This window comes from Ensifer meliloti (assembly GCF_030064585.1).
GTDB classification, from domain to species: domain Bacteria; phylum Pseudomonadota; class Alphaproteobacteria; order Rhizobiales; family Rhizobiaceae; genus Sinorhizobium; species Sinorhizobium meliloti.
The window spans coordinates 1,363,478-1,420,832 of record NZ_CP120364.1 but is presented as its reverse complement, the minus strand read 5'-3'; the positions used below and the strand labels follow the sequence as shown (position 1 = coordinate 1,420,832).

Genomic DNA, 57,355 nt, shown 5'->3' with positions numbered 1-57,355 from the left:
TCGCCAAATCGCCGCGCTTCTGACATCGGCCGGCTATGTTCTCGCAGCACTGCCGCCGTCCTATACCGAGCAGTCTTGGCACGTCCAACATTTGCTCGCGGAAGCAATGTAACCGCGCCAGGTGCCGGGATATGACGGGAGGCGGAGAAAAGCATGTACAGACAAGCGCGAAATGCGGTGCGCGACCTTCTTCGGACGCGCGCGCCCTACCTGGTTCGCTACATCAGTACGTTTCATCTCACCGATGACCGCCGACTCCTCGAGACGGTTATTCTCCCCTATCTGCGCGACGATCCTGCTGTAAAACGTGTCCTGTTTGTCGGCTGCGAGTGGTACACGAAGCCTTGTGAATCGAAGTTTCGCGGCAAGGAATATTGGACGATCGACATAGATCCCAATAAACGCCGCTTCGGTGCGCGACGCCATATGGTTGATGCTCTGAGGAACCTTGAACGGCATAGGCCCGCCGATTACTTCGATGCGGTTATCTGCAATGGCGTCTTCATGAAAACGGCAATTGAAACGCGCGACGACGCTGAAGCCTCGTTCCGGGCATGCTGGCGTTGTCTGCGCCCCGGCGGCTGGTTCGTTCTCGGCTGGAACGACATCGACGAGTTGCGGCCCTATCCTCCCTCGGAGAGCCCGACGCTTGCGGCTTTTACGCGCACTTCATTTCCCCCGCTGGGTGTGAGCGAGCATCGGACGGACACAAGTTACGGACACACCTATACGTTTTTCAGCAAGCCTGAAGCCCTTCAGGAAGGCCTTTAAGGAAAACACGTCTAATTTCAAAGTATTGGATAGGACGGATTGAGGAAACGAAACCTGGACCTAGTCACCCGAATCTAAAGTTCGGCACATTGTTTTTGCTGGCTTTTCTGGCAGAAGCGTTTGACGGATGCGAGTATTTCGTTGGCGGATTTGACCCACTTGTAGGGCTTGGGGTTTTCGTTGTGCACCTCGATGAAGGCGGCGATGTCCGCCTCCAGATCAGCGGTGGAGCGATGGACGCCGCGTTGCAGTTGCTTGCGTGTCAGTTCGGCGAACCAGCGTTCCACCTGATTGATCCAGCTTGCTGAGGTCGGTGTGAAGTGGACATGCCAATGCGGGCGGCGCGCCAGCCAGGCCTTGATCTTGGGTGTCTTGTGGGTGGCATAGTTGTCCATGACGATATGCACGTCCGGCCCCTCCGGCATGTGCCGGTCGATCTGTTTGAGAAAGTCCAGGAACTCGGTCGCCCGGTGGCGCTTGTAGCATTTGCCGATCACGGCACCGGTCGCAATGTCGAGCGCAGCAAACAGTGATGTCGTGCCATGGCGGGTGTAGGTATGGGTTCGCCGCTCGGCGACACCCGGTGCCATCGGCAGCACCGGCTGCTCCCGATCCAGCGCCTGAATCTGGGATTTTTCGTCCACGCACAATACGATAGCCCGGTTCGGCGGCGAGAGGTAGAGCCCGACGATGTCGTGAACCTTGTCGACAAACAGCGGGTCGGTCGAAAGCTTGAACGTCTCACTCCGATGCGGTTGCAAGCCGAACGCGGCCCAGATCCGGCGGATGGTTGTGTGCGAAAGACCCATCTCGGCGGACATGCTGCGGATCGACCAGTGCGTGGCATCCTTCGGCGTGCTGTTCAGCGTGCGCTCAATCACCTCGGCTACCTGCGCGTCCGACACCGTGCGGGGCCGGCCAGGACGATATTCGTCGGTCAGGCCCTCGATCCGGTCCTTCACAAAACGCCGCCGCCACCGACAGTGTGCTCATGCACCCCGAGCTGCGCGCCGACCTCCTTGCTCTGAAGGCCCTCGGCGCAGAGCAGGATCATCCGGCACCGGTCCGACAGCGACCGCACCGCTTTGTGTCGTCGAACCTGCGCCTCCAGGAAGACTCGTTCTTCCGCGCTCAGAACAACCTCGTCCGCCACCCGGCCCACCATCGCATCATCCTTCAGAACTACTTTAATTAATGATACGAATTACAGTTCCGGGTGACTAGCTACTAGCTGTGCTCACCTGCTCACCCGCTCATAAACGGACCTTAGCCGCTCCGCGCGCGCCTCCCACGAATAAAGCGCGACGGCGCGCTCGCGTCCTTCGGTCCCCATTCCTCTTGCGCGGGCGGGATCATCCAAAACGGTGATTAGTGCCTGCGACAGTTCGCCCGGAGCATCGGCCTCCACCAACATCCCGGTATGTCCGTCCAGGATGGATTCACACATACCCCCGACGCGCGTTCCCACCACCGGAATTCCACAGGCCATTCCTTCCACGACAGAAATCCCGAAGCTCTCGCTGAGCGACGGATTCACCACGATATCGGCGTCGTGGTAGGCCGCAACGAGTTCCTTGTGGGACACATTGCCAAGGAACCGGATCCGATGCCGTAGCCTGTGGCGATCCATGAGTTCGTCCAGGTGTTGCTGATATCTGCATCTGTTCCACTGGTCGTAGAAACGGTTGAGATCTAAGACCCGCGGGTCTGACGAGAGGCTGGTCAGGAAGTCAACAGGGAGAGGAGAATAGGGCCCAGCGATACGCAGTTCCACGTCCGGGAAGCGTAGCGCGACTTCACTGAAGGCCTCTACGAGCGTGTGAAGTCCCTTCTCTGGTGATATTCGCCCGACGAACAGGATTACACGCCCGGTTCTTGCGTCACCTGATGCTCCCGCTTCGCTCGGTCGAAAATGGAAGACATCGACGCCGTTACCGACGGAGGCAACAGCTCCGGGATAGTCCGGGAATGCAGAACGAAATGTTTCGGCTATGTGATCGCTGACGGCGACCACGGCATCCACCACCTCAAGTTGGGCGGCCACCTGATCGCGATCACGCTGCGACAACCACTCGCATTGCATCTCGAGCACGAGCCTATGAGATGAGCCGGGCGCCTTTAGAGCCCGGCTCCACTTCCAATAGTTCATCAGATGGACGACATCCGGCCGGTCCAAGGCCAGATAACGACGAATTTCGTTCCTATATTGGGAATGGTCGTCGGCCTTCCGGTCCAGTTGCGTCCAACGCGCCGGGCGAGGAAATTCGCGGATAACCTTTTGCAGCAGCCTGTCGCACCGTACCGGAGCTCGCCGCAAAGCGAATGGCAGGTCCGCGGGAACTCTGTCGTCCCGGTAGTGTCTTCCATAAACCGTGATGTGCAAGCTTTTACTGAGATGAAGCGCGGTATTGTAGACAATCAGCCCGATCGAATTCTGGACTGGCGGGAAAAGTCTATCGTAGGGCTGCCCGACATAGACCAGCTTCATTCATGCCCCCAACGTGTGCTCACGCGACTTTTCTGAGTTCATGAGAGCTTTGCGACTTGGAGACGTGTTCGGCAAGGCGCCTTATGCCCTCTTCGAGTGGAACCAAGGGACGGTTCAAGAGTGCCTTCATCTTGCTCGTGTCAGGGCACCGGCGCGTCATGTCGCCCTCTGTGAGCGGTGGACGGAACTCCAATTTCGACGATGAGCCCAGCACGCCGATGACAATTTCGGCGAGTTGTCGAACGCTCACTTCGAGATCGCTGCCGACGTTGATGACATCGTTCTCGTGCGAGCGAGTTCGGTGCACCGCAATGCACGTGTCAACCGTGTCGTCAACATAACAGAAGGTGCGCGTTTGCGAACCTTCGCCGTAAATGGTCAGAGGTTCACCGAGAAGTGCAGCACGCACGAATCGCGGCAGCACGAAATCTTCGCTCTGGCGTGGTCCATAGGTGTTGAAGAAGCGGAAAATCGTGAAGGGGAGTCCGAATTCACGCTGATAGGTGCGTAGATAGACTTCTCCAAGATTCTTCACGACAGCATATGGCAGGCGCGAGTTCAGCGGCGTGGTGTTCTCATTCTGGGGAATCTCGAATGGCTCGCCATAAACTTCTGATGAGGAAGCGAAGTACACACGCTCGGCGCCCGTGTTTTTGCACAGTCTCAGCACGTTCTCGATTCCGGCAATGTCGCGCAGTACGAGTAACGGGTTTGCCAAGGTGCGCTGCACGCCGACGACAGCCGCGAAATGGAAGACATGGGTGAAATGGAAGCGATAGAACAAGGAGGAGATGTCGTCGAAATCGTTCGCATCGGCCTTTATGACGGTCAGGTTTCCGGCGTCGATTTTTACTTTTCCGCGACTGCCGGTCGACAGGTTGTCAGCCACGACCACTTGGGTCTGAGGGAGTTTGACCAAGGCGCGAGTGAGTGCGCTGCCGATGTTGCCCGCACCTCCAGTGATCAAAATTGACTGTGTCATCATCCCACCTGTGGCAGCAGCCGATGTAGGCCGCAGATGCGTCGGCGCCATCCACAACACGCCTTTCCCGCTCATAAGCGGAGAATCTTCAAGGCTCTTTGCTGCGCTCGAGATCGAGATCGAGTGTCGCAGCGAATGAATTATTTGACAACTTCGGTGGGATAAGCATTTCGACTGTTCTCCTTTTGGCGCAACTCAACTTTATTGAGATGAAGAGCGCCTGGCAGAATACATCCAATTTGCTCATTGCCGGGAACTACTTCACTGCAATAATTGAGACGTTGCTCCATTCTCGACAGTGGGACGAAAGCATATGCAACATGTGAACATTGGTCCTGATGCCGAAGAACTGCTGAACCGCATCCGGACGCGGGACTACACGATCGGCATCATGGGGCTTGGATACGTCGGATTGCCCCTCGCGATGAGCTCGCTTGAGGCGGGGTTCAGGGTTATCGGTTTCGACATCGACCAGTCGCGGGTCGCGTTGCTCAACCGCGGCGAAAGCGGAATAAAGCATCTGCCTGGCCCAGCCATCCAACAGGCTGTTGACGCCAAGCGGTTTCGCGCTACCAGCGATTTCTCTGAGTTGAGCATGCCTGATGCGATCCTGATAGCGGTTCCGACCCCGCTTACCAGAAATCGGGAGCCAAACCTATCGTTTGTCGAAAACAGCGCGAGAGCGATCGCTGGGCGGCTCCGTCCTGGCCAACTTGTCGTCTTAGAGTCGACGACTTGGCCAGGCACGACGCGAGAAGTCGTGCGGCCGCTGCTGGAAGCGACGAACCTTGTCCTTGGAAAGGATTTTTTTCTTGCATATTCGCCTGAGCGCGAAGACCCCGGAAACGAAGTGCACACTACCACCAGTGTTCCCAAGGTGATCGGCGCCGACGATCCGCCTTCATTGGAAGTTGCGCAGGCACTGTACAACCAGATTATCGTGCGGACTGTCCCCGTGACTTCAACCGCAACCGCGGAGGCGGTCAAGCTAACAGAGAACATATTTCGCTCCGTGAACATTGCTTTGGTCAACGAGCTTAAGGTCATTTTCGACAGGATGGGCATCGATGTTTGGGAAGTGATCGAAGCCGCCAAGACAAAGCCGTTCGGATATATGGCGTTCTACCCAGGACCGGGTCTCGGCGGCCACTGCATCCCCATCGACCCGTTCTACCTGACATGGAAGGCTCGCGAGTACGAAGTAGCAACGCGCTTCATAGAATTAGCTGGAGAGGTCAACACGAACATGCCGCACTACGTTGTTGACCGCCTTGTGGAGGCTTTGGACCGCAGAGCCCACCGCGGCTTGAACGAATCTCGGATCCTATTGATCGGGATGGCTTACAAGAAGAATGTGGGGGATACACGAGAGAGCCCGTCGCTACGGCTAATCGACCTCATGGAGCAACGGGGCGCAGTTGTTGACTACCACGACCCTTACGTACCTGAGATTCCCGCCACAAGAGAGTATGCCGAGTTAGCAGGTCGGCGCTCGGTGGATATTTCAGCCGACCGCCTGGCCTCGTTTGATGCCGTTGTCATTACGACAGATCATGATGCCATTGATTGGAGAACCGTCGTTGAAGGTGCAAAGCTGGTGGTCGACACCAGAAATGTCTGTGCACGCTTCCATGTGAGCGCCCCTAATGTGGTAAAGGCATAAACTGCCCGACTGCAAGGCTGCGTTTGAGCGTCAGCGAATTGTATTCTGACAAGCCGCCGATTTGAGGTAGTTACCGGGAAACCGCGGCGACCTTGTCAGTGCGCTTGTGAGAGCGCTGCCAATTTCCCCGATGATCGGGTTTGCTCCTATTCGCGAAGGCTTAGAAGCATGTCGCGAGCTTTGATCAGGTCCGCGCGCACCAGCAGGACGGCTGCGGCAATATAGATGGGAGCGCCAATCGCAATCCCTGCTGCCACTGTGACAGCCTGCGGAAGATCATCCGGGGCGGCCAGCGACCATGCACTAACGATCGCGAACATGAGTGCGGCCGCGCCTGCCAATCTCGGGAAGATTGTCAATGGCTTCGACACGTCGATATGAGCCGTATGCTGTACGTAGAAGAGAAAGACCGGCAGCAGGAGCAAGTTGCAGGCGACGAGCGCAGCAATTACTGCCTCCAGACTAATCTGTGCTGCGGCGGTGAGCAGGACGAGACAGAAAAGAGTATAAGTCATGTTCAGTTTCAGGACCAATTTCGAATGGCCGAGCGCAAGGATCGTATACGCACACAAGCTGTCGATCGTACGCTGCAATCCCAGTATCATGAGGATCTGGACGGCGACCACGGCGCTTGCCCATTGTGGCCCAAAGACCAAGGGAACGGCGACAGGCGCGATCGCGGCAAAGCCCACGAAGGCGGGAAAGCCAGCAATTGCAGCCATCCGCACGCTCGTGTTAAAGAAGTGGTCGATCTTGTCCGGTTCGCGCTGGACTCTGGCCACGGCGGGCATCGTTATCGCCGCCAAAGGACCGAGTAGGAACTCCCCCAAAAGGTCAAGGGGGCGACGGGCGATGGCGTAAACGCCAACAGCAACGGGCCCGAGAAACAGGCCAAGTATGACTTTTGGAATCTCTTCGTTCACGAAAGTCCATAGAGTTTGCACAATAATGGGGCCGGCAAACCCAAACAATTCGCGGAAGCGCGCGTAAGAGTACGCCATACGGGGCCGCCATGAACTTCCGAGAAGAATAACCGCTGTCTCTACAATCGCTTTTGCGACCTGCATCAAGACCAGGCTCCACATGCCGTAGCCGGCGATCGCCGTGGTCAAACCCACGGTCCCGCCGACCACCGTCCCGGTCAGTGTGCGCAGTGTGAAGAGGCGAAAATTCAGCTCACGCTTGAGGACCGCTGTTGGAACTGCCGCCAAGGACTGAACCACGACAATTATGCCGGTCCAGCGCACGAGGCCCTCGAGAAGCGGTTCGCTGAAGAGCTCGGCGACCACTCCGGCGAACGCCCAGATGAGAGCGCTCAGCGTTGCGCCGGTCGCAACAAGCAGCCAGAACGCTGAATCCAGATGAATGGGCTCGATCTCCGCGCGCTGGACAAGTGCATCAGGTATCCCTCTCGTCACCACCGTTGCTAGAATGGTTGGAGCGACCATGGCGAGTGTGGCGAGGCCGAATTCCTCCGGACCTAGATGGCGAGCCAGAATGATGAAGACGGCGAACATGGCGACTTGACGCCCCCATGTCTCGACGGCTGCCCATGCCGCGCTGCTGACAACCTTTTTGCCTAGCGAAGTCATCTCGGATCCTCGGACATTCGCGGGAATCTGGATCTCGGAGGTCAAATTGCATGTGCGCGGATCATCTCCTACGGCGTGTGCTTTTCGCCCGATCCGATTGGTACATGCAAGTCCGCGGCCACTTACCAAATTCCGTCGGTGTGGCGTGCGATCAGGCTAGCGGTCTGGGGGATGAAGGCAAATCTCTCCATTTTGGGGAGGGCGTAAACCCTCCCACTCCTTTCGCAGGACCATCGCATGTCGCGCGAACCAGGAGAAAGGGGCAACGGGGGAAGCAACCTCGCAACCATCGGCATATTTGCATAGGTTCGCTGAGGTGTAGTGGCGTTTGGTGGCGGGCTCGTCGTCCGCAGACCTCGGCGGTCGGAGGTGACCTGAGGCGAAAAGTCCTACCAAATCATTGCAGGTCCTTACTCCGTTTGGCGCCCTTGCATTTCGCGTAACAATTGCCAACGATTGCGTGAGGCAAGTTGCGATTAATTCACCTGCCTTCAGTCTGCGTTGCAGAGTTGGAACCGGCAGCCCATGCAGATCTCGTTCGTCGGCCTTTTAATCTGTGCGGGGATATTGGTAATCGGCTATTATTGCCGCGCTCCCTTGATCATTGGCCTCATTGTCTCGCTGGCTTTCGGTGCCACTGCAGTTATGACTCTCAGCGCGATTGGAGGCTCGTCGCCGCTCATCTACACCTTCTTCGCCGCACTTTTGATAACGGCAGTTGTCAGCAGACGGCGCATGTGGCGGGACCTTGGTCACGTGTTCGGCAAAATTCGGCCGGTTTGGGTGCTCACGGGCCTGATGCTCTATGCCGTGGTCGGCGCATGGTTGTTTCCGCGCTTCTTTGCGGGACAGACGAGCGTATTCGTTCAGGCAGCTATGAGGCGCGGGGTCATCGAGGCTCCGCTTGCGCCGGTCTCGGGCAACATTACCCAAACCGGATATTTTGTTCTGGGCGGCATCACCGCCATCGCCTTATGCGTCCTACTCCTGCAGGAAAATAGATTGGAGAGTATCCGACGCGGATTTCTTCTGTGGTGTAGTGTTCACGTCGTCTTCGGATTCCTTGATTTGCTGGGCAAGATCGCTGGAGCCGGCGATATCTTGTGGCCGATCCGCACGGCCAGCTACGCCATGCTTACCGAGGTCATCGAAAATGGCTTTTGGCGCATCACTGGGGCCGCATCCGAGGCATCGTCCTTCGGCGGCGGCTCACTGGTCTGCCTCTCATTTTGTTACGTTTATTGGCGCAAGACAAAATCGCGCGTGGCCCAGGCACTGGCCTTCCTCTTACTCGTCCTCTTGCTTCTTTCCACGTCTTCCGTTGCCTATGTCGGCCTAGCCGTACTGAGCATTCCCGTGGCCCTTTCCATCTGGTGGTCGTTTCTGTCCGGCCGAATGGACAAGGACGAGATCCTGATCATCGCGTTGCTTGCGCTCGCAGCCGTCACTGTCCTGGCAATCGTGCTATACGATGAAGAATTCTTCGCGCCTTTTGTCCATCTGATCGATTCCATGGTTCTCAACAAAGCCAGTTCCGCGTCCGGTCAGGAGCGTGCCTACTGGAATATTAAGAGCCTCCAGGCTTTCGTCGAGACGGGTGGTCTCGGCGTCGGCTTGGGCAGTTCGCGTGCCTCGAGCTGGCCGATTGCGGTGGCTTCGCAGCTTGGCCTAGTTGGCGGGGTTATGATGGTGACGCTTCTACTGGTCATACTCAGGGGCATGGGAAGCCTAAAGGGGCACATCGATTCCGAAACAAATGCGGTGGTATCGAGCGTGCAAGCTTGCGCGCTGGGTTCCGTCGCCGCAGGCTCTTTAGGTGCTGGGAGTGCCGATCCGGGCATGATTTTCTTCATTGCTCTTGCCGTGATCTCGACGAGCAGAGTGAATGCCCGTAGAAGCAGAGATGCCACACTGCGCACCATACAGCTTGGTCAGCCTGCGCCTCTGGCTTACCGACCCGCCACTCATTGATGTGCCGAAAAGGCGGAGCGCCGCGCCGGCTGTCACATTCGGCAAAGAACTTGTTCGCCGTCGCAGCCTCGGTCCCCTACATTTTTCGACGGCCTGCCGATTTCCTCAACACTTCCGTTCGCCCACCTTGGCGCAACGACCGGTTCGGATCGAGTTGCACGCGCAAAGCGCGTTGCAAATGTGTAGCTAAATGCAACGATTTTGATGACCAACAAAGGCCATCGCCCGATCGCCGTCCCTCATCGCGGCTGACCAGGCCATCCAAGGACGCTCGATGAACGCACTGGTCGCCCCGTTAGGGCTGATCGCGCAGTCCTGCCCAATTGTTTGGATCAGTGCCACCCTGTGCAAGCGCGTACAATCGGCATGAACAGACTAAGCGGCTCAGGAGGTGAGTGTATCGCCTGAAAAGAGGCCGTTCAGCTTGCAAGCTACCTCGGTTCGGTTGGTAGCCTTGAGTTTTTTCATGATATGGCGGATATGGACCTTGACCGTGCTTTCGCGGAGGTTGAGTTCGTAGGCTATGATCTTGTTTGCCTTGCCTTTTCGCAGCGCCTCGACCACTTCCGCTTGACGTACGGTGAACATCCCCGCTAGCGGCGAAACTTCCTGCCTCTCAGTCGCGATCAGGTGGCGTGCCGCGAGAACGCTACTTGCCGGCACGAATACGCCGCCCGCTATCGCCAAACCGATTGCTTCAATGCACACGTCCACGCCGACAGATGTGGGAATATAACCTTGCGCGCCGCTTTCAAGAACCCGCAAGATTTGAGCAATGTCGTCGCTGTCGGACAGGACAACGACGGGTGCGGGGCGAAACTCGGATACGAGCCGAGGAATTTCTGTCTCGATGTCACCGAGTTTGCGGGCACCGGTATTGAGTAGGACCGCTGCAATGGGGGGACGGTTGCCCTTCATCTCCCGCCAATCGTCAACCGATCCGAAAGGGGCAACATCCATGCCTATACCGTGATTAATGAGGGTTCTGGCCAGGCATTCGCGACCTAACGCCCTACTATCAAGGACAAGCAAGCACGGTTTGTCCGCGTTTTCGAGTGACTGCTCTTCCTCTTCGTTTGCCGCTGGCGAGACACTTTGCGTGCGGTACGGCTCTTGCGTGAATGCCGGCACTTTCCCTAAATCTGGTATTGAAGAAGCCATTGCCGATTCCCTCTGGTACCGCTAAGCAGATATGTTTCCTAAAGAACTGCACGGACCAAGGCAGCAATGCCTGCGGAACTTCAAAATAGACTTTTTTGCGCGAGCTCGGCTTATTCCCTTGGACCGTTACCTCCCGAAATTCATCGTAGATCAAAGAATCAATACAATTTGCCAGTAGATGGTCCTGAAGAGGACATCCAAAAGGATCGCGGGCATACGTCTCGGCGAGTTGCCTCCACGATTTACATTTGGAACTGGAGTCCTCTGCTGTCCCAATGGGTCAGCTCTATTCCGGCCACGCTTGATCCAATAGGCGATGGCGCATGCAGCCGGACCCGAAAGCAAATCGTCCCCCATCCACTAAGGCCGAATTGGTCGGCAAAGTTGCAAACCGCGTCTTTCAAGATGCCCACATCGAAGACGATCGGGTTCGCGAAAAAGGGGAACGTCACACGCTCCTGCATTTATGCTGTTCCGCTCCGGCGACGGTGGATGTCGTTTCATCTCCTCAAAATAATATGCAGCCGCAAGGTCTAATCACCCAACCTTCGAATTAAGTGATGTGGCGCGCCATTTGGCAATTACCGAATGAGAGGCATCGCTACCATCTTCGAGGTAAGCCCGGTATCGCCTATTCACCTTTTGTAGAAGCATGTTAAGCGCGCCGCTCATCAGGAAGCCAATAGGAAGGCGTTGCGCTCCCGTTTCCGACTTTGAAGACTGCAAAGTCGCGCCCCCGCCTCGCTTCTGTTGCGGGCATCATTTAGGAGATGACGGTGTCCGGAACCTTGCGGGCACGCGGCAGGTTACAATATTGGATTACTGGGCATCAGCTTGCGCGATGGCGCCCATTGACGCCTGTCTCAGCCGCATCGTCGTTGATGACGCCTGTATTCCCTTGAGACCGCCCTGCGCGAACTCTGACTAAGGTAAGCCGGCATCCTTCATCTCTTGAAGGCGAAAGCTTGCAGTCTTCAGTGGGACATGCTTTGAATCGCTCAGCCATTCGAGCCTCCTGTCGGCTCGTTTCGGTCAGGGCCTCGCGGTAGTGCAAACACCCGCTTGAGGCCCGATTTTACTGATGGGAACAGTGCCCTGCGACGACGTGTGTCTTGGAATAGGGAAATCGACGTTTATGTTTGACGGCATCGTCACGACACCTGAGCAGCGACGGCTGGGAGACAAATGTGCTCTCGCTCCAAGGGACACCGGATGGAAAACTCCAACGTTGCAACCCGTGTAAGGGCAATCATCATCGAGCAGTTGGGTGTCGACCCTGCCCGCGCTACGGACGACGCGTCCATAGTCGACGACCTCGGCGCCGATTCTCTCGAAGTGGCGCAAATTGTCATGATGATCGAGGACGAGTTCAATATCGAAATTTCAGACGAGTCGGCTGACGCCGTTGTCACGGTTGGAGATGCCATCTACGTCGTCGTCGCGTCAAAAACTAAGAGCTAACCAGCGTCGGCGAAAAAAGGCCCATGAAGGCGCCGGCTACCCACGCACACGCCAAGAAACAGGAGTCAGGAATCAGAACTGGGCGTCCGACCTGCAGCTATCGGGCTCAGCCGCTGGGAATTCGCGCAGAGCGTCTGCTCTAGACGGCGCCGCCCAAGCCTTTTTTAGAGTCATTCCCGTTCAGGCTGTGCAGACGAGCAAAAAACCGTCTCGCCGCTCCGGCTTATTATTTTGGAGAACACCCCGCTACTCCTCAAACTCGTGATCGAGAAAATACGGCATTCACCGTGTTGCCAAACTGACCTGCCACTGAACTTTCATCCAGCGGCGATTAGAGCCTCGGCGGTTTTCGATACGCCACTTGGCGCGGTGGGAGCAACCGGCGGAAACGCGTAGCCTTCATCTTGCGCAGCGTTGGAGCCGGTTGCGGCGATGGTTCCGGCATAGCTTGCCGGGGTCTGATATCCGAGCGATGAGTGCGGTCGGGAATGGTTATAATCGTCCGCCCATTCGGCGATGGCGCTGCGGGCATGATCGAGACCGAAGAACAGGCTTTCGTTCAGCAGCTCGTCGCGCATCCGTCCGTTGAAGGACTCGATATAACCGTTCTGCATCGGCTTTCCCGGCGCGATATAGTGCCACTCGACCTTATGCTCCTTCGACCAGGCAAGGATGGCGTTCGACGTGAACTCCGTGCCGTGGTCGGAGACGATCATGCTTGGTTTGCCGCGCCGCTCGAGAAGTGCCGTCAGTTCGCGAGCAACACGACGACCGGAGATCGAGGTGTCCGGGATCGCCGCCAGGCATTCGCGCGTGACGTCATCGACGATGTTGAGCACGCGAAACCTTCTTCCGCAGGCGAACTGATCATGGACGAAATCCAATGACCAACGGGCATTGGCCTTCGCTTCGACCAGTATCGGCACACGCGTGCCGACGGCACGCCGTCTGGCCTTCCGCTTGCGCACCGACAGGCCTTCCTCGCGGTACAGCCGGTAGATGCGGTTGACGCCGGACGGCTCTCCCTCCCGCTTGAGCAGGACGAACAGCCGCCGATAGCCGAAACGCCGTCGCTCGTTGGCGAGGTCGCGCAGTCTTGCCCGCAGTTCGACCTCCGGCGATCGGCAGGACCGATAGCGCACCATCTTCCGATCAGCGGATATGATCTGGCAGGCCCGCCGCTCCGAGAGGCCCATGACGGCCTTCAGATGCGTGATGGCTTCACGCTTGGCGGCGGGCCCTACCATTTTTTTGCAAGAAGCTCGCGGAGTGCGGCGGCATCCAGCATCTGCTCAGCGAGCAGATGCTGGATGCCGCCGCATTTGGCTTTCCAGTTGTAAAATGTCGCTTCCGAAATCCCGTGCTTGCGGCAGAGGTCGGCCACCTTCGCGCCAGCCTCCTGCTCCTTCAGCACCGCAATAATCTGCTCTTCCGTAAATCTCTGCTTCTTCATGCGTCCGTCCTCTACTAGGCCGGACTCTAATCCAATCTGGAGGAAATTACCCGTGGCAGGTCAAAACTCGCTCGACAGACCGTCAACCTTGCGGCGCATATCGACGGCAGGCAGGTCAGATGCACCTTCGTGCCAGCGACAATCTAAATCACGACATCTCGCCAGCGCGGCAAAAACACTGCGCAGATCTCCCCACCATACGGGATGAGCATTGGAGATCTTGTGCAGAAGGCATTTTCAACCTGCAGTAAGAAGACTTGGGCGAGAGCCTGGAATTGCTTCGGGCAGTTTACGCGCCGGACCGTGGAGTCCGCTGGAACGTCCACCAGATACGTGTACCGCCCGGTAATGGCAGCCACCAGGCCCAAGGTTCTTCCAACCGCTTAAGTTCGAAAAAGTAGATGCGCTCGTCTCCCCTGATCGTCATCGCTCCCATGATCCTGTGTTGATCAATTCGGCGAAAATAATCGACAATCGGTTGATCGTCGTAGAGCATTGCCGCGCTCGCAACGCCGCTAAACGGCATCGTTCTGAGGGAGGCAACGGGCCCTTTCGCCGAAGTCGTCCGCGCTGAAGATGCGAGAACAAGTTTCTCGCAATGCGCATTCTGCCAATCTTATGGAGGCGAAGCGGTACTATCCCGGGATCAAGGGCGATCAACCGCCGCTTGCCGACCAAAACAGCAGCGCATCCGCGCGCATGTCTGCGTTAAACCGCTTGCCGAACCAGCCAAGGTTTTCCAAAACGCCGTCGAGCGGATGCCCTGTCGGGATGCCGCGCCCTCTCCATAGTCCGACGATTTCGCGTGGCTCAAGCGGCGACAGGAATTGAAATTCCTTAAGGGTCGTCTGCTGTGCGCTCACCGGATTAAACCTTTCCATCCCGACGCTGCCTGGCGCGCCGCCTGGATTTGGCGTCGCGCCGCGCATTTCGCAGCTCCTCCAGCGTCGGTATCCACCAGCCCCGGTTGAGTTCGTCTTGTCCCGGCGGCGTTCGCGCCGGCCAGGTTGTTACCAATTCCTCAAGCGCTCCCGGTCGCCATGACGCCCAGACATATTCCCCTCCTTCGTTCATGGGAAAATAGAACGCGCTCATCGTTGCTGGGTCCACCAGCTCGCCCTCCGTGCCAATGAAGAAGACGACGCCGACATGCGTGCCGATTGCACGCGCGAGCGGGGGGGGGGCGATCGTCGGCGGGAACCGGATATCGCTTGCAGCGGCGTTCTCTCGTCCTTGCCTTAAGCGCCTCGTTTTCCTCGGTTCCCCTTACTGCCTCACGCCGCGCCTTCCTCGTCTCCGGTTCACTGCGCTCAGCGGCCGCCTCGATGGCTGGCCACCGACGGCGGAGCTCGTCGAACGAGCGGTAAGGCACGGTCCACAGCCGACGACATACGGGATTTCCCGGATCTCGTTGACGACGGTGCGTGAGCAGGGTGTACGGATTTCGAACGACGCAGGTGCTGCCTTGAGATAGCGGCTCTCGATCGGATCGAATGCGAAGGCGTCCCTGCCCTTCTCGTCGGCAAACGCGTCGGCTTCCGCTTCCATTTCGGCCAGCCAGCGACTGATGCGTTTTCGAGCTGTGCGGCCGGGCACGAACCAGGCATTCAGACTGTCGCTCCAGCGAGCGCGAGGAAACGCTTCCCTAAACCGGGCCACCGTCACCCTGTCGTGCGGCAACTCAGTCGTTGCTCCAACACGTGGCGCGGGAGCGTTGTCATTCAGGTCTTCGTCCATAATGCCAAAAACGCGGGAAGGCCGCCTCCCGTTCGCTTCACGCGTCCGTTCAAGCGTCCCGGGTCCTTCCTTTCCTCTTGTTTCGAGACGCTTGAGGCCTCCAGTGGCCCTTACCATCGCAATAGTCTTGCCACGCAAAGCTTTCGCAAGGGGGCGGGGCAGGTTGAACGTGTAAACCGCGTCAGATGCGGGTTTGGCATCACGCAGTCCAAGTGGGCGGCATCGAAGTGGTGGCTCGGGCCAGGCCCGTGTGAAAGCGGCTTAAAAGCCGTCGTTGCGTAGGTAAGCCTTTCAAGGCAGTTGGCGAACAAGGCCGCCGACAATTCAGGCGACGATATCTTCGCAGCCGGCCTGACCGACGACCTCCGTCTCCTCTGTCGACCCTCCAGAGCGAAGCCGGAATTTCCTACCGGCTCCGGGTTACTTAGCGGCTTGAGATACGGATCGCGCCGGCATCGCCCAGGCTGCGTTGAACAGCGGCAATCTGATTAGACGCAATATCCGCCGAGACCTCGATCTCACCTTCGAGCGGTGCATCGCTACGAGCGCCTTGTTCATGAGAGGCGTCGCCGCCCGACGGCCGCGAACCGGCCGTGTTACGGTCTGTCGCCGACTGCCGTACTGTTGAACCAAATGTTCGACGGCGAGATCCGCTGCTTCTCGAGTCTTGAAAGTGGCTCGTATGGTAGTGCTGCTGTCGTCGGCCATTCGAATTTCTCCTGATTGTTAATGCACAGGACGAGAACGCCTCTGCCGTCAGGTAGTTTCGCGATTGTGTCGATTGGCTTCGCGTATTTGCAAAGCGGATTCTGCCTTGTACGCAGGTGTGTCAGACAATGAGACCCGGTCAAAAGCGTGATCTAAGATTCCAACGAGCCAAAGGAGCGTTTTCTCCCGCAGTGCCTTTGACCGGCCATCCTGCAGAGGTACAAGCAAACACCTGTCCGTACGGAGGATCCCCGTGCACAAGCGCCGTTGGATCCTTGAGGGCAATCTTTCGGGTGCGGAGAGGCTTTACGCATGCCCACTTGAACACTTGAACTGCGAAGGGCCGCGCGCGACCGCAACCGGTTAACGGCAAAAAGCGCGCGCGAGGAAATGGCGAGCATACACTCGGCCTTATCGGGCGCTATCATTTCGAGCCCGTGTGAGAGACGGGGGACCGATCCAGAATGACGAACAGGGGCGCGAAGCCTCACCACCAAGCCGGCCGTGTCTCTACTATTGCGAGCACCCGGGCTGCACGAAACGCCAAGGCTTCGGCTTCGCCGTCGGACGGGCGCAGCCGAATTGGCTCTGCTCTGAGTATCAACCGACCTGGCTAACACGGGAGCGAACCTTCAATATCTCCACCTAGGAGCGCGCTTGGCGTTGTGCAGGAGCTCGCTGGCTGTGGCGAACCGGCCGAAGAGGCGGGTCAAGCGCCATTCTTCTTTCTGACATAAGTTCTGCCGGCGGCAAAACTCTTGAACATTCCAGACCTTAGTAGAGGTACGTTTGGGAAGCTTGTCAGCTTCAACGCGCTCCATACTTGCTCCTCCCAAAGCAGTGGACAACCAAGGTATAATACCAAAGTCTAATGAAGTGGGAAATAAACTAAGACATACCGACTGCAAATCCGATTACGACAACCGGGAGCCGGTCCATCGTTGCAATACGTGTTTCTAGGAGCAACGTTCGAGCGGAATTGTTCAACGGCGTTTCCTGACCTAAGGATAGCTCTTCGCGAGGAAGGGGCGGTGGCGCCGTCCGCCTCTCGTGGCGCCGCCATTATCGATAGGAGGTACTCCTACCATTTTTTGCGCTCCAGCCCCGCCTCGCGGGTCGAGGCCAGCCAGCGCGACGGAGCTCAACTGAGGCGCTAGCGACGCTTCGATCTTTCTAAAAACCGAACCCGCCAGGGGCACCTTGAGCAACGCTCGGCAACCAAAGGCTTTCGGCACCACGCCAGCCGACAATCGGAATGTCGCACTTATGGTCAAATTTCCCAACAGGCGCCGTGCGCTCACAGTTCTTTGCGGTCTTGAACTTGTGGCCGGGAATTTGGACTGTGCTGCCCTCCGAACCGAAAACTGTTCCCAACGACATGGCCAGCGCCGTCAGAGCGCACAGTGTTCCCCTCGACATGAGCCGCCCCTCTCATTTAAGAACATTCTGATTTTACATCAGGCGGAGGAGGTTGGCTTTTAGCCAATCGGAACTAGCTCGGACGGAGCAAGTGTGGGCTTTACACGAGTCAATTGCTGTGGTCCGCTTGCGGTCTCAAGGCCGGTGGCGCAGCACCGGCTTCGGTACTGACGATAGTTGTCCTTGCCGGTCAGTTTCATGCATTGTGCGGCCGCGGCAGAGATAGCCGTCTCCATCTTCCCCGGCGTGTTGCCGAGATGGGTCTTGGTGTCACAGCGCTGCTGCGGGGGCGTCGGTCCCAGATCTATCCTCATGATTTAAGTCGCCGCTTTCATGCATGAACCGGGCGAAGCATTTGGCACGCCGATGCGGCAGTCAGTGCCGAAACGCTCTCCAAACTTGCCCAGCGCCACAAACACGGACGCGAGGTTGCTCTCATTGCTTTGGGTTTTGCGACATCTGAGGAGCGGCTGAGCGGTGATGGCGCTCGTCGGCTTCTCCTGATTGTTTTTTGTTGGATGATTTGGCTCAGAAGGGGCGACGCGATTAAGCCTTTAAGGCGAATGGTCAGAGGTCGTTCTCCGTGATTTGCTGTTCGCAGCCGTCTTTTTCGTAGGTAGATGGTTAGAGGTCCGCCGCTTCCGACGAGGCGACGGACCTTGGCCCTTTTGGCCCAATTTTCACTGCGGCAGAGGGCGTCTGGATTGACTGCGACCCCACTGATGAGAGATGGACATGAGCGACCGCGAAAACGCCGATGAACCTGCCTCGGACCTCTTGGAAAGTGCGGCACAGTGCGCCGCTTCAGATCTCCTGGATTTGGCGGCGCAACTTGCTGGTCTCGCCGAAGACCTCAAGGCACTTGCCGCAAAGCCAATCGTGCCGCCGTCAACATTGCTACTCGACCCCGACGATCAGCCTCGAGCAAGTTCGAGTAGCAGTTTCAGAGGCGCCGCTAGTCGCGTCTCGTAACGCGGCTCGATCGGATCCTTGATCCCGGCCGGATCATGAATCGGCCCGAGGCAGCAATATTGTACATTCATACGCTAAGCGCCTGGACGCCGCCGCGATGACGGCTCAACAAAGCAGACTCTTTGGCCGGCTGGACTTCTCAAGTCCCTACCGCCGGCCACCCTGTCGCTGTCAACTCGCCGCGAATGCCCGAGCAGCTAATCTGGATCCTGCAACGTCTCACGCGCGAGGATGGTCTTGCATGCCTGCAGTGCAGCTGCCGCCCGCCCAGGGCTATCAAGTGAAATGAGCGTACTAGGCAGGGGCATGAGCAACGACACGCGCACGGGAGCATCGTGACGTAGCATCACCGCCTTGAGTTGTTCAGGGGAAACTTCTAGTGGTGGGTGGCTATTGACTCAAGCTCATGGCGTTTTAATTCGTCGATCGCTTGGAGCGCTTCTTCGGCCGACCAACCTGCAGACACCGCCGCCTGCAGCAGCTTGGCCTCCGCCTCCTGTTCGAGTTTCATGTATAAAGGCTCCAATGCCTCCTGGACCGTTAGAATGTGCTCATCCGGAGCTACGACATGGACAGATGAAGTTGAGGGCGACATGGCACAAACCTTCCTCCTTCACACGGACGTGTTCCGACAAAACTCGAAACGTGGGCGTCTGTTCCACCGGATTTAAACTTTGGGAACTAGATGAACTCGCATCGGTCAATTGGCGTCACGCTCGCTCTTCTACTTTTCGCTCATTTCGCGTTTGCTGCCGACCCGATTACCGGACGCGCGACCGTTATTGACGGCGACACGATCGAGATCCGAGGCGAGCGCATCCGCCTGCATGGTGTCGATGCGCCGGAGAGCTGGCAGAAATGCGAGAATGCCGACGGCAGCAGCTATCGGTGCGGAAGAGAGGCAGCCCAAGAACTCGATCGGTTTCTTGCCGAGTCCCGCCCTGCCCGCTGCCAGTTCGTTCAGCGCGATCGATATAAGCGGTTTGTGGGAGTCTGCTTCCGCGCCGACGGCCGAGACGTCAATCACTGGCTGGTTGAGAGTGGCAATGCTGTGGATTGGACGCGGTATAGCAATGGCGTCTACGCCGATGCTCAAGAGCTCGCACGGTCTCATAGGGCAGGAATCTGGCGCGGCAATTTCGAGCTGCCTTGCAATGCTCGCGCCGCCCGTGCAAAGCGTGAGGCATCCTGCTAACGCGAGGTTTTCATGCCGACCGACGAAGCCACCCAACGACATGCGGTCGATCGACCGAGAAATCGGAGCGCGGCTCCGGTCCACTCGCCAAGTGTTAGGCATAAGTCAGCAAATCTTCGCGAAAAAAATCAGGGTCAGCTTCCAGCAAATACAGAAATACAAAAGGTATAAACCACAGCGGGCAGGCATGCTCGTGAAGATCTGCCAGTGAGGATGCCGTCCGCCGACGGAGGCGACATCGCGTGCGCATAGCTGCCGAGGCTCGTCATATCGAGAACCTGTCCCTCGGGTGTTGACCTTCACAGCTTGCATTTCCGACTTACCGGCCTCTTGGCCGGCATAGAGCTGCATGCCGGTGCGGACGGTGCGAACACGCGCGCTCCAAGGTAGCCGTCGGAAGTCCGTCGCGTGCTCCTGACCGGTGCGGTGTCGGGACATCTATGGAGTTTCCTCGAAGCTGCGTGACGGAGTTGTGAACGTTCTCAACGCCCCACGAACAACGGACCATAGTCCGATACCCAAGCTTTCAGTGCTGCTGTAGGTTCTCCGTTCCGCGTTCTGAATTCACGTGATAGTTGTGGAGTTTGCTGTGATTAAGATCTTCGTTGTGGCGATGACGCTGGTAATGGTTGGCTTCTGGGGTTCAGTCGGCATTCTGATCTATCGGCTGCTTACGTGATTTCGAAGTGGAACGCTTAAAACGTGAAGGCCACACTTGCTGGGTGGCGGAATCTTCAGGCATCGCCTATAGTCTCCTTGCGGCAATGGAGGTTGCCCAAGGAGGATCATATGAGCGACACCGCTTTTGGGTTTCTGCTAGCGGCTGAACTGTCAGCCTTGCTCTGGGCCGCACTGCTCATGGCGGCCTTCTCGGTTTTCTGACCATTCTTTCAGTTTTATCACTCCGCTTTTGCGGTGGCCGAGACCGCAAATACCTCCTTGGCCGTCTCCTGACAGTCTCCCCTCTTCACGATTGCAATGGTTCTATGAAGGCTCCATCCAGGTGAGCACGTTCCCGCCACATCGCCGTGTTAAAGTCACGACGTCCGATGGAGGCGATGGTGGACGATCGCGAGATAGAACGGCGAGCAAAGATACTCTGGACCCAAGAGAACCCCAGTCGACCATGGCTTGCGGTTGCACAGCGGTTGCAGGTGGGTGAGGACCTCTCAACAGGAGCGACAGAAGAGGATCGAGAGCGCTATCGGCAACGAGTGCGCGCCGGTGAATGATCTGCACGCCTGTTTGAGCCGACAGGTGCCACAAGCATCGGCGATATGCGCGTTGACGACTCAGGCGGCCGGTTGAATGCCACCCGCGTCTGCGCCGTAGCGACGAACAACACTAACGTACTCTGCCGCCCCCGTGACGATCGGCCGGCTGGTGAACTTGGGCGCGCCGAATGCCGTCTCTTGGGCAGCGTGGTATAGCCCGTACACGACGAGCGCCATGAACTCGGCATTCCCGCACGGATGGGAGTATATGGCGTCCAGCGTGATGATGAAATCAGGGGCGAAGCCGAACCACTGCTCGATCCATCTCTCACGGGCATTGGCCCACGTGCCCGTAACACCTTGAGGTGAGCCGGTCACACGGATAATGATCCGCAACAAACTCGATGGCGAGCGCGAGCTGATCAATTTGACCTGGGGCATGCCGTCGCCGCAGCGGTTACCAATGGCAGGCCGGATTACGGCCTCACGAGGATTCGCAACCTCGACCCCTTCTTGGCGCGGCTGGACCCGTGTCAAAAACCGCGCTCGTGCCATGGACTGCCTTCTGCGAATATGAGGACGAATCCTAAGAAAGCCACACGTTGTTTCGCGATCGGCGACAGGCAGGGCCTCGCCTTCTTCGCCGGCATCTCGACGCCATGGCAGGCGCCCGCGGCGCGGTGAAGAACCCACCCCGGCGAGCACGTTCGCCTTTCTCACCTGTAAGGCCAACCCGGTCGTCAATCCGGTCCATCCGAAAGCGATGCCCGCCATCCGGGACGTACCGGAGGAAGTCGAACCGTGGCTGACGGCTGATTGGCAGGATGCCAGAACGCCGCAAAGGACGTACCTAAACCGATCGGATGACACTTCTGCCCGTCGAAAGCCCGTCGGAGCCGTCGTTGATTTGGCCCGAAGGCGCGAAGGGACACTTGGCCGGCGCCGTACTCGCGCTCTATGGCCACTCAGTTAGCGCGGGGCCCGTCGTGCTTACCTGTCATGGTGATCTCTTGTGTTTGCCGACGACCTGGGAGAAGTTCTGATTTCCCGCATTTCTTGGACTGACGTGTGAAACAAATGAACAACAAAGTTTTTGAGACTTTGACCGGCATGTACTTCACGGTCGACGACCCCGATGGAAGTTACGCCACTGGTCAAGTGATCCGTCTTGCTGCCGAAGGGCTCTATTTCGTTCGCTTCGATGGAAACGAGGTTACGCTGCCCCTAGAACTCGTATCCATCGGCGAGATGCTGGAGACCACCGAAGAAGAGTACAAGCTCTGGCGGTTCTTCGACACGATCGAGGAAAGGGACAAGTGGATCGAATGGCTGGATGCGCCATCTAAGCCGCGGGTCATCTCGCTCGTGAGGCCGACCAAGTAACAGCTTCCAAACCTGTGACCTCCGTCCATACTTGCCCTTCGCGGGCTTCCGCTTTTGCGTCGGATCGGGGCGGATGGAGTTGGCGATGCACTAGGCCATTACACGCTACTCCCCCTTGCGCGGAACCTTACCGATTGCGGGTGGTTGAGACCGCTACACGAAAGGAATACGACGATGAGTGATCCCAAAGACGGCAAGCTCACCGAACAGCAGACGCCATCCCGGCGGACGGCAGTACCACCGGAGATGGATTTCGAACCCGTGCCGTTGCCAGACCAAGCGGCCGAACCCGGTACCAAAGACGCCGATGCTCCTCCGGCACAAAGCGGCCCGTCCAAAAAGGGGGAGAAGCCGACGGAAGGTGCCGGCAAGGACGAACCCGTGCATCACACTGGCGCGGTCCCGCCGAAGGTTTAAGGCTGCGGCCGTCGTCAGTTCCATCTCTCACCATGCGGATGGGAGTTCAGTGAGAACGGCCCCTGGCTACCCGCGGGCGCCCAGGAACGAAATACCGTTCCGAGGGTTGAATGGGTGGTCCGACAATGGAGGGCTATTTTGAGGCAGCGTGCCAAAGCCCCGCACCCCTCTGAAGGCGTTCCAAATGGTGCTCAGGGACGAAAAGCCGCGGTTGGCAGTCGACGGACTGCGTCCCCTGTTGATCGTCTGGCAGATCTCGGCGCAACTCAATCCGCCTTCCCAGAATTCATTGAGCCCTGCCACCCGACGCTGAAGAAGAGGCCGCCGGATGGCGCAGACTGGGTTCATGAGATCAAGCTTGATGGCTATCGAGCGCAGCTGCACATCAATGACGGCAAAATCACAATTTACACGCGGACCGGGCTGGATTGGACGACGGAATTCAAGGCGATCGCGACGGCTGCGGAGGACCTTGCCGCTCATGACGCGGTAGTGGATGGAGAGGTTACAGTCTTCGGCAAGACGGGGCTTCCCGATTTTCCGGCACTTCGCCGAGAGCTCGCGAAACGCTCGTCGCCGAATCTGACGTTTCAAGCGTTCGACCTGCTTTATCTGGACGGCTACGACCTCCGGCCCGTGCCGCTGATCGAGCGCAAAAGAGTGCTGCGCGAGCTAATCGGAGACGCGGCCGGCACCATCGCCTATGTCGACTATCTCGAGCTCGAAGAGGGAGAGCCGGTCTACAGGCACGCGTGCAAGATGGGCCTCGAGGGAATTGTCTCGAAGCGCAAAGACGCGCCCTACCGGTCGGGGCGGCAGGAAATCTGGACAAAGACGAAGTGCACGAAGCGCGACGCCTTTCCGATCGTCGCCTTCGTCGAAAAACTCGGCGCACACCCGCGGAGGATTGCCTCGCTTTATCTCGGACGCTGGGAGGGCGATCGCCTGGTTTATGCCGGTAAGGCCCAAACCGGCTACACCTTAACGGCGGCCCGCGAGGTGCGGGAGCGGCTCAATCCCTTGATCATCGGCAAGAGCCCCCTCTCCCATCCCATCAACAAGCCCAAGGCGACCTGGGTCGAGCCGCAGGTCTACGCTGAGATCGACTATGGCGGGGTGACGGATGACGGCTTGCTGCGGGAGCCGGTGTTCAAAGGGTTGCAGGATGTGTCGCCGGCTGCAGGAAAGCCGCGACCGACTACTGCACCTGCCTCGATCCGAGTCCCGCGAGCGAACATTTTGCAGTTGCTGCCCGAAGCCGTTGTGCCCTCGAAAGAGGAGCTTGCAAACTACTGGACGCGTGTCGCCGATCGGGCCCTGCATTTCCTCGGCGGCCGCCCCTTGAAGCTCGTACGACACATCCACGGCACCACCTTCTACCACAAGGGACCGCTGCCGCCGATCCCGTCCGAGGTCCATCAGCTTCGCATTGAGAAGCGAGAGGGCGGTGCAGGGGTTCGGCTTTGGGTCGATGATCTCGCCGGATTGCTGGGGCTTGTCGAGATCGGCGCGGTCGAACTGCATCCCTGGGCAGCGACCGTCGACAATATCGAACACGCCGACGCGCTGATCTTCGATCTTGATCCCGGCGAAGGCGTGTCATGGGCGTTCGTCGTCGAAACCGCCTTGCGGCTGCGGGAATTTCTTGAGGCGGAGGGCTTCAAGACATGGCCAAAGCTCACCGGCGGCAAGGGCGTTCACCTCATGAGCCCTCTGACTGCGAAGATGACCCATAACGCGGCGCACGCCTATGCCAAACGCTTGGCGCAGCAGTTCGCCAGCACCGATCCCGACCGCTACGTCACGTCGGCACAGCTTTCGCACCGACCGGGCAAGCTTTTTCTCGACTATCTGAGGAACGGCCGCGGGACTACGGCCGTCGGCACCTACTCTCCGAGGGCCCGCTCAGGATTTCCCGTCGCGGCTCCGGTTACCTGGCGCGACATCGAGCGCGGGATAAGACCTGATGCGTTTACCATCGAGCGTCCGCCTAAGCGTCGCGCAGTCCTGGCGAGTGCGAGCTGATCAATCTGCCTGGGGCATGCCGTCGCCGCCGCGGTTACCAGTGGCATATGTGACCGGATGACGAGGGAGATTGTCGAACATGATCGGCACCTGATTGCCGAGAACGTCGTTCAGTGCCGGGCCGGAGCCCTTGTATCGAATACGCTGCATCTCGACGCCGGCCATCTTGTTGAAGAGCTCGCCGGAACGATGAAGCGGCGTCCCGTTGCCCGAGGAGGCGTAGCTGTACTTCTCGGACTCAGCCGCCAAAGCCCAGCAATTGCCGGACCGTCTGGGCCGGCAGTTCCGCGTTGACCACCATTCTGCCGAATAGCGAGGTTGCACCACACGCGTCGGCGAATAAAACCCGTTGAAACGCGAGTACGAGTAGAAGCGTGCGGGTTGCGCTACCTCGATGTGACCTGTCGGGATTTCGGCGCTTTGCGAGTGGTGTCTGAAGGAATCGCGAACCCCGATGTTGCTAAGCTAGGCGGATCGTGGAGGTTGGCACTTGGAGTACAGCGGCGATGCGCCTGAGCTCGGCGGAGACGACATCGGCACCCGGTTCGATCCTTGTACAGTCGGCGGCAGTGAGAGCACAGGTTCAGGAGGTCGTCGACGCTGTATCCAATTGCCTCGCGAGCGGCACTTATATCGACGCGGTGCATCAATCTGGCCTCCACTTTGCTACCTGCAGTTGTCTAGCAACGTTCTCACTCGGTCGCCGCCAACTGACAAATCTTCAACGCAACTTCCAACGACCTTTCGAAGGCTGGTACCGGCAAAAACTCGTAGCGTGAATGGAAGTTGTAGGCGCCGGTGAAGAAGTTCGGTGTCGGTATTCCTCTGGCCGAGAGAACCGCGCCATCCGTACCGCCGCGCATCGGAATTACTTTCTTCTCGATGCCGAGTTCCTCCATGGCCTTGAACAGAAGAGCGACGGCACGCTCGTCACGAGCGAGGCTCGTGGAGATGTTTCGATAGGTGTCGATGATCTGATACCGGACATTTCCGGTGGGATAGCGAGATCGCATTTGTTCCGCGACCTCGGCAATCCGGTGTTTGCGCCGATTGAAGCCATCTGTGTCGAAATCCCGGATCAGGGCGGTCAGGCTCGCCACGCTGTCGTTGGCGATGAGGTCCTTGAACCAGAAAAAGCCCTGGCGTTCGTCCGTGCATTCAGGCGTCTCCTCGCTTTCGAAGTGGGAGATGAAGTCCATAGCCATCAGGAGGGGATTGACCAGCATTCCCTTCGCGGACATCGGGTGCGCACTGACGCCGATAAAGACGATCTCGCAGGACGCGGCGTTGAATGTCTCCAGGACCACCTCGCCAAGTTCGCAGCAGTCGATCGTGTAAGCAAAGTCACAAGGGAAGCGCGAGAGGTCCATCGCCTTGGCGCCGCGCATTCCGATTTCCTCGTCCGGCACGAAGGCGACGAAGACGTCGCCGCGGCCGACCTGCTGGTCGAGCCGGGCAAGCAAGGTCATGATGACCGCGATGGCGGCCTTGTTGTCCGCACCGAGCACGCTGGTGCCGTCGCCGACGATGATGTCTTGCCCCACCCAGTCAAGAACTTCCGGATGTTCGGCGACCCGGAGCCAGATGTCTTCTTGGTGGTTGAGGCAAAGGTCCTCGCCTTCGAAGCGGAGGATTCGTGGGCGGACGAAGGGCGAGAGGCCGACATCGACCGTGTCGAGATGCGCGATGAAGCCGATCGGTGGTGCCGCAGGCCTGTTGCCACGTTTGACTCCCGTCACGATGGCATGCTCGTCGATGAGGACGTCCTCTAGGCCGATGGCGCGCATCTCGTCGGCAAGCAGGGCGGCAAGTGCCGCCTGTCCCGGCGAGGACGGCAGCGACTGCGAGCGGCCGTTGCTTTGGCTCTCGATCGCGGCATAGCGAAAAAACCGGCTGACAAGTTCTTCCCGAACTCTCATGCTCTTCATCCTCATGCAGAAAATGCGACGCTTGTCGCTCGTGTTTTTAGCTAGAATGGGCGGCTCAAGTGCCGCTCCTCCTAGTCGCTTTGGACTGCGAAGAAAGTTCGTGAGCTCCGCACGGGGCTCGCTAGAGCCTGATAAGACCAACACCGCCGGAAACCTCGATGTCGACGCCGAGCCTGGCCGATTGTTCGGAGAATCGGCGCAATATCCGTTCAGCGCTTTCGCCGGTCGCAAGATGTGGCGCCAGGCGTCGTTCCAGCATCCTGTCCGTCAATGCCTCGTCGCCTCCGATGACGACGGGATAAAGCGTGATCTCGATAAGTCTATTGTCCTCGCCGAACGAGCAGACCCCGACGACGCTCTCCCAGACTTCGGGTGCCGTCCACGTCGACCTCTCCGAACGCACATGGAAAATGAAATTCCCCAAGCTGTAGAAGATCGGCCGCCCCCGGTAGATCTCGATCGGCTGGAGGACGGGCGCACCGTGGCTGACGAACATGGCAGCACCAGCATCGATGCACTCTCTGGCGACGCCGCTCACCCAGTCAGGGACCTGGTACCAGTCGGACGCCCAATGGTGATGGTGCAGATACGCGACCACCAGAGATCCGTCCTTGGCGGCGGTCGCGACCGCTGAGAGGTTCCTGGAAAGATCCGCCTCATCGATCCTGACGCTGCGTCCGAACCGGTTGGATCGCCTGAACACGGCCCGCGCGATGCCGATCTCGGTATCCGGGGCAGGGTGCCGTGGATCGTCCGGCTGGCTGTCATTGGTGAGATCGATCGCAGTGTAGCCGACCTTGTCGCGAATGGCCTGGATCTGATGGAATGCAGCTGCGTCGACTTCGAGTACCTGGGTGAGCCGAAGCCGGTTGACGCCCGGGCGTGCTGGTCGGTAGTCGTCGCCATCGGCAGCATACATGAAATCCGGACCGGGGCCCCCGTCCATCGCGACGATCGCGACCCGCCGCCCGCCGATCGTTGCGGTGCTCGCCCGCGAGACTTGCGCTTGATCGCGGCCGAGGCCGGCATGCAGGAAGCCTCGCTTCTCCACTTCCTCGAGCGTCGAAAGCACGCCGGACGGGCCGAGGTCGAAAGCATGGTTGTTCGAGAGCGAAAGGGCCCGAAACCCTATCGCCCGGAGGGTGTCGAGAACGACCGGATCGCTGCAGCCGAAGAACGAACCTTTGAGCGGCCACCCGCCGTGACGCCCAAGGATCGTTCCCTCGAAGTTGGTAAATGAGAGATCCGCCTGGCGAAGGAGGGACTGAACCTCACGGAAGGCAGGAGCAAGAATGTCGCGGATATCGTGCTTGATGAGCGATTGGCCGGTTACGGCCAATGTGAACCTGTCATTCATTGAGGTGACCTTCTGTGGCTATGCGTGCGCGTTTCGAAAAATTGGCAGATCCTGCCTGGATCCTGTCGGTGAGGCGTGCCGCGCCGCTCAGCATGTGAACCGCTGGGGGCGGGCGTTGATGAGGGCGCGGGTGTAGGGATTGTCGGATCGCGAGAGGATGAACTCGGTGGGCCCGAAATCCTCGATCCGGCCGTCCTTGAAGATGTAGACGGCGCTGCACATCGCTTGAACGATCGCCAGGTCGTGCGAGATGAAGACCATCGTCATCGCCCGCTCCGCGATCGTGTCCTTCAGGAGACCGACGATCTCGGCCTGAACCGAGACGTCGAGCGCGGACGTCGGCTCGTCCGCGACGATGATATCAGGCCGTGCCAACAGGGCGCGAGCGATACAGACACGTTGCTTTTGGCCACCGGAGAGCTGATGCGGATGGCGGCCGAGCAAGCTTCGCGGAAGACCAAGGCGATCCATCATTGCGGCCAGGTCCGCCGGCTCTTTGCTGGAGCCGGTCCTCCCGCCGAAGCGGATGCTTTCGTCGAGCGTCTCGCCGATGGTCATTCGGGGGTTGAGCGAGACGGATGGATCCTGGAAGATCATCTGGACGCGGCCGAGAAGACCGCTGCGGCGGCCGCTTCGCGAAACGTCGAAGGCGTGTTCCCCGATTGTGATCCTGCCGGTCGGCGCCTTGTCGAGGCCCGCGAGGATGCGGCCGAAGGTCGTCTTTCCACTGCCGCTCTCGCCGACGATCCCGGTGATAGACCCGCGCGCCAGCCGAATGCCGACGTCGCGCAGGCCGAATCTCGGCTTGCCCCGGCCGATGCCCCAGGCAAAACCCTGCGGCGCGAACTGTTTCGAAAGGCCTTCCGCGATGAGAAGCGGGTTCTGGTCGCCGTCTAGGGCGGAAGAGCCTGCCTGGCCGCCGTCGTCTTCCGCCTTAGCAGTGCCTGTCGGGATGCGAAGCCTTGGGACGGCGGCGAGCAGCTTCTTCGTATAGTCGTGGCGGGGCTGATCGAGGATGACCGCAGTGTGATCTGCTTCGACTACCTGGCCCTTTCGCATGACGAGAACCCGGTCGGTGATCTCGGAGATCACGCCCATGTCGTGGGTGACGAGAATGATCGAGACACCGGTTTCGTCGACAAGTATCTTTAGAAGTTCCAGAACCTGCTTCTGGACCGTGGCGTCGAGCGCCGACGTCGGCTCGTCGGCGATGATGATGTCAGGAGAGCCGGCAAGGGCAATGGCGATGACGATGCGCTGTCTTTGCCCTCCGGAGAACTGGTGCGGGTAATTGCGGTATCGCCGCTCCGGTTCGGGAATGCCGACGCGGGCAAGGAGATCAATGGCGCGGACGCGGGCCGCGCGCCTCGAGAGAGTCTTGTCGACCGCGAGGCAGGTTTCCTCCACCTGGGCGCCGACGCTCATCAGCGGATCGAGCGAAGCAGTATGGTCCTGGAAGATCGCCGATATTCGCCGCCCTCGAAGCGCCTCGCGCTCGCCGGCCATCATGGCGTCGACCGCCTTGCCATCGAACGTGATCGTTCCGGACGTTTGCTGGAACTCGGGCGAAAGCAGCCCGAGGATGGCATTGCCGACGGTCGATTTGCCGGCGCCGGACTCGCCGATGATGCCGAGGATCTCGCCTCGCCCGAGTTCGAAACTCACGTCGGACAGGATTGGTGTTGTGGCCGAGCCCGAGACATGGCGAAGGCCAAGGTTCTGCACCCGCAGCAGGGGTGTCGTCACGTGTTCCACTGTCATAGCGAATGGTTCCTTGGATCGAGGCTGCGGCGAACGTCTTCGCCGACGAGATTGATGCTGGCGATCAGGCCGAAGAGGGCGAGGCCCGGAAACAGGCTGATCCAGTATTGGCCGGTCAGGAGGTACTGGAACCCGTTTGCGACCGCTGAGCCGAGCGAGGGTTTGTCGATCGGGACGCCCAGCCCAAGAAAGGAGAGGGTCGCCTCGAGTGCGACGGCATGGCCGACCTCGATCGGTATCAAGGTGACGGCGGGCGCGATGCTGTTCGGAAGCAGGTGGCGGAAGATGATCCGGGACGTTGGCAGCCGCATCAAGCGGGCCGCATCCATGTAAGGCTTGTTCGCTTCGCTGAGTGCGACGCCGCGGGCGATCCGCGCATAGGTCGCCCATTGCGCGATGATCAACGCCAGGATGATCCGGTCTATGCCCGGCCCGAGCGTGACAATGGCGATGAGCGCAATCAGGATCGTCGGCAGGCTGAGCTGCAAGTCGACCAGCCGCATGATCGCGATGTCGACCCATTTCCCGAAATACGCGGCACTGACGCCGGCGGTCAGCCCGATCAGCGCGGCGAGCGCGCTACTGACGATCGACACCACCAGGCTGATGCGCAGGCCGTAGAGAATGGTGCTGACGATGTCTCGGCCGAGACCGTCGGTTCCGAGCAGGTAGATATAGCCGCCGCTGCCACGTGTACCGGGTGGAGAGGATGCCTCCCAGCCGTAGATCTGCAGCGGATCATAGGGATTTTGCGGCGCGATTAAGGGTGCAGCGATGGCAACCAGGATGTAGCTTGCCAGCAGCAGCTTGGACGCGGTCAGGACCGGTCCGTGTCGGCGCCTCTTCAGCGCGTTTACGATTTGGGCTTTCATGACGGGTTCACCTTTCATGAAGACAGGCGCACGCGCGGATCGAGCACGGCGTAGAAAAGGTCGACGAGGGCGTTGAGCGCCACGAAGGCGACCGCGATGAAGGTCAGCGTCGCCATCACCACCGGCCGGTCGAGGAGTTGGATCGAATCGATCAGAAGCTTGCCGACGCCCGGCCACGAAAAGATCGACTCCACCACCACGGCAAAGGCGAGCATGCCGCCGAACTGCAGTCCGATGATCGTCACGATCGGCACGCTGATGTTCGGAAGGGTGTGGCGGAACAGGATCCTTCGCGAGGAAAGCCCCTTGGCGCGGCAAAACCTTGTGAAATCCAGGTTCTCGACTTCGATTGTTCCCGATCGCGATAGACGGGCAATCAGAGCGATGTTCGGTATCGCCAGCGCCAAGGCCGGGAGCACAAGGTGCCATAATCCATTTGCAGTCAGAAAACTCCAGTCCTGACCAACGAAGCGCGAAGTCGACCCTCTGCCGCCGGACGGGAACCAGCCGGTCAGGTTGGCGCCGACGAGGATCAGCATCATCGCCAGCCAGAAGGAAGGGATGCTCAGCGCCGACACGCTCGCCTTGACCATGGTTCTGTCGAACAGCGTGCCGCTGCGTCGGCCGGCCAGGAGACCGAGTCCCGTCCCGAGCGGCGCCGCGATCAGCATCGCGATAGAGGCGAGTTCCAGCGTTGCCGGCAGTTTGCTCATCACCAGATCGAAGGCGGGCAGATGGTAGATGTAGGAGGTGCCGAAGTTGCCGCTGACGACATTGCCGATGAATGCGAGGTATTGGCGCCAGATCGGCTGATCAAGACCGAGCGCGATCGTTGCCTGCCGGATATCTTCGGGCGTGGCGGTTTCGATGTTGACGACGTTGAAGACCGGATTGCCGACGCTGTGGATGCCGATAAAGCCGATCAACGACATGGCGATGAGGAGCAGGAAGGCTTGGCCCAGTCTTCCCAATGCAACCGAGATCATGCCCATGACCGCTTACTCCATCGCCGGAAGCGTCTGCATCGCGGTCGTCCAGCCGCGGGGGTGCATCACATAGGAGCCGATCCGCGAGCCGTAACCGACGATGTGATGGAAATGATAGAGCGGTATGATCGGCTGGTCGGCCATCACCAGCTCGGTCGCTTCAGCCAGCGCTGCGTTCCGCTCCGGGCCGACCGCAATGCTCTCTGCCCTTGCGAGCATCGCGTCGAAGGCCTCGTTGCGATACTTCCCGAAGTTCAGCGCACCGGTCCCGCGCTCTGGGTCCGGGGATGCCAGCAGAGTATGGAGAATGATGTCGACCGCCTCGCCGGAGGTGCCGCCGTACCAGACGCCGTAATCCCCTGCCGCGCGCTTGGTGTTGAATACCGAGAAGGGTGCGGCTGATGGCTGGGCATTGACGCCGATGCGGGCCCAGCTTTGCGCGATGGCTTGAAGGCTTTCGGCGTCACCGGGGTAACGGCCCGCCGGCCCGGCAAGAACGAGGTTGAAGCCGTCGGGGAACCCGGCCTTCGAAAGAAGTGCCTTTGCCTCGTCATAGTTTGGTGCCGCGGGCAGCAGTTTTGCGGAGGTACCGGGCAGGCCGTTCGGAAAGACCTGAGCCGCGGCCGTGCCATATCCGGCGAGAATCTTGTCGACGAGAATGCCGCGATCGGTCGCGAGCGCAAGGGCGCGGCGGACCAAGGGGCTCTTGAACGGATTGGCGATCGGTTCGCCCGCCTTGTCAGTCACGCCTGGAAGCGTATCTCGCGCAACGTCGAACTGCACGAAGTTGATGCGCGCCGCACCGACGCTCGCGATCTTGGCGCCGCGCTCCTTCAAGGAGGCAACGTCGCGGGCCGGGATCGCGTCGGCCACATCGACCTCTCCCGTGCTGAGCGCCGCCACGCGCGCTGCCGGGTTCTCGATGACCCGGAAGGTAACCTTGGACCAGGCAGGTTTGCCGCCCCAGTAGTCGTCATTGCGTCTAAGCCTCAGACTCTCGCCGGAACTCCAGCTCTCGAACCGGTAGGGTCCCGTCCCGACAGGCGGAGAACCTGCGTTGAGCTCTTCCGTCGTCTCGAACCCCTTCGAGGGTCGGTTCATCACGAAGATTGAGGAGAAGGAAAGCGGCAGATTGGGGACCGCGTCGTCGGTTTCGATGAGGACTGTGAGAGGATCGGGTGCCGAGACCGACTTGATGCCGCTGACATAGGAGCGAAAGCCGCCGCTCGGCGGTTTCAGGAAGTCCCGGATGCGCTCAATCGTGTAGAGGACATCGTGGCCGAGCCGTCATGGAAGCGGACCTTTTCGCGGAGCTTGAACTCCCATTGCGTGTCGGACAGTGGTCGCCAGGAGGTGGCAAGGCCAGGCTTCAGGCCGAGATTCTCGTCCTGGTAGACGAGCCGCTCGTAAAGATGGGAGAGCAGTGAGGTATTCTCGTTGAGATTGGCATATTGCGGATCCAGCGTCATCAGCTTGTAGGACGTAGCGATCCGAAGCTCTCCGCGTTCTTGCGCCGGCGTCGCCGGAGCACTCCCGAGGAAGATGGAGATCAGAAGCGCGGAAAGCAGGCGTGGCCGAAATGGGCTTCCCAGTTTCATTTGAAGTTCCTTGTTTTAGTTTTTGGTAGAGTCGGAACGCCGCATCGGAAGCAGTTCCCAACGCGGTGTTTCCACGGCGAAATGCATGCAAAGGCGCGGTGCGCATAGCTTGTTAGGTTGGCCGCGCGCCGGGGATCACGTGTCCTGGTGAACCATTCCCATTCAATCGCCTTGAAGCTCGGGTTGGCGTGCGGGCATAGACAGGCGGCTCGCAACAGAGCCGGTGTCGATCTTCAGGAGGTCGGCGATGACGGAGCGGATTTGTGACCAGGGTTCTTCTTCGCTTGTGGAAGATGGTTGCCAATTCGTGCCGAGGGCGTGGAGCTTGGCCGTTGCGCCTGCAACCGATCGCGCTGGTGTCCTCCATAGGGCTTCCGCGGCGTGGTCCTCCGCGGTGCATGCACGATCTTCAGCTTCGAGGGCCTTTTCGTAAGCTCGCAAACCCGCGGATTGCTCAAGCGGTGGGGGCAAAACAGCCGAAAAGAGCGATCTCTCGAGCCGCTGCTGTAGCAAACTTGATTCGCTTAAGCTCTCCCAGGCCGCGTACCATTGGTGCCAGACTGCGAGCACGGGATCGTCGTCGCCCGCCTCCGAGGATAGCTGTTTCGTCCCAGTAAGCTCTTGATATGTGGGTAAAGACGCCGCCACGAAGGAATGAAAGTCTGCCCGGGTGACGGTAGACAAAGTTCTGCTATTGTCGGAATCAGCCATGATCCGAGCTCCTGACAGCTTGGTTGTGGTCAGGCTGTGCCGGGTGCTCGTAACACCAGGTACAGCCGCTAACGTGCACTCATATACAGGGCAACCCTAACATGCGCAACCAAAATCACCATGGCATGGTGATATGAACGGAATTCAGTGTAAGTTAGCCCGCGTTGCGCTGGGTTGGGGGGTCCTTGAACTTGCGAAAGCAGCCAACGTCTCAACGCAGACGATCACCCGACTTGAGCGTGGAGATCAGCTCCGGTCGTCCACCTTGGAACGCGTCCAGCGCGTGCTGGAAGATGCCGGGATAGAGTTCATTCCTGAAAATGGCGGCGGCGTGGGTGTTCGGTTCAAGAAGTAGTAGCTGGCGGGGCCGTTTATGGCGGGCAGTGTTGAGAAACCCGCTTCTACACGTCTGATTTTTTCGAGTGTCGTGGAGGCCGACACAGGAAAACGACTTGGGGGACCTGCCAATTTTGCGATCAAGCAGGCCCAGCCTCACCGAACTTCTCCCGATTCATGACGCTTATGTTGGTGGAGAAACGTATTCGGCGGATGGGACGCCGACGGTGACCTGTTCGGGCCGATACTGTTGAAAAAGTCCACAATTGGAGCTTACCGAAACTCGGCCAATTTTCGATATGAGCGAATGTTGCCGCTGGATGTCGTCTCAACTCCGCTACACGACTCACACGCCATTTGGGATAGAAGATTTCCTTCGCCTGGGTGGCCTACTCATAATCCTCGGGTTGAAGATAGAGGGCATAAGGCGTGGCGGTTAAACGCACATGCATTGGAGCAGGAGCGCCAGACCTCCCGAAGCGGCGTCAGGACTGGTTCGATGGATAGCTTGATCTCGATCCAGCCCGCCTCGTCTTCATAGACGAGACAGGTCTTTCCACGAAGATGTCCCGACTTCGCGGTAGCTCTCCGCGCGGAGAGCGTTGCCGAACGGGCGTTCCGCACGGTCATTGGAAACTACGACGTTCACCGGGGCGCTCAGGCTCTCCGGCATGACCGCGCCGATGGTCCTTGACGGGGCGATGAACGGAGTGGCTTTCAAGGCCTATGTCGAGCAGGTTCTCGTGCCGACCCTCACGCCCGGCGACATGGTCGTCATGGAGAACCTGCCGGCCCACAAGGCAGATGGCATCAGACAGGCCATAGAAACCGCCGGCCGCACGCTGCTCTATCTCCCGCCCTACAGCCCCGACTTCAACCCGATTGAAAACGCCTCCTGCTCAAAGTTCAAGGCGCTTCTGCGGGCAAGGGCCGAACGCTCCGTCGGCGCCCTGTGGAACACCGTTGGCGACATCGTCGAGCTCTTCGAACCGCAAGAGTGTGCGACCTACTTCGCAGCAGCAGAATATGACCCGGATTAAAGTGGACGTGCTCTAGCCGAGCGGATGACACTTCTACCCGTGGAAAAACCGTCGGAGCCGTTGTTGTTTTGAGCCCAAAAGGCCCTGGAACAAAAGCGGCGAGAGATGAGTTGTTACGGCGCCGCGCATTTCTCTGCGGCACCAGGTCCCCCAACCTGTTCAGAGTGCCCGCCTCGTCCCCTCGTGCGGGCACTCACATTTTTTAATGTTCATTTGCTCTGAAGATAGTCCATCAGCTTTTTTCGGTTCGACCTCGCCCCACGGATAGCTTCAATGGCCCTCTTCCGCGTCACTTCCCCCGCACGCCTGAGGTATGTAACCTCGTGCTACTTTTCTGAAACGAGCCCGTGGTCGGATCGTCGTGATGCATCCCTCCATGATCAAACATGAAGGATAGGGACCGTCCTGGATGACGAAAAGGCCAGGAAGCACACGCGGGGTCAGCTGTTGACCGACCGACGAGACAGATCACGGCCGACGGGCTCAATGTGCAAAAGCTGTTCTGAGATTGCCGGAAGGACAGCGCCGCTTACCTGCCGTCGGGGGCGGAATTTCGGAGCACCGGTGCTGCAGCGGCTATTATCCCGCCTCGATGGTTAGCAGGCAAAAGAAGCGCTCCTTCATAATTGGATGGGGGTGGTGGCCAGACGACGATGATGAGAAGACGGCGGCATCCCTTTCCACAAGATGGCGAATGTCGTGAGACACAAACAGAGCTGCGGCCCCCGAAGTGCCATCACAATCAATTCGGTGAGCAGGGCTGCGCGAAGCCCGAGCGCAGAAAACGAGCGATCCGGCCGCGCGGTTCCATTCGGAATAGCCGCTCAGACCTATGCGCGCGCCGAACGGGCGAAGGTCCGAGTAGGCCTTCAGACTTTGCGCCGGCATCCCTTCGGTCCGAAGTCCCAGCCCGGAACACGTCATGCTGGTTTGGGTTGGTAGGCAGGTTGCAGCCACAAGGACATTAACGTGAGGAAAGGAACTCCAATGCGGTATTTCATCAGGACGGCCCTCGCGGCAGGCCTTCTCGCGGGCACCACGCTGGGCGCGTTCGCGCAATCGAGCACAACGATTGGCACCGGCGGCACCAGCGCCGGCGGGGGGACCTCAAGCAGCACCGTCGGAACAGGCGGAAGCTCGGCTGGCGGCGGCTGCGATCCGAACACCAGCGATTGCCAGTCCGGCTCTGCATCGACACTGGGAACCGGCGGATCTTCGGCCGGCGGCGGTACGTCAAGCAGCTCCGTGGGAACGGGCGGATCAGCCGCCGGCTCGGGTAGCGCCGGCTCCGCTTCGACCCTTGGCACCGGCGGCTCTTCCGCAGGCGGTGGAAGCACCAGCAGCTCCGTTGGAACCGGTGGCTCAGCCGCTGGATCGGGTGGCGGAACATCGGATGAGACCACCGGCAGTGTCCAAGGCGATGAAAACAGCGCCCGCGACGCCGCCCAGGATGAGGAGAGCAATAAGAATTGTCCTCCTGGCCTCGCCAAGAAGGATGGCTCCAAGGGCAACAGACCGTCCTGTTGACATCAATCGGCTGGCTTCGGAGCACCCTTCCGAAGCCAGCGTTCTTAGAAGGAGGAGGCCCGATGACCTCCAGTTCATTTCTAGTCCCGGTTATCACGGCACTGTTCGCGGCTGCTATGGCGCCTGACCATGCCGCGGCGAAAGAGGTCAAACTCGACGACGGTTCGACGTGCATGGTCATCGAACAAGAACAGTCGGAAGGAGGCGGCGTTTCGTCGTCAGTCACAGCCGGGTCCGGCAGCGTATCCTCGTCGACGACGGTTGGCGGCGGCGCCACCGCGAGCGGTGGCTCTGCCACGAGCAGTTCCTCATCCTCGGTGACGAGCGGGTCCTCCGGTGGAGAGAGCTTTGCTACCGCTAGCGTGACCCGCCCCGACGGCACGACCATCACGCGCCGGTCGGATGGAACCTGCGCAATCATCAAGCCGAAGAAATGAAAGGAGCCGTGATGCTTCGAAGAACGATTTTTGCACTTTTCGTCGTCGCGTCGGCAACGGCCGCCTTCGTGCCAGCAGACGCTCAGGAGTGCGATGCGGCCGGAACCGTCGGATCTGGCGGAAGTGCTACGGCCGGTGGCACCTCAGCCAGCACGATCGGAACGGCGGGCACATGCAGAACCGATGACGGAACGACGTCATCGATTGGCGCAGGCGGAAGCGCAGCAACCTCGGAAGGAAAGGCAAAGAGCCAGACGAAAATAAACGACAATCCCTCCCAATTGCAGGGGCAGTCAAAGGCTCAGGCCATGGACAAAGGAACATTCAGCAAGTCGCAGACCAAGACCAAGGTTACGGACGACGGACTGCAGAGCCGCACGAAGACCATGTCCCATGTTCCGGGCGAAAAGCCGACCAAGAGCAAGACGAAAACATTGATCCCCCTGCCGCAGCCCGAGTGATTGCAGCATTCTCCTGAATGCCTGCTGATTAGACTTTGTCAACGATGGCAAGGGTCTTAGGCAGGCCGCCGCGCGAACCTTTTGTCATATTAGAGCTATCACCCCGAGCGGCCGCCGTCGCTAGCCCCTTGGGTGAGTGATGGGCTTAGATTGTAAAGATCGTCCCCTTCTCCACGGCTCTGAGGCTCCACCGTCTTAGCCGCACCGGAGTACTGGCCTTGCGAATGGGCACCGGAGAGGATTTCGGTCGATGCGCGACAGAGATGATTTCGGGCTGCCGGAACAAAAAAGCATCCGACGGCCTACCCACAAGCGCGACGGGACGCCGTGGAATGTGACCCCGGCCCGGATCACGTGTCTTTTGCTCTTAGACGCAAAAAGGCCCCTCTCTCTCGACGAAAGAAGAGGCCCAGCTTCTGAGCGTTCGAATTCACATACGCGCGAATTGAGAATTTCAAACGCCGCTGCAGAGACTGCACGGTCTCTGATTGTGGCTTTGGTTTAGCCCGAATAGGCGAGTAGAGACCGCAGCCGCATTGTGTTAACGCCGCGCGCAGCCGTCCCGGTGGCGGACGGGGCGGTCAGAGGCCTGGCGCCTGCCTCCAGCGACGGGCCTCGCCGGGCCCATATTCTGCGATGAGGCGCTGCGCCGTCGCCTGCAGACGGGCATAGATTGGGTTCGCCATCCGTCCTCCCTTCCTTTTCGAGAGCTCAGCCATATTTACGCCTTCATGCCGCAAGGCGCTTAGTTGAAGGACCTGGGGGACATGTCCGCCGCAATCAACATCCTCGTCACAATCCTATTCGTCATCGTTTTGCTCTATCTCGTGCAGAAGCTTCCGATCGACTCTACGATGAAGCAGATGGCTCAGATCGTGGTTCTGATCGTCGGCGCAGTTTCGTTGCTCAGCTCTCTGGGCGTGTTCTGATCGGCATAGCTACGCCACCGGACGGCGGGATGCCCAGGGGATTTGGCTGCTCTCGTTGAAAGAGCGCGGCGTATTCCTGTCCCAGGATCCTGTCGACGCGCTCTTTATCATCGAGGCCGGCTATCCAGATCTGCGATCCGTTCGGCAGCTCGACATAGAAGTCGGTCTTGTCAAACCCTCACCCGAACCGACGGGAAGCAAAGGGCCAGAACTTTGGGCAGCGTATCGGACCAGACCGACGTCTTCGCGTGGTTGAACCGAAATCTGACTATGACATGCCGCGAACCCGGAGCATTTATCGCTTTCTGGAGCATCGCCCGACAAAGAACGAACGTCTTTCCGGACCGAGACCCGCCGCGGAGCATGATGTTGCGCGCCGGGTCGGCGCCTCCCGCTGTTTCTCCGTTAATCGAGCTACCTGCATGCACCACAGTTCGACATCCTCTGGCGAGACATTGAGGCTCATGCTCCCAGAGTGCTCGACACGCTCGATGAACAGCCGAGGTGCTTAGCGAGCTTCTCCAAGGCACTTGTCCCAGACCTTGATCTTGTGGACGTGCTCGACCTCACGGTCGCCGATGTTGCCGGTCACCACTTCGACCGAAGCGACCGCGGCGGCTGTGTCGTCATCCCACCCTTCAGGTCGAAGCAGCCTGCCGTTCGCATCGAACACGCGGCAAAGATCGGAGAAGCCGACACGGGAGAGCTCTTTCAAAACACGATCGACAGTCGCTTCCGCCTTGAGAGCGCCCTTACCTTGGATTTCGGCCACGCGGTCTTTGATGCTGTCATTTGCCGTCAGGCGGGAAGCGTTGCCCGTGTCCGGCTTATATCCCCGGACGCATACGCCTCATCGGCTGACTTGCCTTTGGCGAGTCCCTGCGCGAGCTTCTCCTGCCTCGCGTTCTATAGGACTGACATGGTTTAACCTTGGAAGGAATGCGCTTGAGGAGAAGGTCAGCAGCCACTCGTAAGTCGATCTCCGGGCCACCTGATCGAGGCGATAGCCCACTCGTTCCTGACGGCTTCATCCCTTCCATGCCCTCAGGGCCGGAATTGTATTCGGCGACGCGATACGGCTCATTCGGTCACCCTTCTGCTATACTTCTGAGAGCCGACGAATTGTCGAGAGGACACAAACCATGTGGCTCGAACTGCACGACAACAACGGACCAGTCTTCGTCAACATGAACGCTGTGACGCACTTCCAGCGGGTTGAAGGTCAACGACGCACCACTCTTGTCACCTTCGCTCCCAAAAACGCAGATTGCGTGACGTTACAGGTTAAGGAATCCCCTGACGAGATAATGGAAATGCTCTGGGATGAAGACTAACGCAGATAGCCATCGTCTCGAATCTGGTTGCAGGCCCGGGAATCGAACCCGTTCTTCGAGGTTATGGCCCTCGGCCTACCATTTGCCCTGCTGGCGTCAGAGTTGATTGCTGCGGATCAGTCCACTTTGAGGAATATTATTTAAATTAACCGACCTTCTTCTCCTTTGATCTGCCCGGTACCGTCGGGCGCGGGTCTGGTCGCGGCGACAGGATGCGAACCTCTTAGTCTTTGCCTCGAATTCCTCACATTCGGAACTGCTAATAATGGATGGACAGAGCCGGCGTTGCCTTCCTCGTACTCATCTGCGTTCTCATCGCTCTCGTGGTGAGCATCCTGGGGTTCGTTCCAGAAAATGAGGTGCCGCCCGATGTACCGGAAGTGGTTCCTCAGACGCCCCTAAGATGAAACGGGACGGTCGCTCTGTATGTTGGTTGAAGGCCCGGGAATCGAACCCGGACTTTCGTGGTTATGAGCGGTAGCTTACCATTTGTCCGCGAACGCGATGTGTAGTTATCTACCAGAAGTTTTCTGGAGCGAGTACTGTCCTGATGTCCACGTTTCTAAGGCAACTTTTCGTATTCGGTTTAGCTGCTGTCATCCTGCAACTGCCACAAAATGCCGTGTTGGCGGCTGATCCCTGCAAAGGCGTTGATACTAAGCTCAGCGCCAAACGCAAAGCCGACTACTCGAGGCTTGTTGCCAAAGGCCTTGATCAGAAGGTCCAACCGTCGAAGATCAGCATCATCAATTTTATGCAGGCCGGCACATGGACGATTGTATGCCGATGTCCCGGTTGCCGACCCAGGCTATTTTTTCTTCGACTCTTCGTCAGGAAACCCCGTGCTGAAGGATGTGTGGGGCGGCATCGCTGAGAAGAGTGAAGAACCCGAGATCGCAAAATGGGCAAGGAACTTAGGAGCAAACAAGATGATCGCATCATGCTTCGCTGACACGGTTTCAGGGTGAACACCCCCTTTTTAGGCTAACCGCCCGATTGGCACCGCCTGCCGGATAGCGCATTGGTGGCCGTCATTGACGACGCCGTTACCGACGTGTTTTAGGCGAGGTATGGGGTGCGAGCCGAAATTCTTGGCCAGGAACGGCGGCGGCGTTGGGGTGACGCGAATGCCGCAGCATCGCGGCAATTTCCCACCGCCAAGGGTTATGACCGGCTCTGTCTCCCAGTCAAACGCTGCCAGAGCAGCCCGAAGCTCATCCACCGGTTTGTCGAATTTAATCGGTGCAGAAAGGGTCGCTCACCGCTGAACGAAGTAGTGTCGCCGTCCGAAGAGCTCTGCCGTGTTCCAAACCTGCTAGAGCGGGATGCATTTAGGCGGAATCGGAAAGGGGATTCCTTTTTCTGCGCAAATCAGATTCACCATTCAGGCCGGTGAAGGAGGCCGGCCTTTATGGCGAGACCTTTTTCGAATGATCTTCGGGAACGCGTTGTCGATGCGGTGACGGGCGAGGGCCTATCGTGCCGGGCAGCGGCCAAGCGCTTCGGCATCGGCATCAGCACCGCGATCGATTGGGTGCGGCGGTTTCGCGAGACGGGCAGCGCCGCACCCGGCCAGATGGGTGGGCACAAGCCCCGCAAGCTTTCCGGTCCGCACCGGGCTTGGCTGCTTTGCCGCTGCCGCGAGCGCGACTTCACGCTGCACGGACTTGTCGCCGAGTTGAGCGAGCGCGGCCTGAAGGTGGATTATCGCGCCGTCTGGACCTTCGTGCACGAAGAGGGGTTGAGTTATAAAAAAAGACGCTGGTCGCCAGCGAACGGGAGCGGCCCGACGTCGCCCGCCACCGGGCACGATGGCTGAAGCACTGCCCCGGAATTGATCCCGCCCGCCTCGTTTTCATCGATGAGACCTGGACGAAGACGAACATGGCGCCGCTGCGGGGCTGGGCGCCTCGCGGCGAACGACTGGTGGGCTACGCCCCCTTCGGCCATTGGAACACCATGACCTTTGTCGCCGCACTCAGGGCCGACCGCGTCAGCGCTCCCTTTATCCTCGATGGCCCGATCAATGGCGAACGCTTCCGCATCTATGTCCAGCAAGTTCTGGTGCCGGAACTCAAAGCCGGCGACATCGTCATCCTGGACAATCTCGGCTCCCATAAGGGTCAGGAGATCCGCGCCGCCATCCGTAAGGCCGGCGCCCGCCTGTTCTTTCTGCCGAAATATTCCCCCGATCTCAATCCGATCGAAAAGCTCTTCGCCAAAATCAAGCACTGGTTGCGTGAGGCACAGGCCAGATCACGCGATGCAATCCATGACGAACTGCGCCACATTCTCCAAGCCGTCACCCCACAGGAATGCGCAGCCTACTTCAAAGAGGCGGGATATGAACGGGCTTAAATACATACCGCTCTAGTTTCCGGCTGTCGACCCGGCCACTCAGGATGACTTCGGCTCTCTGCACACCAACCTGGATCTCCGAAGCGTCGATGGAACTGTTGTGGCTAAGGCGATTGCTTCCGTCTTCCCGGATGCGTTCATCCGAGCGCGATAGCCCTTGGGCTCCCGTCCGCGAACCTGCCCAAAGCAAGGGCTTGGTTGCTGTCTGGCGGTGCCCAGCAGTGTACATCGCACCTCGAAGTTCTTCGTCACCCGCTCTTTCGCTGGACAGGAACGGCGGACCCAGACTCCTCCGCGGCAGCGTTCAACAGTGAAGAGGCGGTGGTCGGCTCGCACAAACGGCGCGGCTCATACCCAATAGGGTGCAATTCCGTAGTAGTCGTAGACGCGGCGGCCGCTCTCAGGACTCCAATCGTAATCCTGGCCCGCAGGATATCTCGGCGCACCCTCGACCTGCTCCTTGGTGATGTTCACTTGGAACCCACCGAGGCCGGTATTGTAATCAAGCATTTCCAGGGAAGCGGGTAATGCTCATGTCCAATACCGAGTATGCCGCCGAAACTCATCACAGCATATGCTACGCGGCCGCCGCGCTTTTCCAGGATGATCCGCTCGATAGAGCCGACATTTTCGCCATTCATGTCATAGACGGCGGTGCCTACCACCTTATCGCTGGCGATAAGATCGTGTGATTCGTGTAGATCCGGGTTCACCATCTTCGTTCCTCCTTAAGGCGCGCGTAACAAAGCAAGTGCCTAACGGTGCGTCAGGCAACTTGTTCCTTCGCTCGAGAATCAATGGCTAGGCGGTCGGATCGAGCAATCTTCGCGGGCTGACCGCTGCACACGGATTCGAGCGCATAGCTTCGAGGGTTCGGAGCTCCGCCGATCGGTCGATTCGTATTGCCACAACCGGATGCCTCTCTGCCGGGGGCATCATCCAAGGCGCTCTCCGACCATAGCCTCCGCACGTCTTCGCGCATCGATTCGCGGACCTTTTCCACCTGACAGCGATCGACGTGCTGTGAAAGTACGTGGAAGACAACTGTGTTGCATCCCGCGAATTGACCGGGCGGATGCTTGCCAAGCCACGGGCGACCTCTTTGAGGAACCCGTCGAACGAGCGGGCTTCATTCGGCTGTCGTTCCGGCCGCCACGGGTCGTAGTAGGTACCGCGCACCAGGAGCGGCAGCTGCGATCCAAAGTGGATCGAGAGATCGACAGGCAGACGGTCGCGAAGTGCCCTCAGCACGGCACCAAGCACATGCCAGGCGATCTGGCGGTCCGGGCTTAGTTCGGCCATTGATTTTGTCGAGCCAGCTTCCTTCGGGCCAACTGACCTTTTGGGTTCGCAGCCTGGAGAACGGCCACGCCCCCCGAGAATCAGCACGACCGCAAAGCCTCCAGAAGACGCTGGTATGTCGGTGCAAGCCGCCTAAGCAGATCTGCCGCTTCCGCGTCATTGCCGGTGACCAGGGGATACTGCAATGCCCCTAGCAGGGCCGCTTGCACTGAGGCGATATGAGCAGCGTCTGTATAGCCAATCCGGGAAAGGCAAGTGGCGGCATCGGCGAGCCGTCTAGTGCCAACGCGGATTGCAAAATGAATCAGGTGTGCACGCAAGTCTTTGTCGCACCTCGCGTCGATCATGCTCGCCAATGCCTCGGCCGCCTCGCCATTACCGATGGTGCCTTCGGGGAGGTGTTGCGGCTTTTGCATGGACAACCACCTGATCGCGGCAGGCAGCGACGCTCTGATGCCATCGTCTTCATCAACCACGCGGACTTGTCGGAAACCGAAACGCATGGTGAAGGGCGTTCCATAGTCGATGGTTTCCGCCTGCCATGCGGTCAGGAAATCGCTGATCGGCAATGTTGCGAATGGGTATCCCTGCGGATCATGCAACTGCACCCGGTCACTCGCGAGACCGATGACGACGACATAGTGATCTGCGCCGATGGGGCCGTCCTTGTTCGGTTGGTACCGAAGCCAGCCCATCTCTACGGGACCGACCCAGACTGGACCGTGGACGAGTTGAGATCGGAGGCGCTCGAGTGCATCTCCGGCATTCCCACCACTCATGACGGACGACGTCCAGCCCATGGCATCGAGAGCGGCATTGAAGCCAGCCTCAGGCGTCCAGCCGAAGGGATCGAAGAAGGGCAGAGACCCGCCGACGAGCTGCATCCCGAAAGGGCTGCCGGTGGCGAACTCGATGCTTGCGGTGGATGGAGCGTGTTTGCCAAACATCATCGCGAACGCGTTCGCGTAGCAATATGGACCGGAGCCTATGTACGGAAAATGCTGCATGAACTTGCCTCTCAAATCTGGTTCCGAGGCAATGCAAGAGGGGCATTTTCATCAAAATTGTCAACGACCAGATTTTTTGAGCACGTGGCAGAGCACCTACGAAACCGAGCCGCGACGGCCATCTTTCCGCTAAACTGCTCTATTCTGGTACCTTCATCTATGGTTTCGAAGTGACCGCACGGTCATAAACGGTGTCGGTATCGTGCAACAACCAGACGGGCAAGAGACGTCCGCCTCTGCTCAATATCGGCGTCCCGGCAAACTTATCGCGCGGTGCTTGGATTTACCAGAGCGCCGCCGCGGCATCGGCTTCGGCACCTCGACGAGCGAGGCGACGGGTACGCTCGACCGACGCCACATATCGTCAACCGATGCGAAGCGTGTAAGCACTCGCCAAAGCCAGTCATGAAAGCGACCCTGACACCAAATTTCACAGCTTACTTCAGCCGTTGACCTCGATGTGGTTGTCCTCGCACCAAGTCCTCAAAGCGATTTCCGTGGCTTTTTGCTCGAAGGCGTACCACCGAGCGGTAGCGTGCCTGTGCGCCAATAGGTCCTTGAAACGGGCATACGCACCCGCCCGGCTGAAGATCTCGCGAACCTTGTCGTAATCGTCGGGCAGGTGGTGGCGCGCGAACTCCAGCACCAGCGGCTTGCCGAGGTCGATCTCTCTCTTATCTGGAATGGGGATGTACTTTTTGCTGTCCTCGACGTCGCCAGGTAGTACGTCGACATCGTCCGCCGAGTCCCAATGCCAGTGGATCTTGCCTGTCTCCTTGCACAGGTAAGCCGCGTTTTCACCGCTGCCGGCGGAGTTCACGAAATCGAACGCATCCAGAAGCTCGCTGAAGTCCACCGCCGTTCCCGCACTGCTACTCATGAGCCTGCCTTCGCCAACACAACTCGAGATTGGAATAGGTCGCAAATTTGGATTGTCCTGCAACTTTCAAGAAGACTGCTGCGTCGCCCATTGACTACATACTCAAGCGCTGGTCCAACTTCGCCCTTGCCGCCGGGGACGGCCCGATCTGTGTGACAAACTGCCGCCTGCTTCCGCGTGAAAGCGCGGGCTCAGATCGAGGCCGAAATTCAGCTCGCCGCTTCAATCGAAGTCGGCGGTAAGCCGCAGCCTCTCGCGACTCCGGCAGCGGCCTCGGCACACGAGTTTAGAAACTACTAACGACACTAATTAGCTTTCACAAACGGAAGCGAGGTCGCATCTATTTTCCGTCGTCCAGAGGTCTAGTAGTTTCACCCGCATTTACTATCGCTGCGCCCAGTATCGATAATTACAGGAGCGCTCACCTGTCAAATCCGCGGAATCCCTGACCGCCAGTGGACTCGTTCTAGCGACGTTCACAACGATCGTTTGCCGATATTTTCGGACAGGGAAAGGCGGTTCCAAGCGACACGAGCTCAAGGAATTCCGATACCATCGACACGACATGCCGTCGCCGTCGACATACTCGGACCATCGATCGGAATCAGTCCGCTACGTGCTTCAGCATTATTACTCGGGCACTGGGCGAGCGGGTCGTCAGCCACGGAGGTGGGCGCCTGCGGTGGCGGCGTCGGCTTCAAGCCGGATGATGCAGGACGCTGAGCCCACCATCCACCGTCAGGCACGTCGCGTTCATGAAAGGGCACTCGTCCGAAATCATGAAGACGGCGGCGCGGGCGATCTCTTGTGCAGTCGCAATGCGGCCGCCCGGGTGAAGCTTCAGGGTTGCCGCCTCGGCTGCCGCCGGGTCCGGAAAGCTGTTCCAGTAGTCGTACGCCTTTTGGGTCAAGACATAACCCGGTGCCAGCGCATTCACGCGGACCCCCTTCGACGCATATTCGATGCCGAGCGCCTTCGTCATGCCGATTAGCGCGTGCTTTGCGACTGGATAGGGAAATGTGTGCGGAATGATGGTGAAGGCATGGGTCGAGGCGATGTTGAGGATCGCCCCGCCGCCCTCTTCGATCAGGCCAGGCAGCACCGCCTTGCAGCAGTTCCAGGCGCCACGGAGGTTGATGTCGAAACAGCGCTGCCAATCGGCATCGCTCATCTCTAGCGGCTCCGAGAAGACGTTGACCCCGGCATTGTTGACGAGCGCATTGATCGGACCGATCGATGAAGCGGCTGCCGGCACCACCGCCTCAATCGCATCAGCGTCCGTAATGTCGGCCTCGGCGTAGGCGAGCGTCTGCCCCTGCCGCTGCAGCCGCTTAGCCTCCTTTTCGAGCAGGGGGCCGTCGCGGTCGACGAGGAAGAGTGCCGCCCCCTCCGACAGGAACACTTCGGCAATCGCGAGACCGATGCCTTGCGCCGCACCGGTCACCATGATCCGCTTACCTTGGAGCCGAGAGCTCAACCCATCTCTCCCTTTGATCGACGTTATCCCCTCACCACTCGGCCACACTGCCGTCCGAATGGCGCCAGACCGGATTGCGCCAGCGATGCCCCTCCTTCGCGCGTTCCATCACATAGGCCTCGTCGACCTCGATGCCGAGACCGGGACCCTGCGGAATGGAAACGAAGCCGTCTTCGTAAGCGAAGACCTCCTTGTTGGAGATGTAGTCGAGGATGTCGTTGGCCTCGTTGTAGTGGATGCCGAGGCTCTGTTCCTGGATGAAGGCGTTATAGCTGACCGCGTCGACCTGCAGGCAGGCGGCAAGGGCAATCGGCCCGAGGGGGCAGTGCGGCGCCAGCGCCACGTCGTATGCCTCGGCCATAGCGGCGATCTTGCGGCATTCGGTGATCCCGCCGGCATGAGAAAGGTCCGGCTGGATGATATCGACAAAGCCGTCGGAGAGAACCGATTTGAAGTCCCAGCGCGAATAGAGCCTTTCGCCGAGTGCGATCGGCGTCGAGCAATGATTGGCGATTTCCCTCAGGGCTTCGCGGTTCTCCGAAAGGACGGGCTCCTCGATGAACATCAGCTTGAACTGCTCAAGCTCCTTGGCGAGAACCTTCGCCATCGGGCGATGGACCCGCCCGTGGAAATCGACGCCGATGCCGATATGAGGGCCGATCGCATCGCGGATGAGCCCTATCGTCTCCACCGCCTTGTCGATCTTCTCGTTGGTATCGACGATCTGCATCTCCTCGCAGCCGTTGAGCTTGACCGCCTTGAAGCCACGGGCGACCACCTCGCGCGCATTGTTCGCGACATCGCTCGGGCGGTCGCCGCCGATCCAGGAATAGACCTTTATCCTGTCACGGCACTGGCCGCCGAGCAGAGAGTGGACGGGCTGACCGAGGGCCTTGCCCTTGATGTCCCAAAGCGCCTGATCGATGCCGGCGAGCGCGCTCATATGGATGGCGCCGCCGCGGTAGAACCCGCCTCGGTAAAGGACATTCCAATGGTCCTCGATCAGGAAGGGGTCCTTGCCGACGAGATAGTCCGAAAGCTCGTGAACGGCAGCTTCGACCGTCAGGGCGCGCCCCTCGACCACGGGCTCCCCCCACCCCACGACACCCTCATCAGTTTCGATCTTGAGAAACAGCCAGCGCGGCGGAACGATATAGGTCGTCAGCTTTGTGATTTTCATGAAATACGTCCAATCTGAGTAGGAATATCCGAACTGCGCCTATCTGGGCAGTCAGCCTTGCGGCGAATGCCGCTCGACGGCTACGGCGAGATCACGTGCGGCAAGGTCCAGCAGTTGATACGAACAGCTGCGCGCTGCAGCCGTGTCGCGCATCCGCAGTGCTTCGACCAATTGCCTGTGGATTTCCACGGCATCGCCACATGTGTCCGCCGCCTCGTTTGAGGCTTGCAGAGAGAATTTGAGACCGGCCTGGATGATGCTCGCCAGCTGCTGGAACACCTGATTGTGGCTCGCTTTCAAGAGCGATTCGTGGAAGGCGACGTCCGCCGCCGTGAACTTCACGATGTCGCCTTGGGCGTCCCTCATCTGCTGCCAGGCGCGCTCGATCGCGGCGATTTCCTGCACCGTCGCGCGCGCAGCAGCCAGTTCCGCCGCAATCGGTTCGATCGCACGACGCGCTTCCAGAATACAGTTCAGAAGATCGAACTGAAAAATCCGGTCACCGATCCACTCCAGGACCTGCTGGTCGAGAATGTTCCACTCGTCCTTGCTGCAGACGACGGTGCCGACGCGTGAACGACCGCGCACCAGGCCCTTCGATTCGAGGATCTTCAGCGACTCCCGTATCACCGTGCGGCTGACACCATAGCGCTCGCACAGGTCGTTCTCCCGCGGCAGAAAGCTGCCTGCTGGATAGTCGTCACCGCAGATCTCGGCGGCGATCGCCCGCGTCACATCCTTCTGGACACGGGGCCGCCGAGAAGGCGCGCCGCTCGGCTCCGTCGATTGATCCTGTTGTCCTTGCACCGAAATCTCCATGCGCGGGCCGTTATTCCTGGGACTTGAAGCGATGCTTATCGCAATTGAGCCGAAGTGACGACCCTTCGTAAGCCCCGCTGTATCAGACAGGCGCTTATCATTCATCATACCAACGCAATTGACAAGTATGATCTTTCCGTCATACACAAATGCGGCTGCTGGGAGCAGTTCGAATAGGGAGAGAAATCATGCGCTTTATCAAGGCCGTCGCTTTGGCCGGCACCGTCGCGATTTTTACTGCAACATCCGCCTTCGCCGCCGACGTAAAGATCGGTTTCATCGTCAAGCAGCCTGAAGAGCCGTGGTTCCAGGACGAATGGAAATTCGCCGACGAGGCGGCCAAGGAAAAGGGCTTCACGCTCGTCAAAATTGGCGCCCAGGATGGCGAAAAGGTACAGTCGGCCATCGACAATCTCGGCGCTCAAGGTGCGCAGGGGTTCATCATCTGCACCCCTGACGTGAAGCTCGGCCCCGGCATCGTCGCCAAGGCGGCAGCCAACGATCTGAAGCTGATGACGGTCGACGATCGGCTGGTCAATGCCGACGGCAGCCCCATAGAGGACGTGCCGCATATGGGCATCTCCGCCACCAAGATCGGCGAGGCCGTGGGCGAGGCGATCGTCGCGGAGATCAAAAAGCGCGGCTGGGACATGAAGGAAGTCGGCGCGATCCGCGTTTCCTACGACCAGCTCCCGACCGCCGTGGACCGGGTTGAAGGCGCGCTCTCCGTCCTGAAGGCGAACGGCTTCCCCGAAGCCAATATCTTCGACGCGCCGCAGGCAAAGACCGACACCGAAGCCGCTCTCAATGCCGCAACAGTCGTTCTCAACAAGAATGCGGGCATCAAGAAGTGGGTCGCCGTCGGTCTCAACGACGAAGCCGTGCTCGGTGCGGTGCGTGCCACCGAGACGGTCGGCATCCCCGCGGACAGCATGATCGGCATCGGCATCGGCGGCGCGGACTCCGCGATCAACGAGTTCAAGAAGCCTTCCGCGACGGGCTTCTTCGGCACCGTCATCATCTCGCCGAAGCGCCACGGCTACGAGACGGCCCTCAACATGTATGAGTGGATCGCCAACGACAAGGAACCGGAAAAGCTGATCCTGACCGCGGGCCAGCTTGCATTGCGCGACAACTATGAGGCCGTCCGCAAGGAACTCGGCATCGAGTAGGCCCTGCCGACTGAAACGAGCCCGGCGCCCCGAAGCGCTGGGCATCCTTCCCGGAGCGCTTCAATGCAGGACTTTCTGGAATTCCAATCGATTTCAAAGGGCTATCCCGGCGTTCAGGCGCTGTCGGAAGTCTCCTTCTCTGTCCGAAAGGGCGCCGTTCACGGGCTGATGGGCGAAAACGGAGCGGGAAAGTCCACCTTGATACGGGTGCTCTCCGGAGACCAGGCGGCCGACACTGGCGAGATCCGCATCGACGGCGAGCCGCAGCACTATCGTTCCGTACGCGATGCCTTCAACGCGGGCGTCATCGTCATTCATCAGGAACTGCAGCTCGTACCGGAGCTGACGGTAGCCGAAAACCTCTGGCTCGGCCGTTTCCCCGGCAAGGCCGGTGTCATCGACCGCCGGCAATTGATCGGCGTCGTCTCCGACAGGCTCGCGGAAATCGGTATCGAGGTCGATCCCGAGGCGAAGGTTGCGTCTCTGTCGATCGGTGAGCGGCAGATGGTCGAGATCGCCAAGGCGGTGATGACCGACGCTCGCGTGATTGCCTTGGACGAGCCGACCTCTTCGCTCTCATCGCGAGAAAGCGAAATACTCTTCGCCCTGATCGACAGATTGCGGTCGAGCGGTACGGTCATCCTCTATGTCTCGCATCGGCTGGACGAGATCTTCCGTCTGTGCAACAGCCTGACTGTGCTGAGAGACGGCCGGCTTGCAGCCCATCATCCGGACATCTCGAAAGTCCGCCGCGAGCAGATTATCGCTGAAATGGTCGGGCGCGAAATTTCGAATATCTGGGGTTGGCGCGCCCGGACGCTCGGAGCCGCGAGACTTACGGTCGAACGCGTTTCCGGCGCCAACCTGCCCCAGCCGATCAGCTTCACCGTCCGCGCCGGCGAAATTCTCGGCTGCTTTGGCCTGATCGGCGCGGGTCGCAGCGAAATGGCCCGTTTGGTCTATGGTGCCGATCGCCGCCGGCAGGGCAAGGTCCTGGTGGACGGCGTGGCCGTACCGGCGGATAGCCCGCGGCTGTCGATCCGTGCCGGCGTCGTTCTGTGCCCGGAAGACAGGAAGTTCGATGGCATCGTCCAAGGGCGCTCCATCGAGGAGAACATGGCGATCTCCTCCCGCCGTCATTTCTCGCCATTCGGGGTTGTCGACAAGGGTAAGGAGGCGGAGCTTGCCGAGCGTTTCATCGCGAAGCTGCGGGTGCGCACGCCCTCGCGTCACCAGGACATCGTCAATCTTTCCGGCGGAAACCAGCAGAAGGTGATCCTTGGACGCTGGCTGTCGGAAGAGGGCGTCAAGGTGCTTCTGATCGACGAGCCGACCCGCGGCATCGACGTCGGCGCGAAATCGGAAATCTACGAAATTCTTTACGAGCTTGCGGCTCAAGGCATGGCGATTGTCGTCATTTCGAGCGAATTGCCCGAGGTCATGGGGATTGCGGACCGCATTCTCGTGATGTGCGAGGGTCGGATCGCGGCCGAAATCGACCGGAGCGATTTTGACGAACACCGGATTCTCGCAGCAGCACTTCCGGATGCCTCAGCCACGACGGCCACCCTTCCCGAACAGGTAAGCTGACCATGACGACTTCCTTGAAAAAACTTCTCCTCGGCGAACAGGGCCTGCTGGTGATCTTTGCCGCCGCCTTCGTGGTGGTTGCGCTGACAGTTCCGAATTTCCTCACCGAACGCAACATGCTCGGCCTTCTGCAGTCAGTGGTGACCATCGGCGTCGTCGCCTGCACCATGATGTTCTGCCTGGCGTCGCGCGACTTCGATCTTTCGGTCGGCTCTACCGTAGCCTTCTCGGGAATGGTTGCCGTCATGGCATCGAACGCGACGGGCTCGATCGTGCTCGGCCTTCTGGCGGCTCTTGCCTGCGGTGCGATCGTCGGCCTCGCGAACGGCATCGTGATCGCCCGTTTCCGCATCAATGCGCTCATAACGACGCTGGCCACGATGCAGATCGTCCGCGGCTTCGCCTTGATTGCATCGGACGGCCGTGCAGTCGGGATCAACGATCCGGCGTTTTACCAGCTCTCCCTGTCGAAGTTCCTGACCGTGCCCACGCCGATCTGGGTGATGGCTCTCTTCTTCATCGTGTTTGGCTTCCTGCTCAACCGTACCGTCTTCGGCAAGAACACGCTCGCGATCGGCGGCAACCCGGAAGCCTCCCGGCTTGCCGGCGTCGACGTCGCGCGGATGCGCATCTGGATCTTCGCCCTGCAGGGGCTGGTATGTGCGGTGGCAGGGGTTCTGCTGGCCTCGCGCATCACCTCGGGTCAGCCGAATGCGGCCACCGGCCTCGAACTCTCGGTGATTTCTGCCTGCGTTCTCGGCGGTGTCTCGCTTGCCGGCGGCAGGGCGACCATGACCGGCGTCGTCGTAGGCGTTCTGATCATGGGAATCGCCGAGAATGTCATGAACCTGCTCAACATCCAGGCCTTCTATCAGTACGTGGTGCGTGGTCTCATTCTGCTGATTGCGGTCCTCCTCGACAACATGCGCTCTGTCGCCGCCAGGCCGCGAGCCTGAAGCGGCAATGCCGGAGGTACTGCATCGACGGGTGCGCGCCATCCTTATACAAGTGCGCGCTCGAGAGCGCTGCGATTTTCGCAGCAACCATGCGACGCTCCGCGTTTGCCAAGCGATGCCCCAGACGCGCGGAGCATGCTCGGTCTTAGGTGTGATCCCCTGTTCTATCACCTCGTTCGCTGCGCTCTCGGCGGCGAACTCGATGATCCGGTAGCCGAGCCGATGCCGTTCCGGCGCCGCGAGGCAGTATCCATCGGCGAATAGGCGCACTTGTCGCATCCGGCTTTCGATATCGGGCAGACGGTTCCTCTCAGCAACGTCGTCATCGTAGAGCTGCGCGTTGTTCCAGGCGATCATGGCCAATTCGGTCAGCCTGTCGACCGGACCGGCCGCCTCCCAGTCGATTAACGCAACGGGATTGCCGTGGCGGGAAATCACATTCCAGGGCGCTGCGTCACAGTGGCAGATGATGTCCGCTTTGCCGATGCTGCGACCGAACCAGCCACGCCAGACGGCGTCGGATGGTGGCCGGAATGTGGCGGTCGCCTCATGTAACCGGCGAATGAGATCGCCTAGTTTCCAAATCGCCTCGTCCGACCAGGGCGCCGGATTGATGACCTTCCCGTCGGTATACGTCAGGACCTCACGGTCGTGCTCCTCGAAGCCATCACCGACGACGCGAGGCGCGCCTTCAAAGCCGACCACACGCAAATGCCTCAGCAGCGCATGAACCGACCGGGCCCAGGGCCCCGCCTCCCGTAGGACAGAGCCGCGGCGTGTGACAGCGGTTCTCTCTCCCCGGTCAGCGGGATTTCGGCGTCTTCCGTCATCGCAGCAGAGTAGCAACGACTGGGTCTCTAAGGCCAGGCCCTTCAAGCCCGGCATATCGCCTCAAGTCGAGCTGCTCCAATGAAATATATTTCAGCATGCGAAATATATTGACACGCCTTCTTTCCTAGGGTTACCTGCCTCTACCGGACTTCGAGGAGGAAGAACGGACTTCACGAACACAGCGGGCGCTTTGGCGCGCCGATGCGCTTATTGGGAGGGGCTTCGGCCTCGAGGAGGACTCTTGCGCAATTTTCTCAGCACGACCGCCATGGCGGTCCTCGCAACCACGCTTCTTGCCGGCACGGCCACCGCCGCGACAGAAAACCCGTTCCGCTGCAAGCCGGGCGAAAAATACGTCATGAACGTGATGGTATCGGGCGTCGAATACTGGTTCCCGGTCTACGAAATGTTCAAGCAGGCCGGCCAGCAGTTCGGTTGCGAGACGGAATACACCGGAACGCCGGAATATGACGTCAACAAGCAGATCGCCAGCTTCGATCAAGCCTTGGCGCAGAACCCGGCCGGCATTCTGGTTCACCCGATGAACTCGGATCCGTTCATCGAGCCGATCAACCGGGCGACCGACCAGGGCACGGCGGTCGTGACCTTCGCCGCGGATTCGCCCTTGTCGAAGCGCGTATCCTACATCACCTCGGACAATACCCGCGAAGGCATCTACGCCGCCGACAAGATCGCCGAGAAGCTCGGCGGCAAGGGCGAATATGCGGTGCTCGAAAATCCCGGCCAGGACAATCACGACAAGCGCATCGCGGCCTTCATCGCCCGCATGGAGGAGAAATGGCCCGACATGAAGCTCGTCGGCCGGGCCGCCTCCAACCAGGACCCGAACAAGGCCTATCAGGGGCTGACGAGCCTCATCCAGGCCAACCCGAATCTCGGCGCCGTCTTCATGCCAGAGGCCAATTCGGCGATCGGCGCGGCGCAGGCGAACAAGGAAACCGGCGGCAAAGTGCTCGTCATGTGCGCCGACGTCAACGCCAATATCCTCGACATGATCAAGGCGGGCGAGGTCTTCGGCTCAATCAACCCCAACCAGGGCATGCAGGGCTATATGGGCTTTCTGCTGCTCTGGCTCGCCAAGCACCCCGAACTCATCGACCCGATGAACGATGCCAAGCGCTCCGGCTTCAATCCGATGAGCATCCCCGTCGTCGACAACGGGCTGTCGATTGTCACGGCCGATAACGCCGACGATTTCTACTGGGACAAGTACCTGAAACGCCGCGGTACCAAGGGCATCGAGGAATAAGATCGCATGGGCGGCCGCCCGGATTTGCTCCGGGCGGCCGACGAAGCGGGAGGGGAAAATCGCGATGACGTCAGAGACCGTGCTGGAGATCCGCAATATCAGCAAGCATTTCGGCGCCGTGAAGGCGTTGACAGCCGTAGACTTTCGGCTCGAGCGGGGCGAAGTTCACGCGCTTTGCGGCGAGAACGGCGCCGGCAAGTCGACACTGATGAACGTCATTGCCGGCGTGCTGCAGCCGTCGGAAGGGGAAGTCCTCATCGAAGGCGCCCCCGTGAAGATCGCCTCGCCCGCGGTCGCACAGTCGCTCGGCATCGGCCTCGTGCATCAGGAGATCGCGCTCTGCCCTGACGCGACGATCGCGGAAAACATGTTCATGGCGGCGACGAACCGCCGTCGCTCGGCTCTGATGAACTACGCCCAGCTGGAGCGCGACGCGCGGGCCGTGATGAATCGTCTGGCCCCGATCGACGTCAGCCAGAAGGTCGGCGACCTGCCGATCTCCAGTCAGCAGCTCGTTGAGATCGCCAAGGCACTGACGCTCGATTGCCGCGTGCTTATCTTCGACGAGCCGACGGCGGCGCTGACAGAGACTGAGGCGCAGGTGCTCTTCGGCATCATCCGCGATCTCAAGGCGCGCGGCATCTCGATCATCTATATTAGCCACCGCATGGCAGAGGTGTTCAGCCTCTGCGACCGGGTGACCGTCTTCCGCGACGGGCGCTATGTCGCGACGGAAATGGTCGCGGACGTCACTCCTGACGATGTGGTCCGGCTGATGGTCGGCCGCGAGATCAGCCAGCTTTATCCGGACAAGCAGCCTTCCTCCGAACGCCTAGGCGAGCCGATTCTGTCGGTCCGCGATCTCGGCGACGGCGCACGCTTCCGCGACGTCAGCTTCGAGCTCCGCCACGGCGAGATTCTCGGCGTCGGTGGCCTGATCGGCTCTGGACGGACGGAAATTGCCGAGGGTATCTGCGCGCTGCGACCGGTGACGCAAGGCGAAATCCGGCTGCATGACAAGGTGCTTCGGCTACGGCGCTATTCCGACGCGGCGAAGGCCGGCGTCGTCTATCTTTCGGAGGACCGGAAAGGATCCGGCGTTTTCCTCGATCTCTCGATCGCCCAGAACATTGCCGCACTCGATCTGAAGGCCTTGACCTCTCTTGGCCTGCTCAACTCCCGCAAGGAAAGAGCGCTCGCCGAAGACCTGACCCGCAGGCTTGGCGTGCGGATGGGCGGCGTCGATATGCCGGTCTCTTCGCTGTCGGGCGGCAATCAGCAGAAAGTGGCGATCGCCAAGCAACTGGCGGTCGATCCAAAGGTGATCCTGATGGACGAGCCGACGCGCGGCATCGATGTCGGCGCCAAATCGGAAATCCACCGCCTGCTGCGCGAGCTTGCCCGTGCCGGCATCGGCATTCTGGTCATTTCGTCCGAACTGCCGGAGCTGATCGGCCTCTGCGACCGCGTCCTGGTGGTGCGCGAGGGCCGGATCGCAGGCGAGCTATCGGGCACCGAAATGACCGAGGAGGCGATCATGCGGCTTGCATCCGGCATCGGCCCGGCAAACGAAACGAACTTGAAGGCATCCGGGCATGCTGCCTGAAGAAGCGGGAGACAGGGCTATGGCAGTCGAGACATTGGCGGTTGCGGGAAAAACGCGCAGGCCGACATGGAAGCGGATCGGCACGATGCGCGAGGCTGGACTGATTGCGATCATCCTTTCGCTTTCAGTGATCATGAGCTTCGCCTCGCCGCATTTCCTGACGCTTGGCAATTTCCGGGCGATGCTCATGTCCTTCTCGGTCGAGGGCATCGTCGTCGTCGGCATGACGATCCTGCTGATCGTCGGCGGCATCGATCTTTCGGTCGGCTCCGTCGTCTGCTTCTCGATGGTGCTCTCGGGCTCGCTCTTCCTGATGGGGGTCGATCCCTGGACGGCATCGCTCGTCGGGATTGCCGCCAGTGCCGCCATCGGCTGCATCATGGGCTTCTTCGTCACCGTGGTCGGGCTCAATCACTTCATCACATCGCTTGCGGCCATGGTGATCGTGCGCGGTCTCTGCCTCGTCATCACCAAGGGCACGCCGCTTTCGCTTTTCACCTTGCCGCCGGCATTCAAGGCGGTCGGCCAGGGCACCTTCTTCGGGGTTCCCTATGTGATCCTGATCTTCATCGCCGTCGTCGCCGCCTTCGATTTCCTGCTGCGCCGGGCGACCGCCTTCCGCAAGGTCTTCTATACCGGTAGCAACGAGAAAGCCGCGCTCTATTCCGGCATCAAGACGAAAGAGGTCAAATTCTGGGTGACGGTGCTTTGCGCGACACTTTCAGGCGTGGCGGGCACGATCTACATGTCGCGCTTCGGCGCCGCGACCCCGACCTTCGGGGTCGGCATGGAGCTCAACATCATCGCCGCGGCGGTGATCGGCGGCGCCTCGCTGAACGGCGGCTCGGGCACGATCCTCGGCGCCATCCTCGGCATCGCCCTGCTCTCCGTCGTCACCAGCTCGCTGATCCTGCTCGACGTTTCCGTGTACTGGCAGGATATGATCAAGGGCTGCATACTGCTCGCCGCCGTTTCGATCGACCACTTGTTGCACAAGCGGAAGGCTCTCTGACATGCC

General features: G+C 59.6%; 46 protein-coding genes and 11 pseudogenes (2 of these 57 cut by a window edge). 27 read left to right on the top strand and 30 right to left on the bottom strand.

The genetic code is table 11. The features are described from left to right. Positions 1-112, top strand: partial view of an FkbM family methyltransferase gene (locus tag PZL22_RS06550; RefSeq protein WP_284718308.1) — the final stretch only. Its footprint begins 635 nt before the window's first position; 112 of the gene's 747 nt are visible here — the last part of the coding sequence; its start codon lies beyond the left edge, outside the window; the stop codon is at positions 110-112. Positions 113-153: 41 nt separating this feature from the next. Then, complete coding sequence (locus PZL22_RS06545; protein ID WP_284718307.1) at positions 154-771, top strand: class I SAM-dependent methyltransferase; 618 nt, start codon at positions 154-156, stop codon at positions 769-771. A gap of 74 nt (positions 772-845) precedes the next feature. Here PZL22_RS06545 and PZL22_RS06540 read toward each other — a convergent pair. From PZL22_RS06540 to PZL22_RS06530, 3 genes and pseudogenes are all read right to left on the bottom strand, one after another. Then, positions 846-1,936 (bottom strand): annotated as a pseudogene (locus PZL22_RS06540) (IS630 family transposase). Between the two features lie 72 nt (positions 1,937-2,008). Further along, positions 2,009-3,259: a glycosyltransferase family 4 protein gene (locus PZL22_RS06535; RefSeq protein WP_284718306.1), complete on the bottom strand. Its 1,251-nt coding sequence runs from the start codon at positions 3,257-3,259 to the stop codon at positions 2,009-2,011. A gap of 19 nt (positions 3,260-3,278) precedes the next feature. Beyond that, the gene (locus PZL22_RS06530) at positions 3,279-4,241 is read right to left on the bottom strand and encodes an NAD-dependent epimerase/dehydratase family protein (RefSeq protein ID WP_284718497.1); all 963 of its coding nucleotides are present in this window, start codon (positions 4,239-4,241) and stop codon (positions 3,279-3,281) included. Between the two features lie 313 nt (positions 4,242-4,554). On the opposite strand from PZL22_RS06530, the gene PZL22_RS06525 reads away from it, so the two are divergent. Then, positions 4,555-5,904: a nucleotide sugar dehydrogenase gene (locus tag PZL22_RS06525; RefSeq protein ID WP_284718305.1), complete on the top strand. Its 1,350-nt coding sequence runs from the start codon at positions 4,555-4,557 to the stop codon at positions 5,902-5,904. Positions 5,905-6,050: 146 nt separating this feature from the next. Here PZL22_RS06525 and PZL22_RS06520 read toward each other — a convergent pair whose 3' ends face one another. Then, on the bottom strand, positions 6,051-7,496 hold the full coding sequence (locus PZL22_RS06520) for a lipopolysaccharide biosynthesis protein (RefSeq protein ID WP_284718304.1): 1,446 nt from the start codon (positions 7,494-7,496) through the stop codon (positions 6,051-6,053). A gap of 525 nt (positions 7,497-8,021) precedes the next feature. Between PZL22_RS06520 and PZL22_RS06515 the strand changes: the two genes are divergently transcribed. After that, positions 8,022-9,467 (top strand): hypothetical protein, encoded by a 1,446-nt coding sequence (locus tag PZL22_RS06515; protein ID WP_284718303.1) that lies wholly within the window; start codon positions 8,022-8,024, stop codon positions 9,465-9,467. Between the two features lie 384 nt (positions 9,468-9,851). On the opposite strand, the gene PZL22_RS06510 is transcribed toward PZL22_RS06515, so the two are convergent. After that, positions 9,852-10,628, bottom strand: coding sequence for a response regulator transcription factor (locus PZL22_RS06510; protein WP_284718302.1), 777 nt, complete (start codon positions 10,626-10,628; stop codon positions 9,852-9,854). A gap of 1,212 nt (positions 10,629-11,840) precedes the next feature. Here PZL22_RS06510 and acpP point away from each other — a divergent pair. After that, positions 11,841-12,089 (top strand): acyl carrier protein, encoded by a 249-nt coding sequence (acpP, locus tag PZL22_RS06505; RefSeq protein ID WP_284718301.1) that lies wholly within the window; start codon positions 11,841-11,843, stop codon positions 12,087-12,089. Between the two features lie 317 nt (positions 12,090-12,406). Here acpP and PZL22_RS06500 read toward each other — a convergent pair. The 5 genes and pseudogenes from PZL22_RS06500 to PZL22_RS06475 all read right to left on the bottom strand — a co-directional run bounded on the left by PZL22_RS06500 (position 12,407) and on the right by PZL22_RS06475 (position 16,808). Beyond that, positions 12,407-13,542, bottom strand: a protein-coding gene (locus PZL22_RS06500; RefSeq protein ID WP_284718300.1) for an IS3 family transposase whose coding sequence is annotated in 2 segments (ribosomal slippage) — positions 12,407-13,344 and positions 13,344-13,542 — 1,137 coding nt in all. Because the reading frame shifts where the segments join, the coding sequence is not laid out codon by codon here. A 289-nt stretch (positions 13,543-13,831) separates the two neighbouring features. Beyond that, positions 13,832-14,423, bottom strand: a pseudogene (locus tag PZL22_RS06495) (DUF4334 domain-containing protein). Beyond that, positions 14,410-15,279: pseudogene (locus PZL22_RS06490) on the bottom strand (hypothetical protein). Before PZL22_RS06490 ends, PZL22_RS06495 begins: the two co-directional pseudogenes overlap by 14 nt. 424 nt (positions 15,280-15,703) lie before the next feature. Next, positions 15,704-15,987 (bottom strand): annotated as a pseudogene (locus tag PZL22_RS06485) (hypothetical protein). A gap of 632 nt (positions 15,988-16,619) precedes the next feature. Beyond that, on the bottom strand, positions 16,620-16,808 hold the full coding sequence (locus PZL22_RS06475; RefSeq protein ID WP_284718298.1) for a hypothetical protein: 189 nt from the start codon (positions 16,806-16,808) through the stop codon (positions 16,620-16,622). Positions 16,809-18,135: 1,327 nt separating this feature from the next. Between PZL22_RS06475 and PZL22_RS06470 the strand changes: the two genes are divergently transcribed. Next, positions 18,136-18,378, top strand: a complete 243-nt coding sequence (locus tag PZL22_RS06470; RefSeq protein WP_284718297.1) for a hypothetical protein — start codon at positions 18,136-18,138, stop codon at positions 18,376-18,378. A 376-nt stretch (positions 18,379-18,754) separates the two neighbouring features. On the opposite strand, the gene PZL22_RS06465 is transcribed toward PZL22_RS06470, so the two are convergent. Continuing rightward, positions 18,755-18,973: a hypothetical protein gene (locus PZL22_RS06465; RefSeq protein WP_004435756.1), complete on the bottom strand. Its 219-nt coding sequence runs from the start codon at positions 18,971-18,973 to the stop codon at positions 18,755-18,757. 90 nt (positions 18,974-19,063) lie between these two features. On the opposite strand from PZL22_RS06465, the gene PZL22_RS06460 reads away from it, so the two are divergent. Further along, the gene (locus tag PZL22_RS06460) at positions 19,064-19,573 is read left to right on the top strand and encodes a thermonuclease family protein (protein ID WP_004435762.1); all 510 of its coding nucleotides are present in this window, start codon (positions 19,064-19,066) and stop codon (positions 19,571-19,573) included. Positions 19,574-20,865: 1,292 nt separating this feature from the next. Here the strand turns inward: PZL22_RS06460 and PZL22_RS06455 are convergent. Beyond that, positions 20,866-21,561, bottom strand: a complete 696-nt coding sequence (locus PZL22_RS06455; RefSeq protein WP_284718296.1) for a putative metallopeptidase — start codon at positions 21,559-21,561, stop codon at positions 20,866-20,868. Positions 21,562-21,864: 303 nt separating this feature from the next. Here PZL22_RS06455 and PZL22_RS06450 point away from each other — a divergent pair, with 303 nt between their 5' ends. The 3 genes from PZL22_RS06450 to ligD all read left to right on the top strand — a co-directional run bounded on the left by PZL22_RS06450 (position 21,865) and on the right by ligD (position 24,612). Continuing rightward, on the top strand, positions 21,865-22,170 hold the full coding sequence (locus tag PZL22_RS06450; protein ID WP_004435775.1) for a hypothetical protein: 306 nt from the start codon (positions 21,865-21,867) through the stop codon (positions 22,168-22,170). 174 nt (positions 22,171-22,344) lie between these two features. Continuing rightward, positions 22,345-22,587 carry a hypothetical protein gene (locus PZL22_RS06445; RefSeq protein ID WP_004435779.1) on the top strand — a complete coding sequence of 81 codons (243 nt, stop codon included), beginning with the start codon at positions 22,345-22,347 and terminating at the stop codon, positions 22,585-22,587. Between the two features lie 138 nt (positions 22,588-22,725). Next, a complete protein-coding gene (gene ligD, locus PZL22_RS06440; protein WP_164819212.1) occupies positions 22,726-24,612 on the top strand; it encodes a DNA ligase D in 1,887 nt (628 codons plus the stop codon). 63 nt (positions 24,613-24,675) lie between these two features. Here the strand turns inward: ligD and PZL22_RS06435 are convergent. The 8 genes and pseudogenes from PZL22_RS06435 to PZL22_RS06395 all read right to left on the bottom strand — a co-directional run. Further along, a pseudogene (locus PZL22_RS06435) lies at positions 24,676-24,913 on the bottom strand (tripartite tricarboxylate transporter substrate-binding protein); the annotation flags it as partial. 391 nt (positions 24,914-25,304) lie between these two features. Continuing rightward, positions 25,305-26,531 carry a peptidase T gene (gene pepT, locus PZL22_RS06425; RefSeq protein ID WP_284718295.1) on the bottom strand — a complete coding sequence of 409 codons (1,227 nt, stop codon included), beginning with the start codon at positions 26,529-26,531 and terminating at the stop codon, positions 25,305-25,307. Positions 26,532-26,661: 130 nt separating this feature from the next. Continuing rightward, positions 26,662-27,897 carry a CapA family protein gene (locus tag PZL22_RS06420; protein WP_284718294.1) on the bottom strand — a complete coding sequence of 412 codons (1,236 nt, stop codon included), beginning with the start codon at positions 27,895-27,897 and terminating at the stop codon, positions 26,662-26,664. Positions 27,898-27,984: 87 nt separating this feature from the next. Beyond that, entirely contained in the window at positions 27,985-29,658 is a 1,674-nt protein-coding gene (locus PZL22_RS06415) for a dipeptide ABC transporter ATP-binding protein (protein ID WP_284718293.1), read from the bottom strand. Beyond that, positions 29,655-30,530, bottom strand: a complete 876-nt coding sequence (locus tag PZL22_RS06410) for an ABC transporter permease (RefSeq protein ID WP_284718292.1) — start codon at positions 30,528-30,530, stop codon at positions 29,655-29,657. Before PZL22_RS06410 ends, PZL22_RS06415 begins: the two co-directional genes overlap by 4 nt. 14 nt (positions 30,531-30,544) lie before the next feature. Next, positions 30,545-31,522 carry an ABC transporter permease gene (locus PZL22_RS06405; RefSeq protein ID WP_284718291.1) on the bottom strand — a complete coding sequence of 326 codons (978 nt, stop codon included), beginning with the start codon at positions 31,520-31,522 and terminating at the stop codon, positions 30,545-30,547. A 6-nt stretch (positions 31,523-31,528) separates the two neighbouring features. Further along, a pseudogene (locus PZL22_RS06400) lies at positions 31,529-33,114 on the bottom strand (ABC transporter substrate-binding protein). A gap of 162 nt (positions 33,115-33,276) precedes the next feature. Then, positions 33,277-33,825, bottom strand: a complete 549-nt coding sequence (locus tag PZL22_RS06395) for a hypothetical protein (RefSeq protein ID WP_284718290.1) — start codon at positions 33,823-33,825, stop codon at positions 33,277-33,279. 133 nt (positions 33,826-33,958) lie between these two features. Between PZL22_RS06395 and PZL22_RS06390 the strand changes: the two genes are divergently transcribed. The 6 genes and pseudogenes from PZL22_RS06390 (at position 33,959) to PZL22_RS06370 (ending at position 38,555) form a co-directional block, all read left to right on the top strand. Then, a complete protein-coding gene (locus tag PZL22_RS06390; protein WP_017263575.1) occupies positions 33,959-34,180 on the top strand; it encodes a helix-turn-helix domain-containing protein in 222 nt (73 codons plus the stop codon). Between the two features lie 420 nt (positions 34,181-34,600). After that, a pseudogene (locus PZL22_RS06385) lies at positions 34,601-35,201 on the top strand (IS630 family transposase); the annotation flags it as partial. 987 nt (positions 35,202-36,188) lie between these two features. Beyond that, complete coding sequence (locus PZL22_RS31375) at positions 36,189-36,728, top strand: hypothetical protein (RefSeq protein WP_003533110.1); 540 nt, start codon at positions 36,189-36,191, stop codon at positions 36,726-36,728. 62 nt (positions 36,729-36,790) lie between these two features. Further along, positions 36,791-37,165, top strand: a complete 375-nt coding sequence (locus PZL22_RS06380) for a hypothetical protein (protein ID WP_003533111.1) — start codon at positions 36,791-36,793, stop codon at positions 37,163-37,165. Between the two features lie 11 nt (positions 37,166-37,176). Further along, positions 37,177-37,626, top strand: a complete 450-nt coding sequence (locus PZL22_RS06375; protein ID WP_003533112.1) for a hypothetical protein — start codon at positions 37,177-37,179, stop codon at positions 37,624-37,626. A gap of 767 nt (positions 37,627-38,393) precedes the next feature. Beyond that, entirely contained in the window at positions 38,394-38,555 is a 162-nt protein-coding gene (locus PZL22_RS06370) for a Thivi_2564 family membrane protein (RefSeq protein ID WP_003533114.1), read from the top strand. A gap of 27 nt (positions 38,556-38,582) precedes the next feature. Here PZL22_RS06370 and PZL22_RS31370 read toward each other — a convergent pair. Next, a pseudogene (locus PZL22_RS31370) lies at positions 38,583-38,979 on the bottom strand (phage terminase large subunit); the annotation flags it as partial. Positions 38,980-39,063: 84 nt separating this feature from the next. Further along, positions 39,064-39,339: a terminase small subunit gene (locus tag PZL22_RS06365; protein ID WP_234708667.1), complete on the bottom strand. Its 276-nt coding sequence runs from the start codon at positions 39,337-39,339 to the stop codon at positions 39,064-39,066. A gap of 358 nt (positions 39,340-39,697) precedes the next feature. Here PZL22_RS06365 and PZL22_RS06360 point away from each other — a divergent pair, with 358 nt between their 5' ends. The 4 genes and pseudogenes from PZL22_RS06360 (at position 39,698) to PZL22_RS06355 (ending at position 42,247) form a co-directional block, all read left to right on the top strand. Further along, complete coding sequence (locus tag PZL22_RS06360) at positions 39,698-39,889, top strand: hypothetical protein (protein ID WP_003533116.1); 192 nt, start codon at positions 39,698-39,700, stop codon at positions 39,887-39,889. 269 nt (positions 39,890-40,158) lie between these two features. Next, complete coding sequence (locus PZL22_RS31365) at positions 40,159-40,296, top strand: exopeptide (protein ID WP_074853760.1); 138 nt, start codon at positions 40,159-40,161, stop codon at positions 40,294-40,296. Between the two features lie 143 nt (positions 40,297-40,439). Continuing rightward, positions 40,440-40,857: pseudogene (locus tag PZL22_RS31360) on the top strand (hypothetical protein). Between the two features lie 443 nt (positions 40,858-41,300). After that, positions 41,301-42,247 (top strand): IS630-like element ISRm2011-2 family transposase gene (locus tag PZL22_RS06355; protein ID WP_011970797.1). Its coding sequence is split into 2 segments (ribosomal slippage): positions 41,301-41,640 and positions 41,640-42,247, totalling 948 coding nucleotides; the frame shifts between segments, so codons are not numbered across the junction. A gap of 348 nt (positions 42,248-42,595) precedes the next feature. Here the strand turns inward: PZL22_RS06355 and PZL22_RS06350 are convergent. From PZL22_RS06350 to PZL22_RS06320, 7 genes and pseudogenes are all read right to left on the bottom strand, one after another. Next, a pseudogene (locus PZL22_RS06350) lies at positions 42,596-42,963 on the bottom strand (PRC-barrel domain-containing protein). A gap of 85 nt (positions 42,964-43,048) precedes the next feature. Further along, positions 43,049-43,549 (bottom strand): DUF2267 domain-containing protein, encoded by a 501-nt coding sequence (locus tag PZL22_RS06345; protein ID WP_284718289.1) that lies wholly within the window; start codon positions 43,547-43,549, stop codon positions 43,049-43,051. A gap of 80 nt (positions 43,550-43,629) precedes the next feature. Beyond that, positions 43,630-44,556 carry a YobF C-terminal domain-containing protein gene (locus tag PZL22_RS06340; RefSeq protein ID WP_127614501.1) on the bottom strand — a complete coding sequence of 309 codons (927 nt, stop codon included), beginning with the start codon at positions 44,554-44,556 and terminating at the stop codon, positions 43,630-43,632. Positions 44,557-44,998: 442 nt separating this feature from the next. Continuing rightward, positions 44,999-45,436 carry a UPF0158 family protein gene (locus tag PZL22_RS06335; RefSeq protein ID WP_284718288.1) on the bottom strand — a complete coding sequence of 146 codons (438 nt, stop codon included), beginning with the start codon at positions 45,434-45,436 and terminating at the stop codon, positions 44,999-45,001. A 697-nt stretch (positions 45,437-46,133) separates the two neighbouring features. Continuing rightward, complete coding sequence (locus PZL22_RS06330) at positions 46,134-46,913, bottom strand: SDR family oxidoreductase (protein WP_284718287.1); 780 nt, start codon at positions 46,911-46,913, stop codon at positions 46,134-46,136. Positions 46,914-46,944: 31 nt separating this feature from the next. After that, on the bottom strand, positions 46,945-48,093 hold the full coding sequence (gene dgoD, locus PZL22_RS06325; RefSeq protein ID WP_003526505.1) for a galactonate dehydratase: 1,149 nt from the start codon (positions 48,091-48,093) through the stop codon (positions 46,945-46,947). A gap of 51 nt (positions 48,094-48,144) precedes the next feature. Further along, a complete protein-coding gene (locus PZL22_RS06320) occupies positions 48,145-48,912 on the bottom strand; it encodes a FadR/GntR family transcriptional regulator (RefSeq protein WP_284718496.1) in 768 nt (255 codons plus the stop codon). 188 nt (positions 48,913-49,100) lie between these two features. Between PZL22_RS06320 and PZL22_RS06315 the strand changes: the two genes are divergently transcribed. From PZL22_RS06315 to araH, 3 genes are all read left to right on the top strand, one after another. Beyond that, positions 49,101-50,084 (top strand): arabinose ABC transporter substrate-binding protein, encoded by a 984-nt coding sequence (locus PZL22_RS06315; protein WP_003526503.1) that lies wholly within the window; start codon positions 49,101-49,103, stop codon positions 50,082-50,084. A 63-nt stretch (positions 50,085-50,147) separates the two neighbouring features. Beyond that, positions 50,148-51,674 (top strand): L-arabinose ABC transporter ATP-binding protein AraG, encoded by a 1,527-nt coding sequence (gene araG, locus PZL22_RS06310; protein WP_284718286.1) that lies wholly within the window; start codon positions 50,148-50,150, stop codon positions 51,672-51,674. 2 nt (positions 51,675-51,676) lie between these two features. Continuing rightward, positions 51,677-52,630 carry an L-arabinose ABC transporter permease AraH gene (araH, locus tag PZL22_RS06305; protein ID WP_127515835.1) on the top strand — a complete coding sequence of 318 codons (954 nt, stop codon included), beginning with the start codon at positions 51,677-51,679 and terminating at the stop codon, positions 52,628-52,630. Positions 52,631-53,011: 381 nt separating this feature from the next. Here araH and PZL22_RS06300 read toward each other — a convergent pair. Beyond that, positions 53,012-53,515: pseudogene (locus PZL22_RS06300) on the bottom strand (aminoglycoside phosphotransferase/kinase family protein); the annotation flags it as partial. A gap of 187 nt (positions 53,516-53,702) precedes the next feature. Here PZL22_RS06300 and PZL22_RS06295 point away from each other — a divergent pair. From PZL22_RS06295 to PZL22_RS06280, 4 genes are all read left to right on the top strand, one after another. Further along, positions 53,703-54,731, top strand: coding sequence for a substrate-binding domain-containing protein (locus PZL22_RS06295; protein WP_003526499.1), 1,029 nt, complete (start codon positions 53,703-53,705; stop codon positions 54,729-54,731). Between the two features lie 64 nt (positions 54,732-54,795). Then, a complete protein-coding gene (locus PZL22_RS06290) occupies positions 54,796-56,337 on the top strand; it encodes a sugar ABC transporter ATP-binding protein (protein ID WP_284718285.1) in 1,542 nt (513 codons plus the stop codon). Between the two features lie 19 nt (positions 56,338-56,356). Then, positions 56,357-57,349: an ABC transporter permease gene (locus PZL22_RS06285; protein ID WP_003526497.1), complete on the top strand. Its 993-nt coding sequence runs from the start codon at positions 56,357-56,359 to the stop codon at positions 57,347-57,349. A 1-nt stretch (position 57,350) separates the two neighbouring features. Further along, a protein-coding gene (locus PZL22_RS06280; RefSeq protein WP_284718284.1) for a sugar-binding transcriptional regulator crosses the window boundary here: on the top strand, positions 57,351-57,355 show its 5' end (the start). Its footprint extends 1,000 nt past the window's final position; only the first 5 of its 1,005 coding nucleotides appear in the window; it begins with the start codon at positions 57,351-57,353; the stop codon falls past the right edge of the window.

What these genes read in the sequence shown, in the direction of transcription:
- PZL22_RS06545 (WP_284718307.1), top strand. Translation starts at nt 154, where the DNA reads ATGTACAGACAAGCGCGAAATGCGGTGCGCGACCTTCTTCGGACGCGC.
- araG (WP_284718286.1), top strand. Translation starts at nt 50,148, where the DNA reads ATGCAGGACTTTCTGGAATTCCAATCGATTTCAAAGGGCTATCCCGGC.
- dgoD (WP_003526505.1), bottom strand. Translation starts at nt 48,093, where the DNA reads ATGAAAATCACAAAGCTGACGACCTATATCGTTCCGCCGCGCTGGCTG.
- PZL22_RS06445 (WP_004435779.1), top strand. Translation starts at nt 22,345, where the DNA reads ATGAGTGATCCCAAAGACGGCAAGCTCACCGAACAGCAGACGCCATCC.
- PZL22_RS06535 (WP_284718306.1), bottom strand. Translation starts at nt 3,259, where the DNA reads ATGAAGCTGGTCTATGTCGGGCAGCCCTACGATAGACTTTTCCCGCCA.
- PZL22_RS06320 (WP_284718496.1), bottom strand. Translation starts at nt 48,912, where the DNA reads ATGGAGATTTCGGTGCAAGGACAACAGGATCAATCGACGGAGCCGAGC.
- PZL22_RS06345 (WP_284718289.1), bottom strand. Translation starts at nt 43,549, where the DNA reads ATGGCCGAACTAAGCCCGGACCGCCAGATCGCCTGGCATGTGCTTGGT.
- PZL22_RS06380 (WP_003533111.1), top strand. Translation starts at nt 36,791, where the DNA reads ATGACCTCCAGTTCATTTCTAGTCCCGGTTATCACGGCACTGTTCGCG.
- PZL22_RS06315 (WP_003526503.1), top strand. Translation starts at nt 49,101, where the DNA reads ATGCGCTTTATCAAGGCCGTCGCTTTGGCCGGCACCGTCGCGATTTTT.
- PZL22_RS31375 (WP_003533110.1), top strand. Translation starts at nt 36,189, where the DNA reads ATGCGGTATTTCATCAGGACGGCCCTCGCGGCAGGCCTTCTCGCGGGC.
- PZL22_RS06285 (WP_003526497.1), top strand. Translation starts at nt 56,357, where the DNA reads ATGGCAGTCGAGACATTGGCGGTTGCGGGAAAAACGCGCAGGCCGACA.
- PZL22_RS06530 (WP_284718497.1), bottom strand. Translation starts at nt 4,241, where the DNA reads ATGACACAGTCAATTTTGATCACTGGAGGTGCGGGCAACATCGGCAGC.
- PZL22_RS06450 (WP_004435775.1), top strand. Translation starts at nt 21,865, where the DNA reads ATGAACAACAAAGTTTTTGAGACTTTGACCGGCATGTACTTCACGGTC.
- PZL22_RS06515 (WP_284718303.1), top strand. Translation starts at nt 8,022, where the DNA reads ATGCAGATCTCGTTCGTCGGCCTTTTAATCTGTGCGGGGATATTGGTA.
- PZL22_RS06520 (WP_284718304.1), bottom strand. Translation starts at nt 7,496, where the DNA reads ATGACTTCGCTAGGCAAAAAGGTTGTCAGCAGCGCGGCATGGGCAGCC.
- PZL22_RS06460 (WP_004435762.1), top strand. Translation starts at nt 19,064, where the DNA reads ATGAACTCGCATCGGTCAATTGGCGTCACGCTCGCTCTTCTACTTTTC.
- PZL22_RS06360 (WP_003533116.1), top strand. Translation starts at nt 39,698, where the DNA reads ATGTGGCTCGAACTGCACGACAACAACGGACCAGTCTTCGTCAACATG.
- PZL22_RS06510 (WP_284718302.1), bottom strand. Translation starts at nt 10,628, where the DNA reads ATGGCTTCTTCAATACCAGATTTAGGGAAAGTGCCGGCATTCACGCAA.
- PZL22_RS06470 (WP_284718297.1), top strand. Translation starts at nt 18,136, where the DNA reads ATGGACATGAGCGACCGCGAAAACGCCGATGAACCTGCCTCGGACCTC.
- PZL22_RS06395 (WP_284718290.1), bottom strand. Translation starts at nt 33,825, where the DNA reads ATGGCTGATTCCGACAATAGCAGAACTTTGTCTACCGTCACCCGGGCA.
- pepT (WP_284718295.1), bottom strand. Translation starts at nt 26,531, where the DNA reads ATGAGAGTTCGGGAAGAACTTGTCAGCCGGTTTTTTCGCTATGCCGCG.
- PZL22_RS06375 (WP_003533112.1), top strand. Translation starts at nt 37,177, where the DNA reads ATGCTTCGAAGAACGATTTTTGCACTTTTCGTCGTCGCGTCGGCAACG.
- PZL22_RS06465 (WP_004435756.1), bottom strand. Translation starts at nt 18,973, where the DNA reads ATGTCGCCCTCAACTTCATCTGTCCATGTCGTAGCTCCGGATGAGCAC.
- PZL22_RS06390 (WP_017263575.1), top strand. Translation starts at nt 33,959, where the DNA reads ATGAACGGAATTCAGTGTAAGTTAGCCCGCGTTGCGCTGGGTTGGGGG.
- PZL22_RS06415 (WP_284718293.1), bottom strand. Translation starts at nt 29,658, where the DNA reads ATGACAGTGGAACACGTGACGACACCCCTGCTGCGGGTGCAGAACCTT.
- araH (WP_127515835.1), top strand. Translation starts at nt 51,677, where the DNA reads ATGACGACTTCCTTGAAAAAACTTCTCCTCGGCGAACAGGGCCTGCTG.
- PZL22_RS06340 (WP_127614501.1), bottom strand. Translation starts at nt 44,556, where the DNA reads ATGCAGCATTTTCCGTACATAGGCTCCGGTCCATATTGCTACGCGAAC.
- PZL22_RS06455 (WP_284718296.1), bottom strand. Translation starts at nt 21,561, where the DNA reads ATGGCGGGCATCGCTTTCGGATGGACCGGATTGACGACCGGGTTGGCC.
- PZL22_RS06410 (WP_284718292.1), bottom strand. Translation starts at nt 30,530, where the DNA reads ATGAAAGCCCAAATCGTAAACGCGCTGAAGAGGCGCCGACACGGACCG.
- PZL22_RS06290 (WP_284718285.1), top strand. Translation starts at nt 54,796, where the DNA reads ATGACGTCAGAGACCGTGCTGGAGATCCGCAATATCAGCAAGCATTTC.
- PZL22_RS06335 (WP_284718288.1), bottom strand. Translation starts at nt 45,436, where the DNA reads ATGAGTAGCAGTGCGGGAACGGCGGTGGACTTCAGCGAGCTTCTGGAT.
- PZL22_RS06405 (WP_284718291.1), bottom strand. Translation starts at nt 31,522, where the DNA reads ATGGGCATGATCTCGGTTGCATTGGGAAGACTGGGCCAAGCCTTCCTG.
- acpP (WP_284718301.1), top strand. Translation starts at nt 11,841, where the DNA reads ATGGAAAACTCCAACGTTGCAACCCGTGTAAGGGCAATCATCATCGAG.
- PZL22_RS06420 (WP_284718294.1), bottom strand. Translation starts at nt 27,897, where the DNA reads ATGAATGACAGGTTCACATTGGCCGTAACCGGCCAATCGCTCATCAAG.
- PZL22_RS31365 (WP_074853760.1), top strand. Translation starts at nt 40,159, where the DNA reads ATGGACAGAGCCGGCGTTGCCTTCCTCGTACTCATCTGCGTTCTCATC.
- PZL22_RS06475 (WP_284718298.1), bottom strand. Translation starts at nt 16,808, where the DNA reads ATGGAGCGCGTTGAAGCTGACAAGCTTCCCAAACGTACCTCTACTAAG.
- PZL22_RS06370 (WP_003533114.1), top strand. Translation starts at nt 38,394, where the DNA reads ATGTCCGCCGCAATCAACATCCTCGTCACAATCCTATTCGTCATCGTT.
- PZL22_RS06525 (WP_284718305.1), top strand. Translation starts at nt 4,555, where the DNA reads ATGCAACATGTGAACATTGGTCCTGATGCCGAAGAACTGCTGAACCGC.